The following is a 57,671-nucleotide window of genomic DNA, read 5'->3' as shown; positions in this document are numbered from 1 at the left end:
AGAAAACACTACTTCAAGTTTGACTTTGTTTTAATTTCTCTAAATTTTCTACTAAAAACAATGTTGCGAGACCTTGACTACTGCCTGGTACTGTTAAAATATAAATTGCTAAAACTAAAATAATTAAAAACAATAACGGCATAAAAACCTTATTAAGTTTTTCAATTCCTTTAATCCCAAATAATAACACTAAACCAACTAATAAGACAACAAAAAGAAACGCTAAAAAAACAATTCATTGAAAGCCACCATTATTAGTGACACCAAACCCAACATGCTGTAAAATTTGCCGGTTAAAAACATTACCATTAACATTACTAATTAAAGTAGGACTAAATTCAATCCCAATTGAAATAACCGTATATCCAACTAAAACAGCATAATATATTGGAATAATAATCATTAAAGTTGACTGAAATCAACCAACAAACTTACTAAAACAAACATTTTCCTTATCAAAAATATTAATAACACTCTTACGTCGAAGATTCCCTAAGTTAAATTCAAAAATTAATAATGGCACTCCTACAATTAGCATTGCAACAATATAAATTAGGAAAAAATAAAATCCACCGTTTTTATTAATATACCCAGGTAATCCTCAAATTACTCCTAACCCAATTGCAGCACCTAATGATGAAACAATAAATCCAAACTTTGTCATTTGCTTCTTATTATTCATTTTAATCTCCTTTCTTATTTAAATAAAAAATGCAATAATTGCATTTTTATTACTCTGTTTTTTTCCGAATTGTTTTTCTACGAACAGCACTTCAAATAATAGCAATAATGATGCTGGCACAAAAAACACCAAAAATAATAAGTAACGCCATTTTCATAGCACTGGCTTTTTTATTATAATTCACAATACTATCATAGCCAAAAACATTACCACGATATTCGCCTCTAATTCCCGAGCTATTTAAAATTTTACTAAATTTACTTGGTGCATCGTTCCGCGCTGATTCTATCATTCCATAATAAATATCAACAGCATGCCCCATTTCATGATCTAATGTACAAAAAATATTTGGTGAACTTCATCATCCCATTTGATACTCTTGACTAATACCATATTTTACATAATTATTAAACCCTTTTGCCGAAAACACAATAAAAGCTTCCGAAGTTGATAAAATCTGACTCGTATTTTTATCTCTCTTAAAATTATAGGCAGTGTAAGCCGCAGTCTCGCCTTTTTGACCAATTAATGGAGCATTTGGTGAAAATAAGAAGCCCGCTAAAAAATATTTAAAATTATTACCCGTTATTGTATACGTAATATTAAACAAATTTAAAAGTTGTTGTTTAAAAGTGTTAACAGTACTGTCTTTTCATTCATAATAATTTTGCATTGCCGTAACACTATCTTTTAAGAAAATGGTGCTACCCGTTTGATAATCAAGTGTTTCATATTTGGTTACATTTTTTAATTCACTATCTAACTTATCAAATGATGAATAGTGACTTTGTGTCGCTTGTTTGACAAAATCCTCATATTTTTGCAATGATGTCTGTGATGCTTTAGTATATGAATCATTCATCATATTTGCTAAACCAGCTGATAAATCATTACCATTAAAATTAATAATATAATTTTGTAAGATGTTACCATCAAATTTAATAACATCATTTTCAACATCATTAGCAGCTTTTGTTTGTCACATTAATAAACTTACTGAAAGAGCATTATAGGTATAACTCATCTGTCAAAAATCAGGAACATTTGGAATTGCTTGTTGTAATCCAAATTTTGTACCAAAACCAGGTGATTGATATTGTAAATTAACCGCATCAGTTGGTTTTATATCTAGCTTTGTATTATAAACTGCTGGATGCGTTGATAAAGTCGAATTAGTAAAATACTCATTAATATACTTTAAACTTTCTTGCAAGGTTTGTGGTCTTGCGCCAAAAACCTTACTCTGCAAATGCGGATAAATATCTACAAAAAAATTATTTAAAATTTCTCAACTCTTATTTTTCATAGCATCTGGAGTTGTAATCCATTTTGAATATGCCTCAGCAAAAAACTCTTTTCAACTAGTCATTCCATAAATACTAATATTCACAATTGATGCCATTAATGCTGTTTCAAATACGTTCACATTTTGGCTCGTAACATTTGTATTATTTATTGTTGGATAAATGATGGCTTTATTATTAATAATATTTTCTTCTAATTTTTCAACCGTTTCATTTTCACTAATATTTGAAGATTTGTAAATAAAATAACGTAATAAATAACCAGAATAAACATAATCATCAACATTATTTGAACCAGATATTCGCTCTTTATATGCTCCTGTTTGAATAATAAAACTAGTAGTGGGAATTAATGCTGTACTAATTGAACTAAACACTAATAAACTACTTATTATTGTCTGAAATTTTTTCATAGTTTTTCTCCTTTTAATATTAATGGGTCCTAAATATTACTGTAGTTAAAATAATATACTTCTTCATTTTAGCAAAAAAATAACAAAATAAAATAAAATAGTATTACAAATTATCAAATGTTTTCTAATTGTAACAATGATGCTTTCATTTCCAAACCACCCCGATAACCTCGTAAAGCATTATTCTTACCAAGCACACGGTGACATGGTACAATAATTGTCATTGAATTATTCCCAATTGCAGTACCAACAGCCCGCACAGCCCGCGGATGACCAATTTTTTGGGCAATATCAGAATAACAAGCTGTTGTTCCATAGGGGATTTTAACAACCTCTCGTCAAACTTTTTGCTGAAACAATGTGCCAATAAAATCACACGGCAAGGTAAAAGTTGTTCGTTTTCCTGCTAAATATTCTGTCAGTTGCGTAACTACTGCTGCTGTTTTATCTTCTTGGTCAGGAACTAATATAATATTTGCCCCTTTTTTCTTCTGTCAATATTCTAACTCACTAAAACCCTTATGATTAGAACCAATAAAAGTAACCCCTTGGTCAGAAACAGCAAGATATAAATCTCAATTATTAAATTTTAAATTAGTATAGTATCATTTTATTACTTTTTGCGTAGCCATCTTTATTGTTCCCTTTCTAACTATAACTGTTTGTTATATTAAAATAAATTGTTTTGTTTTTTAAGTTAATAAAATTATACTCTTAATTTTAGTGAAAATAATTTGCAACTAATAAATTTTAAGTTTCAGCTTCTTCTTGCTGGTGATTAGCTAATAATTTCTCATACCCATCATTAATTTTGCGCATTAGTTCTTCACTATCAAAACTCTTATTTAAATCAGGATGATATTTTTTTGCTAACTGACGATATGCTCGTTTAATATCACTGCTTGAAGCCGATGAATCTAACCCAAACAATTGGTATAATTCTTCTAATTCTGATGCTGTTGAAGTTGGTTGCTCAAAGTTTTCCCATGTTTGTGAATCAAAAAAAGTATTAAAATCAATTTCTAATTTTTGAATAAACTCTTGATAAATCTCATTTACCAAAGTAAGATGTTCATTTAAAGCAGCAGAAAAAACTGCTTCTAACTCATTAAAAATTTGGCGATCTTTTCATCGTAAATAAAATTTAATTTGTTGCAAAATTGCAAAACTATCTGGAATTAATTGAGTTGCTAACATCTTGCGAGTTAATAATACATATGGTTTTAAAAAATACTCAACAAAAGATTTATCTCATGCTTCTTGACCATATAATGCAACAAACACAGTGGCTAATGGTTCAATATTATTACTAATAACTTCAGTTAACAAATTATTTAATTCTTCATTAATTGTCGTAAAATATTCCACAAAAATATCATTGGCAATTGGATCTGTTGTTTTATTTAAATAATGAATTAATTCTCAATAATCAGACATAAATAATCCTAAATTAAAATCAATTTGATAGTTTGAAATTGTAGTATCAACATAACGTGGTAATGGTAACAAATATTTGGCTATTGACTCATCTTCACTAATAATAGTCATCATAAGGTCATAATTTTTATCAGCTTGTTTTTTACCATTAGTAGTATATTCCTCATTTTTAAAATGATATTTTGCTTTTCGAAAACAAAAACGAATTAAAGCCCCCACTAAAGAAAAACCAACAAGTACTAAAACTATAATTACTCAAGTCATCGTGATATTTTCTCCTTTTTATAAAAATTACATTAACCCTATTTTATTAGCCAAATACTATAACAGTAAAAACTACTATTCTTTTTTCATCACTTTATCAATTTCAATTTTAACAGCTAAACTAATATTACCAAATGGCATAATTACTGTTTGTAAAACAGTATCAATATGTTTCAATTTAAATTTGGTTTTTAATAATTCAAAATCAACTTCTTCTAAATCTTTTACTGTTACTCGTAACCGTGTCAATGTTGCTTTAACCATAATAATATTATCAACTGTACCTAAAATCGTGATTAGATCATTCACCGAAAAAGAGATTTTTTGCTTTGGAATTAAGATTTTTTGAAAATTAAAAATCTTTTTGCGAAAAACCATCATTAAAATAAATAATAACATTAAAATCATCGCGACAACAATAATAATGATATATTCTGCGCGCATCTCTAATCATCCCTTCTATTATTACAATGGGCAAATAACATCTTCATTTTAGCAATCATACTCAAATTATTTTCTTCATCATAAAATAAATTTAATGTTTTTTGACTAATTTTTAATTCTATTTGCGAACTTAAAATTTCTGACTCATAAGTATCAATGACTAAACTTTTTCCAACTAATTCACCCGCTAAACGAACAACTTGTTCTTGGTCCAAAATAATTGAAGCATTAATTGTTGAAAATGTTGAATTAGCAACCGGGGCAATTTCTTTCAACTGTCATAACGTTGTCATACTTGCCGCAATAATTGACCCATTAATTGCCCGCATATAACCAGTTGACCCCGTTTTTGTTGCAAATACTAAACCACTCCCACGAAAATGTTCTAACAAATCATCATTCACATAAATATCAGTACGAATTGTTTTAACATGGTCAACAACTTTAGCTTCATTTAAAGCATAGCGAATAATATTATTGTTATATTTAATTTCTAATAAGGGCATTTGGCGAATTCGAACTGTATCCTTAATAATTGCATTAATTGCCCGCGGATATGTGTTTTCATCATAATTAGCATAAAAACCTAATGATCCCGACTTAATAACAATAAAACAAACCTCATCAATAATATCTTGAAACTCATTAACAGCCCGTAATAAAGTACCATCACCACCAATCACAAATACATATTCGGGATTAACAATATCTTCTTCTAAGCGATAATTCTGCAGTGTTTTTGTTATTTTACTAACCAATTTGGTTGATTCTTGATAATCATTTGCAATAATTGCATATTTAAACATTGTTATCATCCACCTTTTCTTAGCAATTAGTTATATTATACCTTTATTTTAAATGGTAAATCTTATTAATTAAAAAATAGTCAGAAAACCAGACTATTTTAACGTGAAAGAGTTAATAATTCAACATCGGTAAACTGTAATAAATTAGTGTGATTTAAATGATGGTGAATTTTATTATCTGGTCAAAAAATATAAGTAAAAGTAAAACCAATATAAGTTAATCCTTGTTTTGTTCGAAACTTATTACATGAACCACGCGGAACGGCTATTAGTTCTTTTGTTTTCATATTGTATAAGAAACTTTGTGGAATATAAAATAACAAGATATGGGTAATAGAAATCATTACAATTCCTAAAATAAACATTGGCAATCAGGCAAATGGCCACATATATTTTGCCCCAATAAAGTTTGTATTTCAACCGCCAACATTAAATCCACCATTGTTTCATGGTTCACCACTACTTGGACCAACAAATAACTGGTTGGTTTTAAAAATTCAATCTCAAATTACCGTCACAATCGAAAACAATGTTAATCATAATAATTGTCATTTAAACAATAAACCACTATAAGGACGACCAACTAAACCATATTTATAAACATATAAATAAGCAAAAATAATTAAGGTATGTAAAATAAAGTAATTATAATAAAAGAAATTGTCCAAACTTCAATATCCATTAACAGGGCTAATAATTGCTAAAATTGGCAAAATAATTGCTGATGGGGCAACAACTTCAAAAAATTTCCGACTAGGAAAAATTAAAATAAATCCCGATAATAATTGGTGAATACTACATAAATGTAATGGCATTAATTCACTTAAACCACGAACTTGTGACGGACCAACCGGGCCTCAAATTCACTCCGTTTTTAAAACAATTGCTAAGTATGATACCCAAATGGCATAAGTTAAAAAATAAGTGGCAATTTGATAAACTCCAATTGAAATTCGAAATCATTTTCAATTAACAGTTTTAGCATAATATTTTCTGCAAAAAAATAATGAGCCAATAATTAAAACAAAAATAGCAATTCCCACTAATTGGAAAATATAACTATGTCCTTTAAAAAATCACTGGTCAGTTCAATCTGCCCCTGGTACATATGAACCTGCTGGGTCAAAAAAACCTCATGGTCCATCACTAGAACGAACAAATTTCATCTTCTTCCCTTTTCTCCTTTACCTAAAATAATTTTGTAATCTTATTTTACAACAAAATTAACAATTTTGTTTTTAATAACAATTTCCTTCACAATTTGATGACCCCTTAAAAAACCCTGAACATTCGGGTTTGTTTTTGCCAAGGCTAGCAAGTCCCCTTCCGAAGTATCAACGGCAACTTCTAATTTAGCACGTAATTTACCATTAACTTGAACGGCAATTACAACTTCTTTTTTTTGCAAATATTTTTCTTCATAACTTGGTCAAGTTGCTAAAGCAATTGATGATTTTTGTTGTAAATTAACTCATATTTCTTCTGCTAAATGTGGAGCAAAAAGACTTAGCATTTTCGTAAACCCTTCAAAATATGGTTGATAAATTGGGGTATCATCTTTATAACAAGCATTAATAAAAACCATCAATTGCGAAATAGCAGTATTAAAACTTAGTTTTTCAATCATTTCTGTGCCCTTTTTAACCATATTATGATAAATAAAATCTAATTGATGATTATTAACTTGCGTAAAATTATTGTTTTTAACAAGCCGATAAACACGGTCTAATCATTTCCGTGCTGAATCTAACCCACTTGGATTCCACGGCAATGATGCCTCAATTGGACCCATAAACATTTCATATAACCGTAAAGTATCAGCTCCATGTGATTTAATAATATCATCAGGATTAATAACATTCCCTTTTGATTTACTCATTTTTGTCCCATCAGCACCCAAAATCATCCCTTGGTTAACTAATTTATAAAATGGTTCAGAAGTTGGAACTAACTTTTGATCATATAAAAACTTATGTCAAAAACGAGAATATAATAAATGTAAAACAGCATGTTCTTGACCACCAACATATAAATCAACAGGTAACCATTTTTTAAATAATTTTTGGGCTTCTGAACTCCGTAAATCTAGCATTTCATTATTTTCCATTAAAATATATCCCAGGTAATACCAGCAACTACCTGCTCATTGCGGCATTGTATTAGTTTCACGGCGTCCTTTTTTACCAGTACTATCAACAACCGTCAACCAATCGGTTGCATTAGCTAGTGGTGATTCTCCTGTTTGCGAAGGTTTAATATTTGTCATTTTTGGTAATTCTAATGGTAATTCTTTTTCATCAACTAAACTAATTGAACCATCTTCTCAATGAATAACTGGAAATGGTTCTCCTCAATAACGTTGTCGTGAAAATAATCAATCGCGAAGTTTATAAGTTATCTTTGCTGTGGCATGACCTGTTTCTGTTAAAACTGCAATTGCCTTTGCAATTGCTTCATTAGTTGTTAAACCATTTAAAAACTCAGAATTAATATGTTTCCCATCCTTATTATGTAACTGCTGGTGATACTCACCTTCAATTACATAACTAATTGGTAATTGATATTTTAGGGCAAACAGATAATCACGTTCATCATGACCAGGAACAGCCATTACTGCTCCCGTTGCATAAAATGGCAGGACATAATCAGCAATCCAAATTGGCACAACTTTCTTATTAACAGGATTAATTGCATAACTACCAATAAACATTCCCGTTTTTTCTTTACTATTATCTTGTCGTTCTAAATCACTTTTTGCTTTTGTTGTGGCTAAAAATTCTGTTACTTTTACTTGATATTCTGATGTAGTTAATTTTGTTACCAACGGATGTTCTGGTGCTAACACTAAGTACTCAACACCAAAAATAGTATCCGCACGAGTTGTAAAAACTTCAATAATTTCTGAACTATCTTGCACAGCAAATTTAATTTCAGCGCCAACTGATTTACCAATTCAATTACGTTGCAAATCCTTCACCGATTCTGGTCAATCAACTTCATCAAGTCCTTCTAACAATTTTTCAGCATAAGCAGTAATTTTTAAAACCCACTGACGCATTGGTTTTTTATAAACAGGATAATGGCCTCGTTCTGAAACCATTTTGCCATCAATATTTAAAACTTCTTCATTTGCTAAAACAGTTCCTAAGTCAGGACACCAATTAACATCAACATCACGCATTTCAGCTAAGCCATTTTGATATAATAATTCAAAAATTAATTGTGTTGTTTTAAAAAAACCAGGTGAAGAAGTATTAACTTCTTTATTATAATCATAACTAAATCCAAGAGCTTTTAATTGGTGACGAAAATTAGCAATATTTTGTAAGGTAAATTCAGCAGGATCATTCCCTGTTTGTAAGGCATATTGTTCAGCTGGCAACCCAAAAGCATCTCATCCAATTGGATGTAAGACATCATAACCTTGTAATTTTCGCAGACGACTAACAACATCGGTTGCGACATATCCTTTTGGATGTCCAACATGCAAACCAGCTCCCGAAGGATATGGGAACATATCTAAAATATAAGCTTTTTTATCAGAGTTATTGGTTGTTTTAAAAGTCTGATGCTCTTCTCAATATTGTTGTCATTTTTGCTCAATTGCCTTATGCGAAAATTCCATTTTTATAATCCCTTCTTAATTTTATCTTTTTTAATTATAACATTGTTCCTATCGTTTATTTGCAGTTTAAACACTATTAATTTAATTTTATTCACGTATAATAAAATTATTGTAAAACAAGAAAGTAGAGGAAAAAACGATGAGTGTACAACAAGCAGCACAATTTCGAAAAGCAATTAAAATTTATGATAAAACAAAAACAGTTAACGATGCTGATTTAAAAACAATTCTAGCAACAGGTGCTTTAGCGCCCAGTTCAAACGGATTAGAACCAGTCAAAGTTATTATTATTAAGGATCAAAAATTAAAAGAACAAGCAGCACTAAATTGTTTTATGGCAGGAAACCAACAAAAAGTAAAAGATGCACCAATTTTAGCATTATTATTGGGGGCAAACGGAGATTATTTAACTTCTGAAGAATTTCTAACAAAACGTATGGGGCGAATTTTTAAAGGTGAAGCACTAACAAGTAATGTAACGGGAATGAGCAATTATTTAAAAACTTATCCCAGTCCAGATATGTTTTCAGACGAACAAACACATATTGTTGCTAGTTTTATGGCATTGCAAGCCGCTGATTTAAAAATTGGTTCAAGTATTATGGGAGGGATTACCCCCGTCAAAGCAATTCCATTTTTTAAAGAACACAATATTGTGGACACCACAAAATGACATTTAGCCTTAGGAATGCTTTTTGGGTATTATGATGATAACATAGCAGAAACAAGTTTCCCCCGCTTACGAATTCCAGAAGATGAATTTGTTACTATTTTTTAAAATATAACCACCTATCACAATTGATTAGAAAGTTACAATATAACCATGAAAACAACACTTAAAACTTTTTGAATTATTAGTTTAAGTTGTAATGTTATTTTTCTATTACTACAAATTGTAATAACAATTCCTTTAGTATTATATAAAAATGTCTTATCCTTAAGTAATAGCGATTTATCACAGATTTTCTTTGGAATTTTAATCGTCATTATTCTAACGATGTTTATCAGTAACTGAATTATAGTTCGAAATCCATTACGAAAATTAAGCAAGACTAAGGAATTAACACCCTGACAAGCGGATTTAGGATTTAATATTATAACCAAATATTCACATTTGCAAACAGAATATGAAGGTTATACTTGGTATTTAAAGAAAAAGGGATTTATTCTGCTAACAACTCTGGGGATTAATTTTAGTTATGCTTTAATTGCGGCTGTTATTTTTTCTATTTTAGGGTAAATAAAAAAAAGAAAATATTATTATTTTCTTTTTTTATTTTGAAACTTTTGCTTCTAAGTTATCTTTATTTTTCTCTTTTTTTGCAGCTTCTTTTCGTGCTAAGGCTTTCGCTGCTTTTTTCGCTGCAATTAAACGACGGCGCTTTTTCATTGCCATTGCCATTTTTATTCACCTTCTTCTTTTAGTTTGCTATTAATTCTTTAACAACTAATTTTAACTTAATAATTCTTGTTCAATTTCATTACGGGTTACAAATCCAGTTTTTCGTTTCAATTCATTTCCATTTTGAAATGTAATTAATGTTGGAATTGATAAAATTCCATAATTTTGAGCAAGATCTTGCAATTCATCAACATTAATTTTAATGAAATTAACATCACCACGGTCTTTTGCTAACTCACTAATTACTGGTGCAATCATTTTACATGGTCCACATCAATCAGCATAAAAATCAACTAATGTTAATTTACTGTCAGCAATTGCTTTTTCAAAATCATTAACAGTTTTTATTTCATTTACAGCCATTTTTATTCTCTCCTTTACTGAACTTTCTTGCTTTTTTTATCATATCACAAAAGTTCTATTTTTTTAAGAAAAACTGCTGCAAATATTTTGCTGGTCCATCTTCGCGATTTGACAAAGTTACTTCATTCGCCATAGCTTTTAATTCATCAATTGCATTACCAACGGCAATTCCAACCCCAGCTTGGCGAATTAATTCAAGATCATTATACGAATCACCAAATGAATAAGTCTGACTAATGTCAATCCCAATATGATGTGATAAAAACTGTAATGCACTCCCTTTTGAAATTCCTTTACAAGCAATTTCAAAAACACGATTATTATACTGTGTAATATCTAATTGTGGTAATAATTGTCGTAACTCCTGTATTAACACACCAGCAGCATTATCATCTAATGATTGATGAGTAATAACACTAGCATGGGTAATATCTTCAATAATTTCTTCTGGTTTAGTAATAACCTTATATTTAGTTCGCATTATTTTTGATCAATAATAAGAATTCTCACCATATTCATAAACATAAGTGCTATTATTACTAAAAAAATGGACTTTATACTTTTGATAAGTAAATTGAAAAAGCGTTTTAATTTCAGCAGTGGTAAAAATCATCATTCATAAAAAACTATTTGTTTTAAATGAATATGCACTTGCCCCATTATTTGCTAAAACATAACCATTATATTTATGAACTTTTAGTTTACGAGCTTGGCGAATGGCATCATTTGCTAATCGTCCCGTTGTTACAACAAATGGAATACCTTTTTTTTGCACTGAATTAACGGTTTTCTTTGTTAACTTACTAAAACGATGATTATCTTTTAATAAAGTTCCATCTAAATCTGAAAAAACTGCTTTTTTCATTTGTATCCTTCTTTCTAACCAAAAACTGCATAATCAATTATTTAAGATATATATTAGACATTATTTTATAGTTTTATTAATTATAGTGGAAAAACACTAAAATTAACAAAATTTTTATAAAATAAAAAAACACTTATAAAGTGTTATTTTGTTTCTTTTTATGGTCCGGGTGAAGGGACTTGAACCCCCACGAGTTACCCCGCCAGATCCTAAGTCTGGTGCGTCTGCCAGTTCCGCCACACCCGGGTATTCGGTTTTTAAAAAATGGTCTCCTGTAAAGGACTTGAACCTTTGACCCACTGGTTAAAAGCCAGATGCTCTACCAACTGAGCTAACAGGAGAAAGTCAATGGTGCTGGCTAGAAGAATTGAACTCCCAACCTACTGATTACAAGTCAGTTGCTCTACCAGTTGAGCTAAGCCAGCCTATAATTAAAAAATGGTCGGGTGTAACGGACTTGAACCGCTGACCACCTGCTTGTAAGGCAGGCGCTCTCCCAACTGAGCTAACACCCGAAAATGGTGACCTGTACGGGGTTTGAACCCGTGAATGCATGCGTGAAAGGCATGTGTGTTAACCGCTTCACCAACAGGCCGGTAATATTCGTAAAAATTGTCAAAAAAAATAATGGCGCCTAGTGCAGGACTCGAACCTGCGACCGATCGGTTAACAGCCGAGTGCTCTACCGACTGAGCTAACTAGGCATGGCATACTTTTTAGCCTTATTTATTATATACTAAATATTGAAAAACAAGCAACTATTTTTAGCCATTTTTTTAATTTTTATAAAATCTGATGCGAAACCTTGTTTCGGGCACTTTATTAGATAATAACTTTATGTTGTTAATCCTTCAAGATTATATCAATTAAAATATAAATTTGTTTGATATTTGAATTCATCAAACGTATATTCCAATTTGTCTAATGCCTCTTTTTTATAAATATTTCATAATGATTAAATATAAGAATTATCCTTAGACACCCCTATTTGAGACATGCTAATTTAATTCCTGCATATTTTAACATTATATTATATTGACAGCTCCTAAATTCTGCTCCATTATCACTTTGTATAATTAATCCTTTTAAGATATTTTCAGTTAAATTATGATTAATCGCATTGAAAAATGCAGCTTCAACCTACAACTTTTTTTTGATTATTATTTTTATTAAAAGTATTAGAATCAAATAAATAAAATAACACTAATTACATAAACTATCTTAAGAAAAAAAACTAAAAAATTGTAAAAAAATAAAACAATCATTATAACTTTCTCTTGATTTTATTGTAGCAAGTTCAATTGAAATATAACAAAAATATTATTTTTTTGTTAAGATATACTTATAGATTTAAGAAGATAAGCAAAAAGAAAGTTTAAGATAGTTATCTAAAATGAAAAATAAACAGCAGAAATGATTCATAATTACCCGACCAATTAATTTTCTGGGTATAAAGACAATTTGGAAAGATATTAAAGAATTACCAAAGACTTTTAAAATTCTTTTAATATGTATTGGAATTATTGTGACATTATTATCTTTTTTTGATTTTAATCATTTTATTGATCCTTATAATAATCCCTCTTTTTTTAGTATTGTAAATGTTCTAAACACTCCAAAGCCTTATTTAGGGAATATGCCAAAATGAATCGACGCAACTCTTTATTCTTTAAGTGGGTTAGTTAGTTTTACTGGTATTTTAAATGTTTTTTTAATTAGTTTTGGAAAAATGAGTAACTTTTTCTGAGGTTTAATTAATGTTACAACTTTTGGATTATTTGCATTTGATTTTGGTTATACCGGTGATGCCCAATTAAACTTATTTTTTTATTTACCCTTTCAATTTATTGGATGATACATTTGACAAAAAACATTAGTCTTTGAACAAAATTCTTCTTTAAATATTAGAACCTCAAAATGATGAATTATAACACCAATTGCCCTAAGTGCTTGTGCTGTTTTAACAGTTGCTTGATACTATGAGATTCCTGCTTTTCATTATGCTATTGTTAAAACAGATTATGCTTATTTATATCAACCAGTTCCACATGTTTTTGATAGTATTACTAATAGTATTGCGATTGTTGCGTCAATTCTAATGTTTTTACGATTAAAAGAGCAATGAATTTTGTGATTAATTTCTAATGTTTTACAGTTCTCAATGTTTGCTGGAATAAATAGTATTGGTGCTAATCATCCAATATCAATCAATATTAATATGTTAATTCAAATGAGTTTCTTTACTGTTAATACAGTTATTGGTTTTTTAATTTGAAGTGGTTATTTAAACAAAGAAAAAACAGAATAATAATTCTGTTTTTTTAAATTACTGCTAACAATTCCACTAATAAAACTTTTAAATCAACTGCCATTTTTTGGGTTTGTTTCATAATATAGTCATCATCAACAAAATCAGGATTATCACCAATTGAACAAACGGTTGCTGTTGTTAAACCAGCAACTTTCATGCCACTATGAAATGCCGCGATTGCTTCAGGAACAATACTCATTCCAATCATTTGAGCATATGGTTTATACATCCTTGCTTCACTAGCTGTTTCAAATATTCCCCCTGGATAACCAACATATACTCCTGTTCTTAATTTAATATCATTTTTTTCAGCAACCGTTAATAATAATTGTCGCAACTTATCATCATATAAATTTTGAGGAATTGGTCAGCGAATTCCTAACCGTGGGTTATTTAACCCAATAATGGGATTATCACCAAAAGCATTAATGTGATCTGTGATTGCACATATTTCACCAATTTTAATTGCTTGGGCATTTAAACTAGCTGCCGCATTAGATGCTATCATTATTTGCACATTTAATAACGATAAAGTATAAATTGGAAAAGCAATTTCACTCATACTATAGCCCTCACAATAATGGTGCCGTCCTTGCATAAAAACCACTTTTTTACCATTGTGTTCAGCAAAAACTAAATTGCCAAAGTGATATGGTGCTGTACAAATTGGTCAAAATGGAATATCAGCATATTTAATACTATGATTAATCTTGAATGAATCAGCAAGATGATTATATCCCGAACCAAGCACCATTAAGACTTGATAGTCTTTTCAATCAGTTACTTTTTGTTGCAAAAAATTAACGGCTGCTGTTAAATTTTCATCATAAAGTTTATTATCTAAACGCATATTGTTGGCCTCCTTGTTCTTTCTATTATATTTTAAAATAAAGTTATTATTAATACAATTATTCTTGGATATTATTTTTAATAAAAAAACTCTTTTTTAAAGAGTTTTTTTATAAATTTATCTTTTTCAATTTTACTGTACAAAGGCAAAAGCAATAAAATAGCCAATAAAACAGAGATCTAAAATATAAATTGGAATTGCAACCGTTTTTGCTTTTTTGGTAATTAAACAAATTAAGGCATACGCAATGAAACCAAGTGCTAGACCATTTGTAATTGAAAAGGTAACAATCATTGTAATAATAGTAAAGAAAGCAGTAATCCCAAATTCTGGTTTTGCTCATTCAATATCTTTAATTTGACTAACCATTAATGTTCCAACAAAAATAACCGCCGCACCAGCAATGGCTGGCGTAATTAATTTAAAAATTGGAAATAGCGGGATTGCAACTAAAAACATTGTTCCAGTAATAATTGCTGAAAAACCAGTTCGTGCGCCCTGAGAAACTCCTGTTGTTGATTCAACAAAACTTGTGACAGACGAACACCCTAATGTTCCCCCAACTAAAGTTCCGACTGAATCCGCAATTAAAGCTCGTGGTTTTAATTCATATTCTCGTCCTGTTGCTGCTGAAATTTGTGTTGAAACAGAATATAACGTTCCTGTTGTATCAAAAAAGTCCACAAATAAAAAAACAAAAATTGAAATATACATAATTGGTGATGTTCAAATTTTCAGATTAGTAAATTCCGAAAAAGTTGATTTTAAATTAGTACCAAAACCATTAAAATCGCTATAACTTCACCCTCTTCAGTAGGCAAAATTTGTGCGAATAAAATCACTATCAATCACATTACCAATAATTAGCGAAACACCCAAACCACCTAAAATTGCAATTGCAATTGCACCAGGTATTTTATTAAAGTGCAAAATAAAAATTAAAATTAAGACTCCAAAGCCCATTAAAATCATTGGCCAATTAGTCTTTAAATTTCCTAATGTTGCAACTGGAATTCCACCATTAACAACAATTCCGCCGGGAGTAACAGCATTATCACCAACAAAACCAATATTATGTAAACCAATATAGGCAATAAAAAATCCTATTCCAGCTCCAATTGCTAATTTTAATGAATTTGTAATCGCATTAATAACAATTGTTCGTAATTTTGTTACTGAAATAAGACAGAAAATAATAGCAGAAATCATAACTGCAATTAAAGCTCCTTGATAACCCAAACCATTATTAGCGACATTAAAAGTAAAAACAGCATTTAATCCCATTCCTGGCGCTAAGCCAACTGGCATATTAGCTGATAAACCCATAATTAATGTTGCAATAAAAGATGCAAGAGCTGTTGCAATAAAAATTCCTCCAAAAGCCATATTCTGACTTGGATCTGTTGGATGATTAATATCTGGTGCAGCCGATAACATATTTGGCTGGACTGATAAAATATATAACATTGCTAAAAACGTTGTTAAACCACCAATAATTTCTTTTTTAAAAGTAGTTTTGAAATCATCAAATCGAAAAAAAGTCTCAATCTTTTTTTTAAACATATATCTAACTCTCCATTCAAATTTATTGTAAAAATAAAAAACATTAACCTTGTTTATAAACATAAGTTAACGCAAAAAGAAAGCATTAACCTATAGAGTCTTTATTACAGTGGTAAGACGTAGAAACGCTAGACCATATTACTAGCATATACAGGTGGTGTTTAATATATTTACTCTTTAAATATACCGAATTAAATTATAAAATTCAATCCCTTTAACAAAAACAAATGACATTTTCAGAAAATGGAAAGAAAGCTTTAAAACTAGTGTAAATTTTAAAAGTCTTTAAATCTTTATCTGATAAATATTCTGTTGCCAATGTTATTAAATCTTGTCGATAATGTTCTACTAAATTTGTTCAACAAAACCAACCAAGAATTAAGAAAATAACACCCATAATTGATAAAACCTGAATTGCAATCCCGATTCCATTAATAACATCATTGTCTTTTAAATATTGTGTTAAAACAACTAAGATTGTTGTCCCAATAAATAAAAATAAAGTAATCACTAAAAATCATGATAAAAATTTCAGTCAAAAAAAAGACTTTGATTCTTTTGTTTTTTTATTATAAACATAATAAAAATGAAAAATCATATCATAAATCTTAGTAATACTTTGATCTTTATAGTCACTTTGGCGAATAACTACGGCATTACTTATTTTAGAAAAATTATGTGCTTTAATAACATGTTTTCGTTCCCCAATATTAACATCTTCAAAATCATTATCATCTAACATTTTTCGTAATAATTTTCGTGGTTCTAAATCTGTTTTCCGCTTTTTATATCCAAGTAGAACAAAACTAAATGTTAATCATCCTAAAATAAACAAACCTGTAATTATAATAAAAACAAAGTAAACTAACCCTGTTATTTGTGCTAATCCAAACATTTTTAATCACATTCTCCTCACATATAAATCTTACCTTATCCTTTAATAAAAACAACTTTTAAAATTAATTATTTTACAAGTAAAAAGTATTAAAAATATTTTTAAATATTACTGCGTATAATAACGAAATGATGTTTCAGCAACTTCTTTTAAAATATCATACATTTCATCTTCACTTCACATTTGTTCTCTAAAGTACATAGATACTGGAGAAAAATAATTATAACCTGATGAACCATCTTTTTTAAAAACATAAGTTTTATTTAAGGGATAAAATTCATTCATCATAATATTTTTGAATCAATATAACTATCTTCATGATTAAAATCACAGCCTCAACCAAAACAAACAAAAGGTGTTATACTTTCATGCATCATCATTGTCCTAATGCCAATCAAATTTTTGCCAAGTCTTTCAATTGCATTTCCTTTAGCCTGTTTTGGTTTTCCTTCTTTTTCTAGCTGGTCATTAGTTCCTTGACGTTTTATCTCAGAAACTAGTAACACTCTACAAAATTCTTCATCAGAAGTAGATTTTAATAATAGAATTCCTCCATCAGGTTTAATGCTTCTATCATCAAAAGCATTAAAATATTCTCGTCTTATACACTTATTTTTAATCATTTTATTCATAAAACCAATTGATATAGTTTTAGAATATTCAATATAAAATTCCTTATTTTTTTCATCAATGTTTGAAATGTTTTCAAATCGTTTTACTAAGTACTTAATAACTTTTTGCATTGCATAGTATATTTCTTTATCATCTTTTTTACTATTTAGATTTTTTGGTCTATGTTGATTTTTATTCATTCTTAATTGCTCTGAAGTTGCCACGTTATTTCTCTCCTAAAAAATAATGTGGTTTAAGTGTTTTAATATTAAAAATAAGAATTTCAGAATGAAATAAAACATTATCAAAAACATTTTTTGGTAAAGAAATAATAGAAGATATTTCAGGATAATTTTTATTAATAAAATTCATTCATCGCTTGCTTTCACCTGATTGATTTAATCTAAAACCATATGGTGTAAACATAACAATAGGAATATCTTTTCCAAATAATTCAATAACTTTTCTAAATCAAACTTCAGGTAGTAAGGGTCTACTCCCATAAAATTTTCAAATATATTCTTTTGTTTTTTCATCAATATTAAAAGGTGGATTCATTATTACTAATGATGGAATTTTGTTTTCTAAATCGTTGTTTGTTAATTCTAAATAATTTTTAATAATTGTATTAGAAAAGTTATGATCTTCAATATCAACACCTTTAATTTTTCATCCCGCTTTTTCCCAAGGAATTAATAAGGAACCTTTCCCAACACATGGATCAAAAATATATCCCTCTTTTATATGGGTGCTTAGAATTTTAAATAAAAACTCAGATACATAATTGGGAGTATAAATATTTGACTTTTTTTCATTTTTATAAAAATTATTTCTATCTACTCTATACATAGAACCTCCTTGCTTTTTATTTTTTATTATAATGAAAAAAAAAAAAAAAAAAAAGTAAAAAAAAAAAAAAAAAAGCATTTTATTTAAAAATAACATTTAAAAATGTTATTTTTAGACTCTGCTCCCACTTCTTGTGTAATTAGTTTTCCATTTTCATCAAATGATTTAGCACAAAACCCAACACCATTTAAAACTTCTGGTACACATTTAAAATTATTTTCAATTTCTTGTAGTTTTTGTTGAATTTCAGCTGCAGTTAATTGGTTATTTTCTTGTTCTTTTTTCATAATTTTAATCCCTCGTTACAAATAATTATAACACTTTATCTCATAATAAATAACGAGATAACCCTAATTTAAGAAATTTAATATTTTAACATTACTTTGTAAAATCTTCTTATTAAATAAACTTTTACAAATAAAAATACATAATAAAAACAAAGAAACTCTTTTCTTTGTCTTAACATAAAATGTAATTAATTATTCTAAATAAGCAACTGCCTCAATTTCAACTAAGGCATCTTTTGGCAACCCTGCAACCGCTACGGCTGACCGAGCTGGGAAATCCGCCGTAAAATATGTTTTGTACACTTCATTCATTGCGGCAAAATCATTGATATCTTTTAAGAAAATGTTAACTTTAACAACATTTACCAAACTATAACCAGCTGATTGAATAATTGCTTTCAGATTCTCCAATGACCATTTTGTTTGTTCAGTAATTGTTGTTCCCCCAAAAGTCATTGTTGATGGATCTAACGGTAGTTGCCCTGAAATATATAAAAAGTTCCCCGCTTTAATTGCTTGTGAATATGGGCCAATCGCCTCAGGAGCTAAGCTAGTTGCGATAATTCTTTTACTCATCTTAAATTTTCCTTTCTTCTTTCGTAAAAATTGTTACTAAAATATTAACTAATTTTACCACCATCGCAAATGATGTTCCAATATTAATTCTAAAACACGATGGTGGTGCTTCAACAAAATCATCATCTTTACTAACAATTAGTTTATGTTTTCATAATAGTTCATTGACTTCTTGTGAAGTCATGTTAGTTTCCGCATAATTAATTCAAACCAAATACGACGCTTCTAGTTGCATAATTTTTAAACCAGAAATGCTCGCTAGTTTTTCTTGAACATAATTATAATTTTTTGCAACATAACTTAACATTGTTGTCTTTCACATTACTACTTCTGAATTATTATAAGCAGCAAGATAGGCTGGAATTGTAAAAACATTCGGGGATGTAATTGAACCACGTTGATATTGTTCATCAATTTTAGTTCTTAACATCTCATTATGAGTAATTACATATGATGATTTTAAACCACCAAGATTAAAAGCCTTATTTGGTGAATTACAAACAATTAGATAATTATCTGGCATTGTAAATGATAGTAACGAATGAAATTTAACATTTGGTAAGGCTAAATCTCCGTGTACTTCATCTGATATTATTAAAACACGATATTGCTGACAAATAACAATTATTTTTTGTAATTCTTCTCTTGTTCAAACCCGCCCTCCTGGGTTATGTGGATTACATAAAATAAATAATTTTGGCCGATATTTTTGAATAATTGCTTCAAACATTGCAAAATCAATTTGATAACTTTTATCTACTCATTGTAATTGATTTGTCAAAAGACGACGTTTATTATTAATAATCGCGTGCCCAAAGGGACCATAAACTGGGGTTTGAACTAAAACATAATCATTAATATCTGTTAAGCACTGAACTAACTGATGCAACGCATTAACAGTTCCATGAACTAACTTAATTTTATCAACTGGAACAATAACTTGATGCTGATGAAGATATCAATCACTAATTGTTTGATAAAGTTCATCACTAACATAACTATAACTGTAAACGCCTTTTTTTGCTCGTTCTAAGATAGCATTCATAATTGGTAATGGTGTTATAAAATCTAAATCCGCAATTGATGAATTAATGATATTATCACCAGTCAAATGATAGTTTTTTGCAATGTAAGTTTGGTCTCATTTCCGATCTAAATTTTGACTACGATCAATGATAATATCAAAATTATATTTCATAATGCTCACTTTTACCTTTCTAACTTAGGATTACTTCGTTTTTGTTTTCGATTTAAATATTGTTCTTGTTCACTTGGCGATAATTTATTGAATTTTTTTAAATGCTGTTTCTTAACAGCTGGGACAATTCCTAATGATAAAATATTAGCTGTTCAAGTCTGCACTTTTTGCTCTAAGACTGGTTTTGTCTTAATATATTTTAAACCTAATAATAATGTTGTTGATATTGCACAACCAATTATAGCAAAAATTAACCACAGTAAGATTGCTACACCAATTGAAAGTGCTCCCGTTGTTGATTGCATTCCTGCCATTGTAATAAAGCCCCCACCAGTAATGGTTGAGCCTAAATTAAAGGCAGCACATAAGCCTCCCGAAACAGCTCCTCCTAGCATAAACGAAGGAATAACACGGAATGGATCTGATAAGGCAAAGGGAATCGCCCCTTCTGTGATTCCTAATGATGATAAAATCCACGCCATTTTTCCTGCTTCTTTTTCATACTGATTTGAAAAACGACGACCAATAAAAGTTACTAACGCTGTTGTCCACCCTGTGCCAATTCCGGCTGCTCAAAAACAAGCATATGGTACTAATAACGTTGGATTAGTTAATTGTCCACCAGTAAAGGCCTGTGAAAACGAGGCAAATGAGAAAGCTCATGCCACTTTATTAAACGGTCCTCCCAAATCAAAAACACACATCATTCCAATAATGATTCCTAATAAGGCTGCTAAATTAGATGTTTGGAGCGTTGTTAATCCACTAAAAATAACATTAATTAATAAAGCTAACGGTTGACCAATGACAAATAAAATTACACACATACTAATTAATGATCCTAACACCGGATAAACAAATCATGTTAAGACGCCTTGCATTTTTTGACTAACTAAATATTTTTTAAATAGTTTCATCATATATCCAACCAGAATCCCTGTAATCAAGCCCCCTAAGAACCCCAGGCCATCAACAATCACTGTCCCATCAGCAGCTGTTTTTGTGACATAAACACACGCTAATCCACCAAGAAAACCGGGGGTTAATCCTGGTTTATCAGCCATCGCATAAGCAATATAAGCCGCTAAAACTGGTGCTAACAAAATACTTAAACTTTTCCCAGCAACATTACTTAAAGTGTTTAACCAATTAGCATGTTGCGTAATATAATCAGCTCCTGCAATTTGAATAATAATTGTAATTAAAGCTTGAATTGCTGTTCCCGCCACAATAACAGGAACAGCATAAGAAATTCCAGTTAAAACAGCATTTTTTAAACTAACAGCTCCCGCTTTAAAATGTAATTTAAACCACCCTTTTTCCTTTTTAATTTTAACTTGTTTTGTTGTAGGAATTTGTTGATTTGAAAGCTGACGCATAATTTGCAATGCTTTTTTAAAAACACCATCAACATCATGCAATGGTTCACTAACTGCTACTTTTAAAATTGGAATACCAACAAATCGTTCTTGTTCACCAATAACAACAGCAGCAGCAATAATTAAGACATTCGCATTTTGAATATCTTCTGCAGTTAATTTATCTTCAAAACCATTTGCCCCTTGTTTTTCAACTTTAACAGCATAACCCAAGCGTTTTGCTTCATCTTCAATCTTTTTCGCTGCCATATAAGTATGTGCAACTCCCGCTGGACAAGCTGTGATGCCTAAAACATACCCCTTATAATTTTCAGTAGTTGATGCTGCTACCTCATCTTCTGCTTGTAATAATGCTAGAATTTTTGCTTTATCGGTTTCTGTTTTTAACATCTTACGAAGATCAGGATTTAATAATTTCTTAGCAACATTACTTAATACTTCCAAATGAATATCATTTTGCTTATTTGTTGGAATAATTAAAGCAATCGCAACTTGAACAGCACTATTATCAAATGTTGGTCATTGTAACCCCGTCTGATATCGGACAAAAATAACAGCTGGTTTTTTAATATCTTTAATTCGTGCATGCGGAATCGCAAACCCATCTTCTAAACCCGTTGATGTTTCATTTTCACGTGCTCATAATGCTTTTATTAATTTTTCAATATTATCAATACAGCCTGCCTTATAGGCAACGGTTGCTAATTCTTGAAAAGCTTCATCTTGTGTTGTTGCTGATGAATCTAAAATAATTTGTTCAATTGCAAAAAGATTATCCTTATTTTTATTACTCATTTTAACCTCCTTATTTTAATAATATCTTGTTGCCCTTTCTTTAATTAAAACAAAAAAAGCAGTAGAAACAATAAAAAAACTATATTTTGAAATATAGTTCTGAAAAATGAAATGAATTTTATTAAAAATACTTGCGAATAATTTTTGCATATAAATAATCTAAGAATTGCATTACCGTTTGCGAACGAATTGAAAAAACATCTCAGATTTCATTTTCACGAGAATTGATAACAAAGTAGTCTGTTAAATGGTTTGTTAAAGCTGTTTTTTTACCAATAATCCCAAAGGAATATACATCAGAATTAACTTGTTTAGCAATTGAAGCAATAAAATTTGATTGTCCACTCAAAGTTATGTAAAAAACCATATCATCAACCGTAATCATTGGTAAATAAGACTCAATTGAGTTTAAATCATTTTGATGAATAACATTTTTATTAATTCATCGTAACCGTTGCACAAAATTACGAGAAACATTATATGCTAAGTTAAAAGCAAAAATAAAGACAGTTTTCGCAGTCGTAATTTTTTCAATTAACATTGTTAAATCATTTTGAAAAAAAGTAGTATGCATCAATTGAGCTGATTCAATTTTAATTTTTAAGTACTCGTTAAAAAAAGCCATTTCATCTTGAATTAATTGCTTATTAGCATTAAATTGTTGAACATCTAATGACACATGCTCTAATAAATACTTGACCTTAAACTTTAATTCATTAATTCCTTCCAACCCAAGTTTTTGACAAAAGCGAATAATCCCTGCCGGCGAAGTAAAACAATTACTAGCTAACTCACTTGTTGTTAAGTTATTAATTATAGCAAGATTTGTTAAAATATAGCGCGCAATTGTTTGATTTGTTAAGTTCTTTTCATCAACCGCTAACATTTGTAATTGTTTTAATAAAGCAGTATCCATCTTCAATCCTCCTTAGAATTATTAGGACCAACATCCAACATAACGGGCAATTGTTTACGATCAGTTCATTGTTTTTAAAATTGGATAACGGCGATTCATAAAGCGTTTATTTAACACAAAAGCAACAATAAACATTACTAATAAACCTAAGAAACTAATTAAGTAATCACCAACATTAACTGTTCCTGACACATAAGATAACATATTAAAGACAATTTGATAGCGAATTAAATTAATAACCATCGCCCCAATTGGAATTGAAATGACTCAACTAATTAAAATAATTGGCAAATAAATTAAAAACATTCTGTTAAAAATTCAAAAATCAGAGTAGCCTAACGCTTTAAAACTATTTAAAACTTTTAAATTATCTTTTAAAATGATATTAGTAATAATAAAGATTTGGAAAATACAAGCCACAATTGAGGCCACAAGAATTAATAAATAAATAAAGAATAAAATAATTTGCAAATTAATCGTTTGTTGTAACAATATTTTTAAATTTTGTGTTCCATTATAAATTGGCGAAGGTTGATATTGAGAAGGGTCAGGTAAAATATTATAATTATTGTTCTTCTCATAAACACCAATATAATGATATGTTTCATTTTGTGTTAAGGATGAGTATAATGTTGCTAACCGTTTTGGGGTTAAAGCCTGATTATTATACCGATTAATTAAAAACATATTTTTCATCCCATTATCAAACTGATCAACAACAACATAAAAAGTAACATTGTTATCATTAAAATTACTTGCTAAAATATCGCCAATATTAACACCCCGTAAAAATTGATAGGCCTTATTTATAATAATTGGATATAGTTGCACCTGATAGTTAGTTGGATCTCAACTTGGATCCTTACTATGGAATCAATTTTCACTTTGGATTAGTTTTTTCATCTCATTCACTTGCAAAATCGCATAGTTAACTTTAGCACTAAAACTGTTTGTTTGTGCAGCACGTAATAAACTATTATCATCACTATTTTGATCAAAACTAGTTATTTTATTAAAGAATCAAGCAATATCTGTCTTATTTTCAACATTTGGATAAAATAAAGTAGTATTATTTTTATAATCATAAAACTCAATTGCATTCCCCGTTAAGGATTTCAAATTTTGCCCACTAATAAAATTACGATAGAAAGTTGGAATTGATAAATCAATTGTTGACCCACTATTTGCCGCTTGATAATTAGTTAAGAATTGTTCTAAATTATGATAGTTAATTGCTTCTTGGGCATAAAGACTTTGGGTATCTGCAAAAATTTCTGATTGAGATGGTCCATAAATAATTGGTTGATAACCTAATGTAATAATTCCATCTTCATGACTTAACTCATTAATAAAATATTCATAAACTGACCCTTGAATAAAACTTGTAATTTGATCATAATATTTGGTGTTTTTACAATTTTGTAAATATCACTCATAAGAATTAGCTTTAAACCATAAGTGTTTTAGCGAAGGAATAATACTACTATTACCAACAAATGGCCCACACACTGGTTGTGAGGTCCCAATATCAGGATATTTTTTTAAAACCATTTCTTCGGTAAAAATTCTTTGCTGTGGGTTTAATAACAGATAGCCTGAAACATTAGGGTCTTTAACTGCCGCTGGGCTTTCATACACTAAGTAATCATATGGTGGGGTTTGATTAGCACTATAATTATAGTTCGTATCATAACGATAAACATATTTTCAATTTGTATTAGCTTTTAAATTAAGATTGATCTGACTAAAATTAATAATAGTTGTTAAACCAGTAAACAACATTGCCCCGGTTAAAGTTGTTACCACAATTGTTAATAATAATTTTCATTTAGCATCTAAGGCAAACTTAAGACTGATCTTATATTTAAAATTTAAATGCAAGAAATTTATTTTTGGAATGTGGGTTTTTAGTACTTTTGGCTTTAACAAGACTAAGGTTGGTCGTGATACTTCAATGATAATAAATAAAAAGGCATAAGCACAAACAACTAGCGTTGGTAACAAATATGTCCCCATAATTAACCACCACGGTGGAATCGAAATATAAGTTGTAAATTCTAAAAAGCCTTTGTAAGTAATATTTAAAATAAAGGCAAAAACCCAACTAGTTACTAACGATAACGTAGCAATCACAAACATTAATAGTAGAAAACAAGATAACAGTAAAAAAGCAACAGTTCCTGTTCCATAACCTTGGGCTTTTAAATTTCCAATAATTCCTCGGTTAACAAATAACAATTTATTAACAATCATACTGATCATAATAAATGATGAAATTACTAATAATAATGAAATTGCGACTAAAATTGATCAAATAATTTCCTCTTTATTCGAAATCAATTCTTTCATATGATTTAATGGACTATAAGCTCTACTTGAATATGAAAAATTAGCATTATCATAAACATTAGCCATATCACTTCAACTATTCTTTGTTGTTAAAAGATTATTATTTCATTGGTCTTTTGCCAACGCAGCATTAATTGTAACACCACTACTCATAATGCGGGCCGCTGCTTTCATATTCTGTTGTAAGTGATCATACTCATCTCCACGAATTCATAAATATGGATTATAAGTAAACGATGAATCATTGGAAGCACTATTAACATAAGCATTAGTCGCAAACCCAACAACGCGGTATTTAAACCCATAAATTGTAAAAAGATCACCAATGTTAATTTTATTATGCGAAGCATAAGAATTATTAACAATAATTGGTGGATAGTCACTTGTGGCATTATAATCTAAAAAAGTTTGATAACTACCCTTAACCATAATTGGGGTTGTTCAATAATACGGGCGATCACTTTGAATATAAAAATTCTCTGCTTTAAAAATATCATAAACCTGCATTGTTTCATTCATGATTGCACGATCAGCAACTGAACCTATAATAACTGAATTTAATAACCGTAACTCTAACTGGTAAATGCGAGCTTGGTTTTGTGCAAAATCTTGATAAGCACTCTTAAAAACATTAGTATCAGTTACTAACTTCTGATTATCTGGTGAACTAACAAATGGAATTAAACCATTGGGATTTTTTAAATATCCCAGTAGTTCAATATAATCGGATTGATTTAAAAAATAATCACTCTGCGGTAAAATATTACTCGTAAAATTTAAAACAACATCTCCTGTTGTTTTTAGTTGCTCAACAAAATAAGGATTCGAACTATTCGAAGCAAGTCATTTTCCAGTATATTGCGGATTTTTTGTTGAATCTAAATAAATTTGATAACTATCATTTGGTCCTTTTTGTAACAAAAAATAAGAACTTTCTGCTTTAGTAAGATCAATCGTTTGATTAGGATTAATATAGTTAATGTTACTTAACCCATATGATAAATTTTTGTTATTAGAAGCAATTTTCAATTGTTCACTAAATCGAAAAGAAATATTGGTATTATACAAGTTTTTTCCAATTACAGCTAATTGACTAGTGCTTAAATCATTTGACATAATCATTCCCCCAAAAAGAGTAATAACAACACCTAACATTAAAAACAACCCCAAAACCTGTAAACTATTTTTGGTAAAACTTAATCAAAAATTTTTGAACAAATGTCTTATCATTAGTTTTCATCTCCATATAATTAATCATAATGCATTATTATTTATTTTTCAAAGTTATATTTTGGATTTTTTGCTAATTTTTGTAAAGCGTCTCGTGCCGCTAATTGTTCTGCCTCCTTGTGGGTATAACCATGGCCCTCGCCATAACGAATTCCATCAATTTCCGCTATCATAGTATACAATACACGATTGCCTTCTAATGGTGGTGATTCTTTTACCAACTTATATTCTAATGTGCGGACATCACCAGCTTGTAAAAACTCTTGTAACTCCGTTTTGTAATCACGAATTTGATCAAAAAAACCGGGGTTTGAAACCATTTTAATTAAAGTTTGATCAATAAATGTCCGAACTGTTTCTTCTCCTAAGTCAAGGTACAACGCCGCTAGCATTGATTCGTAAATATCTGCTAAAATACGATTTTTTTCATAGCCTTTTGTTTTAATCTCACCTTTTCCTAACAATAAAAAAGGAGCCCAATTCATTTGCCGTACTAATTCTGCTAGGGTCCCTTCCCGAACCACTTTGCTCCGTAAATTAGTAATTTCTCCCTCATTCTTGTCAGGAAAAGTTAAAAATAAATATAATGAAATCTCTTTTGCAAGAATAGCATCACCTAAGAATTCCATTCGTTGATAAGTATAATTTAAATTATTTTCATTAGCATAAGAATTATGCGTTAAAGCCTCTAAATAATATTTTTGCTCTTGCAACAAAATATTATATTGTTTAAAAAACTTTTTTAATTCAGCAAATAATTGGTCAGGTTGTTTGTTTATAAACTGCATCGTAAAATTAATCCTCCTTTAACAATTTTACTGTCATTTTTTGGACAAAGTCATTAACAATTGCAGTACGTGCCATTTCTAATGTACTAATTCATGATTTCTCATCGCTACTACCATGTGTTTTAATGGCAATTGCCTTTAACCCTAGAACTAAAGCGGAAGCATTATTTCGATAATCAAATGTTTCTCGAACTCCCCGAAACGCTTTACGAAGAGATAACGCTTTTAATTTGCGATAAATATTTTTAGTTAATTCATGTTTAATAACTCCCATTAAGTTTTTTGCCATTCCTTCTAAGGTTTTTAAAGTAATGTTCCCAGTAAAACCATCGGTTACAATAATATCAACAAGATTACTTGTAATATCTCGTGGTTCAACATTTCCTTTAAAATTAACTTTATTGTTTGTAGATAATAATTTATAAGCTTCCTTATGATAGTCTTTTCCTTTTGACGCCTCTTCGCCAATATTTAAGATAGCAACCGTTGGGGTAGGATTGTTCATAATTGCTTGGGCATAGATACTAGCCATAATTGCAAAATTAACAAGATCTTGGGCATCATTTTCTAAATTAGCACCAACATCTAACATTAAAACTGATTTTTCTTTTTTAATAGTTGGAATAAAGGGCATAAAAGCTGGGCGAGAAATACCAGGAATTTCCCCAACAATAAAATGACACGCCGCTAAAAAAGCTGCTGTTGAACCACCAGAAAGAAACGCATTTGCTTTTTGGTCACGTAATAATTCGGCGGCACGAACCATTGAACTATTTGGTTTACGTCGAACCTCCATTAACCCTTCCGTCATCAGAATAACTTCTGTTGTTGCAACAATTTCATACCTTGTTGAATCTAATTTTGCTTTAACAGCAGCAGACTGAATTTCACTTTCATTTCCGACTAACATAAATGTAACATCTTGATATTTTTTCATAAAAACTTTTAACGCATCAATAATTGGATTAATTCCTAAATCGGTTCCCATCATATCAATCGCAATTTTACTCATAATTAAATCTCCTAACTTACTTTTAATTATAACAAATAATTAAATAGTTTTTTTCTGAAAAGATTGGGGATAATTTATAATTATTTTTTTGATAAAACTTCAATTAATTGTAACTTAATCTTTCCTTTACTATCAACTTCTAAAACCTTAACTTTAACAATATCATTCAATTGCATAATATCTTCTGTTTTTTCAACCCGTTTCTCCGCTAATTTTGAAATATGAATTAAACCATCAACATTTTCTTTTAAATTAACAAAAGCACCAAATTTTTCAATTTTAACAACCGGTCCTGTTATTTCAACCCCAATTTCAACAGGCATTGCAATCGCTTTAATTAATTCATAAGCCTTTTCAATCGCAGGATAATCCTTATGATAAATTGTCACTTGCCCATCATCTTCAATATCAATCTTCACATCATCAGCTTTTTCAATAATAGCTGTAATCATCTTACCACCAGGACCAATCACTTCGCGAATTTTATCAACTGGAATCATAAATGTTTTCATCTTTGGCGCTGTTGGCGCTAATTCTGCTCGTGGAACTGCAATTGTTGCTAAAACATTATCAAGAATTTGTAGTCGCGCTTTTTTGGCTGCTAATAATGCTTCTTGTAAAATTGCTTCACTAATTCCAGCAATTTTAATATCCATTTGTAAAGCACAAATTCCTTGTGCTGTTCCAGCCACTTTAAAATCCATATCGCCAAGATGATCTTCCATCCCTTGAATATCAGTTAAAATGGTATAATTATCATTTTCTTTGACCAGACCCATTGCAATCCCAACCACCGGTGCGGTAATGGGAACTCCAGCAGCCATTAAAGCCAAAGTTGCCGCGCAAATTGAGGCCTGCGAAGTACTTCCATTCGACTCTAATACTTCTGACACAATTCGGATCGTATATGGAAAGACCTTTTCACTAGGAATAATTTGTAACAATGCTTTTTCTCCTAAGGCACCATGCCCAATTTCACGCCGTGATGGCGGTCCCATTCGCCCTGTTTCACCAACAGAAAAAGGCGGAAAATTATAATGATGCATAAATCGTTTCCCATCTTCATCAGTAATACCATCAATAATTTGGTTTTCCCCTAAGGCACCTAAAGTCACAACAGATAAGACTTGTGTTTCTCCTCGGGCAAATAAGGCACTGCCATGGACAACTGGTAATATATCAATTTCACTCGTTAAAGGGCGAATTTCATCAAGTTGCCGACCATCTAACCGTGTTTTATCAATTAAAATTTGCCGACGAACTTCCTGACGAACAACATCATGCAACGCTGTTTTTAATTCCAAGACAATTCGTTGCTGTTCTTTTTCGGTCACATTATTATCAATAGGATAATGTTCCACGGCCTGTTCAATTAGAACTTGAATTGTTTCATACCGAACAACTTTTTCCTTAATTTGCGCAGCAGCAATTAACTTAGCTGCATAATCCTTCTTAACATAATCAGTAATTTCTGCACGAACAGTAAATAATGTTACTGCCATTTTGGATTGGCCAATTTCGGCAATGATTTTTTGTTGAAAAGCCACTAACTCAGTAATAACTTTATGCCCCATTAAAATAGCTTCTAACATTGTTGTTTCAGAAACTTCTTTTGCCCCCGCTTCAACCATATTAATTGCCTCAGCAGTTCCCGCCACAATTAATTCCATTTGCCCATTGCTTAATTGCTCTAAGGTTGGATCAACAATAATATTTTGTGCTTGATCAACGGTTAATAATGCGCCCGCCACTGGTCCCGCAAACGGAATTTTGGAAATACCAAGGGCTAATGATGCTCCAAATAAACTAGCAATTCGAACATCACTATCATTATCAACAGCTAAAACATTAATAATAATTTGCACTTCGTTGCGAAAATTTTCTGAAAATAAGGGACGTAAAACCCGATCAATCACCCGCGCTGATAAAGTTCCATATTCTGATGGCTTTCCTTCTCGTTTTAAAAATCCCCCCGGAATTTTTCCAACCGAATATAACTTTTCTTGAAAAACAACTGTTAATGGAAAAAAATCAGTTTCACTAACTTTATTACTAACTGTTGCTGTTACTAAGACCACCGTTTCACCATAACGGACTAACACCGCGCCACTGGCTTGTTTTGCTAATTGCCCATGTTCGACAATCAATTGCCGATTATTAATTATTTTTTTAAAAACTTGTTTTGCCATCAAAACTCTTAATTCCTCTCTGTTATTATAAACCTTTTTAATTTTATCACACATTATTTTGATATTTACGATATGATATAAATATAGCGAAAAAGTTGAGGAACCTAATATGAAACAGCAATCAGTCTATATTGATAATCCAACCTTTGAAACATTAAAAGATCAAGCCTACTTGTTAGATGTCCGAACTAATGTTGAATTTAAAACTTTGCATCAAATGCCAAATTCAACAAATGTTTATATCTTTGATTTATTACAAAACCCCGCTTATTATTTACCAGATAAAGACCAGTTAATTATTACCTTGTGCAATGGTGGTAATCGTAGTAGTGAAGCAGCATTAGAATTACGAGAACTTGGTTATTCTAATGTGTATGTTTTATCAACTGGCATTTATGGTTATTATCGTTGAAAAGAGCACGAAAATAAAAAATAACAAGCATTAAAATCTTGTGTGAAGATTTCTTTTTACCATATAAAAAAGCACCCCCTAGCAGAGATTGGCAAAGTCTTTATCACTTTCCTTCCTTTTTAGAGTGCTCTTTTTTAGTTATTATAAATTTTCATAGAAATTATCGGTAATTTGAAATGAACTAATATCTTTTAATTCCTGTATTTTGGCTTTTTCTTCTGCCGATAATTTAGTAGGGATTGTAACGATAACATTGACAATTAAATCACCCCGTTTATTGGATGTTGGGCTTTTAAAAAATCCATGGTTTGGAATACTAAAAACACTGTTTGTTTTTGTGTTTGCTGGTAATTTCAAATGAACATCACCATCAAAAGTTGGCACTTTAATTTCAGCTCCCAATAAGGCATCTAAATAAGAAACTGGTAAATCTAAATGCAAATTATCATTAATTCGTTTAAAGTATTTATTTGGTTTAACTGAAATTTCTAAATAAATATCTCCCCGCGGGCCATTATTTAAACCATAATTGCCCTTTTCACGAATCCGTAATTGTTGGTTCTCATAAATTGATTTTGGCAATTCAATTTCAACGATTTCTTTGCCACGATAATGGCCTTGACCCTTACATTTTGGACATTTACTTGTGATAACTTTTCCACGCCCCTTACAATCAGGACAAGGTTGTTGTGATTGAATTATGCCAAATAAACTACGTTGTTCAATGTTAACATATCCATATCCATCACAAGTTGTACAAGTATGAATATCTTTTTTGGGATCTTTTGCCCCTGTTCCATCACACGCTTCACAAGTCTTATCAACATTCAAATCAAGTTTCACTGTTTTTCCAAACATTTGTTCTTTTAAAGTAACTGTAACATGTGCGGCAACATTTTCTCCTTTAATTGGTTGGTTACTAAAACCACGCCGTTTTTTAGCGCTACCACCAAAAAAGTTTTCAAAAATATCACCAAAACCACCAGAAAAAATATCTTCAAAACCACCATTACTACTAAAACCTTGACTAAAGCCACCAAAACCACCAAAACCATTTGGATCATTTGCAGCATGACCAAACTGATCATAGTTTTGACGTTTATTAGGATCAGATAATACTTCGTAAGCTTCATTAATTTCTTTGAATTTCGCCTCAGCATCCTTTTCTTTTGAAACATCTGGGTGGTATTTTTTCGCTAGTTGGCGAAATGCACGCTTAATTTCATCATCAGTTGCATCTCGCTTGACACCTAATACATCATAATAGTCTCGTTTCCCCATTTTACCATCTTCCTACTTTCTTTTTTAAAGAAAAGATAACTAAAATAATTTTAGTCATCATTATTGTTATTTATCTTTCTTTTCATCATCTTCAGTAATTTCTGGTTCAGATTGATCCGATTGCTCAGATTGTTGATTATTCATATGTTTTGAAGCCTCTGCCATTGCTTGTTCAAGCCCTGCCATTTTTGCTTCTAATCCAGCATAATCTTCTTTGTCTAATAACTCTTTAATTTCTTTAACCATATCTTCTGATGTTTTTAATTGTTCGGCATCCATTTTATCCTTGTTAGTTTCTAATGCTTGATTAATTACGGCAAGATATGATTCAGCCTTATTTCGTAATTCAATGTTTTTTAATTTTTGTTCATCTTTATCTTTATTTTTTTCAGCTTCATCAACCATACGTTGAATTTCTTCTTCTGTTAAACCACCACCATTAGTAATAGTAACAGATTGTTCTTTGTTCGTTTTTAAATCTTTTGCTGCTACCGACACAATTCCGTTAGCATCAATTGAAAACTTAACTTCAATTTGAGGCATTCCTTTTGGCGCTGGATCAATTCCTGATAATTGGAAACGACCCAATGTTTTATTATCCGCCGCCATTTTACGTTCTCCTTGTAAAACATGAATGTCAACCGCTGGTTGGTTATCAGCAGCAGTTGAAAACACTTGTGCTTTTGAAGTTGGAATTGTTGTATTTCGCGGAATTAAGACCGTTGAAACTCCCCCTAATGTTTCAATTCCTAATGATAGTGGTGTTACATCTAGTAGTAAAACATCTTTTACATCCCCAGCTAAAACTCCCCCTTGAATTGCCGCACCAATCGCAACAACTTCATCCGGATTAATAGTACGGTTTGGTTCTTTTCCTAATTCACGTTTAATAACTTCTTGTACCGCTGGAATTCTTGTACTTCCTCCAACTAGTAATACTTGGTCTAACTCACTAGCTTTTAACTTAGCATCTGCCAACGCTTTGCGAACAGGTTCAACTGTACGGTCAACCAAACTTTTTGTCATTTCATCAAATTTTGCTCTTGTTAAAGTTAAATTTAAATGCAATGGATTACCATCACGAGCAGTAATAAATGGCGCTGCAATTTCCGTTTGTAATTGTGAAGATAGATTTTTCTTTGCTTTTTCTGCTTCTTCTTTTAAACGTTGCATTGCCATTTTATCTGTTTTTAAATCAATTCCATTTTCTTTTTTAAATTCTTCAACCATTCATTTAATAATGACTTCATCAAAGTCATCTCCTCCTAAATGGTTATCCCCAGCAGTTGATAAAACTTCAAATGTCCCATCGGCTAAATCTAAGATTGAAACGTCAAATGTTCCTCCCCCTAAATCATAAACTAAGACTTTTTGTTCTTTGTCAACTTTATCAATTCCATAAGCTAATGCCGCTGCGGTTGGTTCATTAATAATTCGTTCAACATCTAATCCCGCAATTTTCCCGGCATCTTTTGTTGCTTGCCGTTGCGCATCATTAAAGTATGCTGGAACAGTAATAACTGCTTTTGATACTTTTTGTCCTAATTTTTTTTCAGCATAACTTTTTAAATAACGTAAAATTTCAGCTGAAATTTGTTCGGGACTATAATCTTTGCTATTAACATGTACTTTATCAGCTGTTCCCATTTTTCTTTTAATTGAACTAATTGTGTTTGGGTTAGTTACTGCTTGTCGTTTCGCAGCATCTCCGACTATAATTTCATCATTTTTAAACGAAACAACTGATGGTGTTGTACGTTGCCCTTCTGGGTTTTCTAAAACTTTAAATTCATTGCCCTCCATTACAGCAACACATGAGTTTGTTGTTCCTAAATCAATTCCAATAATTTTTGACATAATATCTTTCCTTCCTCTCTCTACAATATATTATTTTGCTACTTGCACTGATGCATGACGCAAGACACGATCATGAATCATATATCCTTTTTGCATAATTTGAACAATGCATCCCGAAGCAACCTCAGTTGATTCAACAATTTCAATTGCCGCATGGAAGTTAGAATTAAAGCGTTCGCCCACTTTGGTATCCATTGCGGTAATTCCTTCTTCTTCAAAGACCGTTTTAAACATACGGTGAATCATTTCAAATCCGGTTAAAAAGTTTTTAACCTCGGGTGTGACATTTGTCACTTGTAATGCTCGTTCAAAGTTATCCAAGGTTGGTAATAATTTTTCTGCGATTCCCGCAGCACGATAAAGTTTAATATCAGCTACTTCCGCATGAATTCTTTTCTTTAAATTTTCACCATCTGCTAATGCTAATAACTTTTCTTCTCGTAAGCGCATATTATCTTTTAATAATAAATCAATTTCTTGTTCTAAATCTTCGATAATTGCCAAGTTATTTGCTTCAGCTGTTGGTGTTTCAGTTTCAAGTGAATCTGATGCTAAAGGAGCTGTTTGATTATTAGCTAATTCTTTCCGTAATTTATCAATTTTTTCTTTTAATTGGTTTGGTGAAGATTTGTCATTTTTTTCATTACTCATTAATCTCAACCTTTCTATCTTCTTTTTGATATGCTTCGCGAATGCGATTTGCTAACCACTCTAAAACTTCATAGAGTTTATCATATTCCAAGCGCTTTGGCCCCACCAAAGCGATTCCCCCTTCTTGCATATCATCAACTTTATATGTTGTTGTTAACAATGCCATATCGTCATTATTAAATCCTGTTTCATTTCCAATTTGGATTGAAACTAAATCATCATTCGGATTATCTTGTTGTTTTTTAAAATAATCAAACGGAGAAATTGTTTCAATAAAACGGATAATTTGTTTAATTCGTTCTGGGTTATTATACTCAGGATTTTGTAACATATATTGTAAACCATGGGTTGAATAACTTGGTTTAACAATGCTTGTTAAAGCATTCGCAAATTGTTTTAAAATATATTCATGATGCTTGACTTGTTGTTCTAAAACTGGTCGAATAACATCAAATTTTGCAGTAATATCACTTATTTTAGTATTTTCTAATCGGCTATTAAATAATTCAATTGAAATTTGTAAATCATTAATTGAACTATTTTCGTCAATATTAAACAATTTGTTTTCAACATGGCCATTTGTTAAAACAAAGACAACAACAGCTTGCGTTGCTGAAATTGGTAACAATTCAATTTTCTTTAACATTTCTTCATTAAAGTTTGGACCAACAACAACCGTTGTCAAATTTGTCATTTCACTCAAAATTTGACCAGTTTGATCAAGAATATCATTAATTGACATATTGCGATTAACAAATAATGCTTCAATGCGGTTTTTAATATCATCAATATTTTTTTCATCCATTAGATTATCAACATAATAGCGATACCCTTTTGTTGACGGAATTCGTCCCGATGAAGCATGTTCTTTTTCTAAAAAACCTTCTTTTTCTAAAATTGCACATTCATTCCGAATTGTTGCAGAAGAAGAATCTATTAAGGATGAAGCCATAATAGCTTTACTTCCAACAGGTTGCGCTGTTTTCGTGTATTCTTCCACAATTACTTTCAAGATGTTTTCTTGGCGTTGGGTTAACATCACCAGCACCTCCTAGTTCCAATTCTTATTTAAATTTGGCAATTAACACTAAATAGTGCTAACAATAATATTATAAATTATCATTATCAGAATGCAAGTGCTAATTTAATTTTGTACTGTTTTTAATAACCATTTTGTTATCAACAACATCAATCGTATATGATTTTCCCTCTTGAACTTCTTCGGAAATAATAGCATGCGCAATTAATGACTCAAGGTTTCGTTGAATATAACGTTTAATTGGACGCGCTCCAAATTCACGATCATATCCTTCGTCTAAAATTTTCTCTAACACCGCCCCTGAATAAGTAATACGAATATTTTTACTATTTTCAATACGTTGTGTTAACTCTGATAATTCTTTTTCAATAATTTCCTTAATCACTTCTTTAGATAAAGCATTAAAAGTTACAACATTGTCAATACGGTTTAAAAACTCGGGCTTAAATTTTTTGGCCAATTCTTTTTGAATTAATAAACCAACACCCTCATTGTTTTCATTTAATAAATACTCTGAACCAATATTTGAAGTCATAATAATAATTGTATTTTTAAAATCAACGGTTTTTCCTAACGAATCAGTTAAGTGACCATCTTCTAAGATTTGTAAAAAAATATTCAGGATATCTGGATGGGCCTTTTCAATTTCATCAAATAAGACAATTGAATATGGATTGCGACGAACAGCTTCTGTTAATTGACCACCTTGTTCATGACCAACATAACCTGGTGGAGCACCAATTAACTTACTAACAGAATGTTTTTCCATATATTCAGACATATCTAAACGAACCATTTGTTTTTCTGAATTAAATAAAACATATGCTAAACTACGTGCAACTTCAGTTTTCCCAACTCCGGTTGGTCCTAAAAATAAGAAACTACCAATCGGTTTATTTGGATCTTTAATTCCACTACGACTACGAATAATGGCATCAGAAACCGCTTGAATGGCCTCACTTTGACCACGAACACGGCGACACAAAATTTTATTTAAATTCATTAGTTTTGCTTTTTCAGTTTCCACTAACCGATCAACAGGAATTCCTGTTCATTTTCCAACAATAGCGGCAATCTCACGTTCAGTAACATCTTCTTTTAATAATTGTGACTCTGAAGCACTTTTTTCTTGCTCATGTAATTGTTGTTCTAATTTTGGTAATAGGGCATATTGAATTTCTCCGGCACGATTAAAATCACCGCGTAATTGTGTTTGTTCTAATTCTTTTTTTAATTGTTCAACTTGTGATTTCAAATTCTTTAATTTAGTAATACTTTCTTTCTCAGAATTCCACTGAACTTCTAATTTTTCTTGTTTTGCTTTTAATGGTTTTAATTCATTGGCAATATCAACTAGTCGTTCATTAGAAGCCTTATCTGTTTCTTTTTGTAAGGCCGCCTTTTCAATTTCCAATTGCACAACACGTCGATTCAAGTTATCTAACTCAGTTGGGACTGATGCAATTTCAGTTTTGATTGTTGCTGAAGCTTCATCAATTAAGTCAATTGCTTTATCTGGTAAGAAGCGATCAGTAATATAACGTGATGACAAGTTGACAGCAGCTACTAACGCATTATCATGAATTTTAACCCCATGAAAAGTTTCAAAACGTTCTTTTAATCCTCGTAAAATTGAAATACTTTCATCAATTGTTGATTCAACAACCATTACTTTTTGAAAACGACGTTCTAAAGCAGCATCTTTTTCAATGTATAAGCGATGTTCATCTAATGTTGTCGCCCCAATACAATGTAACTCACCACGAGCTAACATCGGTTTTAATAAGTTACTAGCATCCATACTTCCCTGCGTTTTTCCAGCACCAATAATTAAATGTAATTCATCAATAAATAAAATAATATCGCCATTTGATTCTTTTACTTTATTCATTACCGCTTTTAAACGTTCTTCAAATTCTCCTTGAAATTTAGCCCCTGCAATTAAGGCTCCCATATCTAATTCATAAATTGTTTTATTTTGTAAATTACTAGGAATATCACCTTTAACAATTCGCTGAGCTAATCCTTCAACAATCGCTGTTTTACCAACACCTGGTTCACCGATTAAGACCGGATTATTTTTTGTTTTACGCGATAAAATCCGAATTACCCGATTAATTTCGTCTTCACGCCCAATAATTGGATCTAATTTCCCCGCAATTGCTTCCTTATTAAGGTTTTTAGTAAATTTTTCCAGAACCTTTGGATCTTTTCCTGGTTCATATTGTTGTGCAAATTCCATAAAGTACCCTCCTTTTTTAGCACTCTTAGTCTTGGTCTGCTAATTTAATATCTATATCTTATCATAGTTATTAGCAAAGTCAACTAAATAGTGCTAAAATTTTAAAAATAATTTAATTACATAAATATTAGATATAATAAAAGATAAAGGGAGCAGAAAAAATTTATTCTTAGAAAGGAGTACCAATGAAATTACAACACTTAGATAAAAAAAGATTAATCTTAATTGATTTAGATGGTACCATCTTAATGAATGATGGTAAAACAATCCATCCAAAAACACAAGAAGTAATTAAAAAAGCGGTGAATATTGGTCATAAAGTATGTATTATTACTGGTCGTCCACACCGAGCAAGCATTCGCTTTTATCGCGAATTAGGATTAGATACATTATTAACAAATTTTGATGGTGGTCATATTCATGATCCTTTAAAACGAGAATTTAAGCGGTTAGTTTTCTCAATTGCATATGATGTAATTATGAGTATTATTAATCACCCCCAAGTTAAAAACAATGTCGAAAATGTCTTAATTGAACATTATGACAAGGCTGTTTGCTGAAAAAAAGATGAAGCAATTGAAAACTACTTTCATCTTGATGACGTTGCTGATGATGAATATTTTATTGCTGACCCTTATCATGCTTGAAAAGGTCCTGCAAGCAATATGGCATTATATTTAAGCAGTGCTAACAAAACTGACGAAGTATTAAGAATGTTTGAAAACTTTAAAAACTCTGTTCGAATTAATATCGGTCATTATAGTAGTAAACAAAGTCAAACAATGATTAATATTACAAATAAACTTGTTTCAAAAGGATTTGCTGCTAATATTTTAGCACAATACTATAATGTTGATATTCGCGATGTGATTGCTTTTGGCGATGAAATGAATGATTTAGAGTTATTACAAAATGTTGGTTATGGAATTGCAATGAAAAATGGTAATGATAATCTAAAAACAAGTGCCCGAGGAATTACCCATTTAACCAATGATGAAGGTGGTGTTGGTGATTATTTAGAAAAATTACTAAACGGTGAAGATATTTAAAAAAGGGTTTTCACCCTTTTTTAAATTAAATAGTAATTTTTAAAATATGTCCCATAAAATTCATTTAAAATTTGTCAATTTAAAGCTTTTTGATCATCCGGAGTTAATAACCATTGGGCAAAACCTTCTGCAAATAATTCAGCATTGCCTCCAGTACGACCATAACCCGATTGAATAAATGATCAAGCTGCTAATTGTTGTTGAAATGGAGCATTATTACTAATTCCAACTTTTGTTCCTAAATAACGAACTAACAAATCATTTGGACTATGCATAAAACCACGAATATAAATTAATGTTTTATCTTTAGTTGGTGTACAACGACCAATTGCTGGAGTAATATTACTATTAAAACGAATCCGATTATACGGTCAAACTCATGCATAATTGGAAATGGCATGTCCTATTTCATGGACAATGGTTGAAATATTAGTTGCCGTTGAATGAAAACCAATTTCATATTGTGTTTTACTCATTTTAGCCTGCAGAGAATGTTCTGTAAATGCGAGACATTGTGCTAAACTATTTCCATTCCCGGCTAATTTTGTAAAAGCCAAAACTTGATTATTATTTCCTGTACTACTTTTGGCAATATTATTATTAATTTCGATATTATATACTAGTTTTTGAAAAACAGATAAACCAAAAAAATTAACAAATAAATTAGCAAAAGCAATTAAATTATTACGAAATGGTAACTGCTCTTTTTCATCTAAAGTTAAGACCATCTCCTCTAATTGATATGGGTAAAACTTATTATTTGTCATACCATTAACAACATCGGCAATTGTTTTAAAATGATTAGATGCCTTTTTTTGATTAAATGCTGTTACAACAGTCGGATCTGCTTGGTAAAGCATATTATTTTCACATCGCTTAATAAAAGCTAAATTATTAGCAGTAAATTGTTTTATTTTATTAGTTGCTCCTGATTTTCTAAATGTTGCGCTTACTAATTGACTATTATTTTGTCGTGTTAAATCCACTTTTTGTTTGCTATGTTTAGAATATAATAAACATTCACTATATTCAGCATAATTAATTTGATTATCACCCATTAAAATGCTCCAAAAGAATCAGGCAAACAAAACTCCTAGTCCTAAGCTCACAATTAAAATTACAATCATTGCAATATTTTTTGTTTTTTCCATAACCATTCCCCTTTTAAATAAGATTAGTTTTGTTATAATTATAGGCTAATAAGAATTAGATTATATGTACTATATATTATACCAGAAAATACCTTAAATTAAAATAGGGCGGCATGTTTCTCGTACTTAATCACTGCTCCCATTTTTATCACAATTATTTTATTATTAATGACATTGGACTATGATCCCATTGTGAATGAATTCTTTCATAATTATAAAATTTAACATATTCTTTTATACCATTTATAGCTTGATTAATTGTTTCATATTTATTATAAGATAACCACTCAACAGTTAAATGATAAAAAGTATTTTCTGATAAAGCATTATGTCCTAATTTATAAGATTTTTTCTTACTTAATTTAAAATTATTTTTATTAGCATATTTGATGAAATCGTGATGATAATACTGCATTCCATTATCTGTATATATTATTAAATTTGTTACATTAAAATTATATTTTTTTAAAAAGTCAATTCCTTGTTCTAAATTTGGTTAAACCAAGTTCAAATAAGACATATCAGATGAATATGCTTCACCAATTATTGCTTGTGAACCAAAATCTTTAACTCAATTAAAATATACATAGCCTTCATTTGTTGCAACATATTTAATATCCATAGAAATTACCAAATCCAAAGTATTTTTAAAATTTCCTTTAATTAAATCCATATTTTTGTTTCAACTTTTTGTTAAAGATTTGCCTTTTAAATATGGCATGCCTGTTCTATTTTTATCATGAAGATTATGGTCCTTCATTATTTTATACATTTCTTTTTTACTCAAATTTTCACCTAAATAACCTTTATTTTGATTTTTATTTACTTTTATAAAAGCAAATTTTAATTTACGATAACCATTTACTCGGCCTTTTCGTGTATTATGAAAAATTATTAACCTATGACAAAAATCATCTTTTAAATTATGACAGTTAAAAGTATATAAGTTTTTATCAAGATATTGACGCATTGTCCTAGATGAAATACTAAAAATCTTAGCCACATTATCCAAATGAAAATTTCTTAAATTTAATTTATAATATTCAATTATTTGGAAAATTCTTTCTTCCTTGGTTCTTCAACAAAGGTTTTGAACTTTTTTTGATGTTCATTAATTAATTTTAATTCCTCAACGTTTTTTCTTAATTTTTTAATTTCTTTTTTATTATCTGTTTCAATTTTTCGATCTTTGTTTAAATCAGCAGTAAATAATTTATCACCATGAATGATAATTGATCTTTAATATAAGAAATTGACCCCGTATTTACTCCAAATCTAATTGCAATATCTTTAGTTTTATATCCTTGTTTTACTAAATTAATTATTTCTTCTTTTTGAATTTTTGTTAATTTTGCCATAATAAAACCCCATTTTTCTTAATTTAATTCTACCTTATTTTTAGAAAGAATTAATTGTGACAAAAATCGGTTCATTATTTTAATTCATTATAATGTGTCAATCGAAAACAACGATAACAATACTCTTGTGCTAATTTTTCAACATAACCAATTTGTTCTTGCTTGGTATTTTGTAATGTAACACCACAACTCTGACATTTCTTATAAAATATCATAATCTAACCTGTATTCTCCTTCATCAAAGAAACCTTTATATAAAATGTTTTTTTGTGCTAATCGTTTGTAAATTAAACTTTCTAATAAGCAGATAAATCGATTTGATTCATCAACTCCTGTTACAGGAACGACCAAAATACTTTCCATGTGAGCGCGGTTGACAAATAAAACATCTGTAATTAACTGATCACCAACCATAATCATTTCATGAGGATTAAAATTAAATTGTCGTAAAATAATACGAAAATATTTTAATAAGGGTTTTTTAGCATTTCAATAATAATGTTTAATTCCTACTTTTAATGCAAAACGTTCTGCACATTTTCGAGCATTATTTGAAACTAACACAAATATCATCCCTAAGTCTTGTGTACTTTTTGAATTAAATTTAAATTATCTGCATTTGGAATTATACGATAAAATGGCGTTAAAGTATTATCTAAATCACAAATAAAAACCTTAATTCCATATTTTTTAAAGACTCAAGATTAATCTTATTAACATTTTTAACATAAATTGATGGTTTAAAATAATTTAATAATAAATTACGATCTTTTTTTCCCAAAAATTTTTTTAGCCATTATTAAAAATCCTCATATCTTTCTTTTATCATTATATCAAGATTCAATAAAAAAGTTATTCTTTAATGAAAAAGAATAACTTTGCAAATGATTTAATGGATTGTAATTTCATTAATAAAATACTTATCATACTGTAATTCAACAACAATTTTAATAATCTTATTATTAATTTTATATTCAAAAACATTGTCAACTGTTTACAATAATACCTCTACTTTATACTCACCCATTTAGCACCTTATAATAATGTTCCATTGCTAACTGATGTACTTCACGAGTTGGATGAATATCATCAAAAAAGAAATAATCTTTAATATTTGCCTCGGTGGGGATCTTAGGATTTCGTTCTGCATGATAAGCATGTGTTTTCATAACATTCATAAAATTGATATCTAAAATATTAAAACTAACCTTAAGTTCAGCCCCTGAATGCTTAGCTTTAAATTCTTCCATTAAAACTGGTAGATTATCATAAAATCCTCATTCACGAACAGCATGCTCATAATAGCAATTAACTACTTTAATCATATCTTTAACACGAGAATGCAATTCAGTTGAAAGATTAGTTGCACGTTGTTTTGTATTAGGATCACTATTAACATATCGTGGTACTAAACTAATATCTGGCGCATCACTAAAAACAATTTTTCGAATTCCATTATTTAACAAAGTAAATAATGTTTCTTGAATTCGTTCAACAGTTTGTTTCATTAATGTTGATTCCTTTTGAGGATCAACTTCATTAATTAATTGTAATAAATCATTCCCACCAATTTCGATAAGAACTAAATCCGTTGCTCGTAATTTATGTTGGCTAACTAAAGCACGGGCTTGTTTTTCAAGCGTAACTTTATTTAATACTATTCCTTCTATTCCAACAACATCAGCAGCGGTAGCACCACCAACCGCATAATTACGGCCAAACTTAGGTTCACCTTTATCATCTGGTACTCCTGGTTTAATGTCTTTAAAACCTAGTTTATCATTTAATAAAACAGCCGCTGTTTTACCATTGCTAAAACTTCCATATTGATAATCTTCTAAATTCGTTTTATCATCAGTTCCTAATTTAAATTCAAAATCAAAGTCATTTTTTAACAATTTTTCAAGCCCATGTGAATCACTTAAGCTATCTCCTAAAATATAATAATTTGTAAATTGTAAATTAGTTTCTGAATCATCAATCGCTTTTGATTTATCAATATCTTTTCCGATTAATAATAAATTATCCTGAATTTCTGGAGTAAATGCACAACTAATTACCGTAACGGTACTAGATGTTGCTAAAGTAAAAACAGTTAATAATGTAAAAATCTTTTTCATATCTATATGTCTGCTTTATTTAATTTTTAATAATGATAATCACAATCACCGGTAACATTGTTATTACCAAAAATGGTTACATTAAAATAGAAACGGTTCTGGTTCTTATTGCATCCAAGATACTAATAAAATTTGGATGATATAAATCACTAACCATAATTGGTGCAATAATATATTTTTCTGTTAATATGGCATTAACACAAATAATATCACTGCCAATTAATGTCATAGCATAATCTAAACCACTAATATTAGGACCATACTGTCAACCATTTAATTATAATGATTTTAATATTAATTATTTATTGAACAAGAGTATAGTAATGTAAAGCAACACTAAACATTTATTTAATACTTTTGCTCTTAAAAGTTTATTGAATTCTTATATTGCCATAACTAAAAGAATGAAACTTAACAGTAACACTCTTATCAAATTCAATTAAATTAAGTCCAAGATCATCTAAATCAATATTTTTTTAACTAGTAATTGTTATTCCACAACAATTACTAAACTAAGCATCAACAAAAGATAAATACTTTTTTTAATTGCGTTATTTTAGTTTGGATTTTCATAATAATTTAACGATAATAAAATATCTACTTCATATAAAGATTTTAAAATGGTATTAATAAGGTTCTTATAAATTTTAATGTTACTATTTACAAGAAACTTTCCTTTGAAGAAAAGCACATTAAATTTGTGTTTTTAAACTATTAATAAATTTTAGAGATTCTAATTCCGGCCCCAAAATTGTTAAACCAATCCCCAATAATTATAAAATGCTAAAATTCCTAGTTAAATAAATTTTACTTTCTTTGAAAAATTACTTAACATTTTATTTTTCCTTATTATTTATACAACTATTTTAAAAACACAATAAAACCATTAAATTTAGTTAATTTAGTTATTTAAAATATAACTAACTATATTATAATTAAACAATTATGAAAAAACAAATAAATACTCAAAATTTAATAAGAAGGATAGTAAGAAATAATTAGAACTTTTAACGATAAATTTTATTTGAGATAACAACAATTATCCCCTCAAACAAAAGACTAAACGTCTTTTTCTTATTTAGTTATTTTTATTTTACCGATTTTATAACTTTATGCAACAGCAAAAGAGAAATAGATTGTATAAAGAAAGTGATTGATATAGAACATATAATTTAATTGCTATTCTAGGAGCACCATAAATTTCATTATTCTCAATGAATGTTTTACGTACTAATTCTAACTTTTCTTTTGAAAATCTTGATTTATATTCAGGTTTTCCTCTTTTAACTCATTTTAAATATCCCTCATAGGTAATACCAATTAATTTGCAAATATTACGTTTAATATCAAATAATTTATTGTTTTTATTAAAAAATTATTTATCTCTTTAAAATTATGATTTATTTCTTGTCTTTTTTTCGTAAACTTTCCGCAAGGGGTTGGAATTTTTTTAGAAAATTAATCTGCGCTTTTAACAAGGCATTTTCTTTTCGAAGTTTTTCTACTTCATTTTGTTCTTGTTTTGGTTTTCTTCCCACATTACTATGATTTTTATGTAATCCAGACTTATTTACTAACTCATTAATTCCAAAATTTTTATAATTTTTACCCACTTGCGAAGTATAATTTCGCTAATCCCATAATGCTTTTTTCATTTTTGATAATTAATTGTTACTTTCCCAATAAGATTATTTGGATTATTAATAATATTTTGAACAATCTCTAATTTTTCATCTGTTGTTTTTATTGGCATAAATAAAACTCCTCACTATTATTTTAACTTTAAAAACTTAAGTTTTTATTGTAAAGTTAACTTTAATGAGGAGCTACATATAGTTGTTTTATACAAATTCCAATGAACAAAAAATTTGGATGATATCAATAATAAAAAACATCCGCAACAAACGGATGTTAAAACATTAATATAAACAAGATGATAGTGGCCATTAGAATCTTCTAATAACCATTTTGATTGTAGCATTTGGATACAAAAAACTATTTTTTAATAAAGAAAAATATTAATCATTATTTTCTTCATCATCTTCTGATAAGTTTTTAATTTTCTTTTTGTCAATTTTAATCCAGCCAGAAGTTTGTTTTTCTTGATTCATTTGTAATCAAGCATGATAATTTGGATCTTTTGGATTATTTGCTGCTTTTCGTAATTTTAATTTTTGTTCTAATGTTAAATTACTAGGATCAAAATATTCACCTTCATTGGCATATTGATCACCATCAATTGCTGCTTTTGCTTTTTTAGCTGCTGCTAAAATTTCAGCCATTGTTTTCTCTGCCATTATATCCCTCCAATATGATACCATATATAGTAATATTATAACATTCTTTAAAAATAACACCGTAATTACCAATATAATTATTAAAAAAGAAAATACCCTATTACTTTTCTCTTATCAAACTATTAACTAATAAATTTAATATCACTGTTGTTTTAAATTCCATCAAATGTTTCAGCATAAACATTATCATACATATTTAAACCTTGAATTAATTGAATTGTCTTTTTTGTTAACTTAATTTTTTCAATATTATTATTCTCTTTAATATGTTGTAATGTTTCTGACTTCACAATTGGTTGAATGCTAAAGTATTTAACTCATGCTAAAACTAATTGGGCAACTGTACAATTATATTTTTTTGCTTCCGTAATTAGAAGTTGATTTTCTAAAACCTTAGTAATTGACGAATATGCTTGCACTAAAATATTTTTATCTTGGCAATATTGTACACGATCTCAACGTTGATTAAAAGGACTAAATTCAATTTGATTAATATTAGGGTAAATCCCTGTTTTTTCAAATAATACTTCAATCATATCTTTATCAAAGTTGCTGACCCCAACAACACGAATTAAACCTTGCGCTTTGCATTGTAATAATTCACCATAAGCTTTAATTGTTTTATGAAAATTCATATTTGGACGGTGAATTAAAACAATATCTAAATAATTAACATCTAGTCGTTTTAAAGCTTCTAATACCGCATTTGTTGTATTATCTGCTTCAATATCATCACATCAAATTTTTGTTTCAATAATTACATCTTCTCGTTTGGTATTATTAGTAATTAAATATTTTTTAATTGCTTGACCAACCATTTCTTCATTTTGATAAACTTTAGCAGTATCAATAATTTTATAACCATTTTCTAAGGCATTGATAATTGCCTCTTCTTTTTTTAAAAATAAAGTCCCAAATCCAATCTTTTCCAAACGGAACGGCATCTTACTAACCTCCTCTAAACTATTTACTATATTTGTTTAATAAATCTTGAACATTATTTATGATGGGATATTTTGAAATAATTTGATGATAAATATTGTTATAACCAATAAAAGAATGAACAACATACTCATGGTCAATAATTTGCAATGGTTTTAAAACAGTCCCACCGGTTAAACTAGCAGCAAAAAACATTGCTTCTTCATCAGCAACAAGATCTCGTTCAGAAAAAATTGTATCATAACTAATTTTCTTATGAACCAAAGCCTGTTGTTCAATTTTCATCCGGTCTTTCGTTTCCTTTTCATTTGGTCAAACTTGTTCATATGCTGTTAAACGCGCAAACATTTTATAATTAGTTGCAATTGCTAAAGCACCCATTAAAACACCTTCGGGTGCGCCACCAATTCCATATAAAAAATCTGCTTTTTTTAACACAACATCAATTGCTCCCAAAACATCACCTTCATTAATTAATTCAACATGAATTCCCAGATTTTGCATTGTCTTAATAATTGCCTGATGACGAGGCTTATTTAAAATGATACATGATAAATTTTGTTTAATATTTAATAAAGTTAATAATATTTTCTCAATTGGTTGAGAAAAATCAATTGTCGTTGCTAATTCCTCTGATAAAAACAATTTTTCCATATACATTTCTGGAATTTGCAACATTGTATCAATTTTAGCAATAGCAATACATGAGATTGAACCCGGTTCATTTTTACTGGCCGGAACAGTTCCTTCAATTGGATCAACCGCAATGTCAATTGTAATTGCTTGTTGATGCGAAAAGGTTTGTCCTTGATACAACATTGGAGCTGCATCAAGTTCACCTTCACCAATTGCAATTTTTGCTTTAACATCATTGTTTGTTAATAACTTGTTAATGATATCAACCGCTTTTTGATCTAACATATTTTTATCATTTTTGCCAACTAATTCATATGCAGCAATCACAGCTAACTGGACTGCGCGTAAAAATAAAAGACTATTTGTTTCCATTGTTCATTCCTTTGCTTGCTATTAATATTTAATCACATAATTGCAAAAATAAAAATGTAAAATAACTTACATTTTGTTTTTTATTAATGTTTTACACGTGATGCTTTTGGAATTTTTCCAAACAATTCATGAAAGGCCCGCTTTCAACCAACCTTGCCAGCATACATCAAAAACTCATTGCTGGAGATAACAAAAGTACAAAAAACAATTGGAATAACATATACTCAGTAGTATCAAGTTGGTTCTAAAATTTCATTTGGGACATTAGCAGCAATAAAGATATACTGTCAAATTGGAGTTCAAAAGAACATTAATAATTGTGTTGATGTTGTATAAGTTGGTCCTGACATTGCTAAACAAGCATAATATAACATTCGTGAGCTACCCATAAAGATTCCACCAAAAATAAAAATTAAGGCATATTGGTAATATTGAAAATTAGCAAATACTTTATAACCTTCAACAAAACTTTGGTGTGAAGCAACAGCGGCAATTGGTGTTCCCAACACTAACATTAACAATGCTGATGAACCTGTTTTAATTGAAACTGTTTCATGATTAGTAAAATTAATTTTTGAAGAATTCATTAAGTGTGACATTCCCAACGCTTCCATCGCATATAAGGCGGCTGTTATTAGAGCCAAGCACATTCCTCCAATTGATTTTCATGTTAAACCTTCATTAATAGCAAAGTGAATTGACATTCCTAAAATTAAACAAGTTGAAATGGCCAAGGCAGTTCACGTATATTTACTTTGACGAGCACGAAAGAAAATTGCACTCCCAACTCCCGCTAAAATAACATTTAAGTTTAATAACAATCCTGGAACTGTTCCATCAGTTTGTCCAATATTATTAATTGTTAATAACACTGATAATTGGAAAAAAACCATTGCAAACGGTCCCCCTAAAAATCCGTATAAAACAACTAATCAGGTTTCTTTATGACGCAGCATTTTGAAAAAATTAATAAAGTTCTTTGGCTTATAAAAAATAAACATTACAAGCGCCGCCATTATTTCCTGCATTGTAACATAAAAAGTTGCATTAATTGGTGATGCTAAGTTACCATAAGGCCCTTGTTCTGGAATTATATATAACATTAGTGGCACAAACGAATATCCAACAGCTGAAATTAATCCATATACAATTCCTAAAATAATTCGGCGTTTTGAACGGATTAAATCCAAATCATTTTTTGTTTCTTCTACTTTTAACAAATCTTCATCAATATGATTACTCTCTTTTGCATTTATCATTTTATATTTCCTAATCCTATCTCTTATTACAACATATTATCTATAATTTCTAATTTTCTTCAAAATTATTAGTTATATCTTACACCAAATAGAGTCAAAAGTTAATTTTTTTTAATTTTTTTTCAATTCTTTTAAAGTAGGAATATAATAATAATGAATATATATGGGAGATTTATAAATAATGAAAAATAAAGGAAACAAAATTAGTAACTATGAAGAATATGAAATAATTAAAAAAAATATTAAACAAGCAGAAAAATTATTAAAACATTATACACAACAAACACACGAATCACGACAACAATTATTAATAAAATTAGAACGGTTAAAAAATCATCCTGATCAAACAAAAGAATTTAAGTTAAAATTGCAACTAGAACAATTAAATTCAAAAGAGTCAAAAATGGTTCACCGCTTTGTTAATAAAATCGTGAGTTATGAAGAACAATTAATTAATGTTGAGGATAAATTAGGTCTTGACGATGATGTCAGAATTACAAAGATTCGTAATATTAATAAAAAAGAAGTAATCAAACAAGAAACTTCTTTAGAACTTCGAAACTATTTGAAGAAAACACAAGTTAGAGGTTATATGTATCTTATCTTGGCAGGATTTATTTGTACAATTGCTTTTGACTATTTTTTATCACCATCAAAAGTTTTGCCACCAGGGATTGGAGCATTAGGAAAAATTTTTGCTCAATTTATTTTTCCACCATTAAATAGTGATAACATCAATAATGCCAATTTAATGTATTATGTTTTTTATATTGTTAATAATATTCCCTTAATTATTTTTAGTTGATTTTTTGTAAGTCATCGTTTTACCATTAATACGATTATTTTTATGATTGCCCAAACAGTGTTTCATATTGTACTAAACGGTGTTGGTTCTTATCATGGTATTCCTTATATTAATGCTAACGACTTTCACTTTTTACAAGACCTAAATAAAATTACTGACCCAACAGTTCATGATTTATGAATCTTCTTCTTTGGGTTAATTGCCGCAATTCTAAATGGAATTGCCTTTGGGTTTTTATACATCGCTGATGCATGTCCTGGTGGAACTGATTTTGTTAATAACTATATTTCACGAACAAAGAAAAAACCAGTTGGTAATATTTCAATTATTGTTAATACAGTCTTAATGCTGATTACTTGAGCAATGAGTTATGCCGTAAAAACCCCAAATCCAAACCCATCCTTTGCAACCTACTATTTCTCAGCACCATTCTTTGCTGCCTTCATGGTAATTATTATTTGTGGGATTGTTTCAAATCGAGTTTTCCCTCGTTACAAAAATACTTCATTGCTAATTATTAGTGATAAACCAGAAGTTATTATTAACCGTTTAAAAGAAAATGGCTTTGCGCATAATACCTTATGAAAAGTTACTACTAATTATAATGGTGAATACAAAGATAACACTTATATGGTGATGATAACTATTCCCCTAACAATGTTTAAACGAATTGCTGAAACCATCTTATTAGCTGATAACGATGCCATTATTCGGGCTCAAACAACTTATAAAGCTAAACATATGCCCCATAATGATAATTAAGATATTTCTTAAAATAAAATAGCACCCAATTGGGTGCTATTTTATTTTTAACTATGATCCATAAATTTATAACGGTTAAATAAATAACATAATAATCACGTTGCAAAAGCATTGACAACAAGCAAGGTAGTTAATGTTCCAATTAGACTTCTCTTATTATTAGGAGCCATTGTTTTAAAGTCATATTCATAATACTTATTATTTACTTTATGCACATCATATAAAACTTGAGTTGGGAAAGAGACATCGGCAAATAACCATAATGTATAAGGATCAATTAACTGCTTTAATGTAATATCAAAATGAGTAACAAAATAAACATTTCTAACAATTTTACTAATATAACTGTCTAATACTGTTACAACAGAATGCTTGCTATAAATATAGTCCCAAAGTGCTTTTTCTCGTAATTCTGATTGTTGTGCAAAAGTATTATTTATAGTATTAAAAATATTTTTTAAAAAAGCAGAATGTTCCAAAATTAAATAAGAAAAATATTCTTCAAAAAATGAAGAGTTATTTTGAATAATTAAATTCTTAATTTCTAAAAATTTTAATTTTAATTGTTCACCTTTTTTTAAAAAATTGCTTAACAAATTAAACTCATTTTCTTTCTTAAAAGTTTTTAATAATTCTTTTTGTATAGTATTAACATAAGTGTTTTGTTTGAAAGTTGAGTCCTTATTAATATAACCATTTCGATATAATGGGATGTACGTATTAAATCTAGAATCTACGAGATTAATATTTAATTTTATCCCAAAATCAGACTTCTGTAATCTCTTGTTTTCAATAAAAATAAAATTATAAATTTTGTTTTCATTACTATATTCTAAATTATTTTTAACACTTTGAACAAATGTATTAATAATATTTTCATCATTAATTAACGGAGAATCAATAATATAACTACTCATTTGATAAAATGCCTTAATATTTTTATCTAAATTATTTTCCTCTAAACTTTTTAATAAATTTAAATAATACGGATTTTGTGAAATTAAAAAATAATTTGTATCAATATAGCTTAAGTCCAACACTTTTAGCTTGCTTCTGTTATAGCTATCTCTATATGGCACCTGGTCCTTTAAAAAAAATTGACCATAATTAGAAGCATACGGTATTAAAGGCAAAATTCAAAACAAAGCACTGAAAAGAAGACTAAGGAAAGTAATAAAAGTTAAAGCAAAAAGTTTTGATGTAATAAAGCAAAAAAGAAAAATAATTGGAACCAATAATATTAAATATAATAAAATTACTAAATAAAATTTTAAATAAATAAAATAATCATAAGCATCAGTATCTCGCAATAAAATAGTTAAAATAACACTTGGTAATAACAATAGAATTGTAAAAAATAAAGCGCTAAAACAATAGAAAAAAGTTAGTTTAAAAAAAATTAAATTACTTCGGTGTTTAAAATTAAGCACATATGTATAAAGAATTCCATTATTTTGTTCTTCTTTAAAATTAACAATAATTAAATAAGTAACAAAAATTGGAATAAAAATAAAGTATACTATTCGGAAAAAACCCATAATAAGAGTAGCAGAACCACTTTTAATTACTCATGCATAATTTAAAAAGAAAAAAGTAAAAAAAGTTATTGTTATAACAAGACCAAAAAGTAATCACAATCATATTATTTTTGATTTGAAATTTTTTTTAAATAAAAATAATCATAATCTCATTAAAAAACAACTCCTTTTCCCCATCTTCTTGTTTAGCCTCTTCAATTTGTCCATAATATAATTGTTCAAGGTTCTCTTGTTTATAATCAAAATTTTTATTATATAAAATTTGTCCTTCATTAAGGATAACAACATAATTAATTAAAGATTCTAATTCTGACAAAATATGTGAAGCAATAATAATTGTTATTTTTGGATTTCTTTGATGTAACTTAAAAATTAACTTACAAACTTGTTTTCTAGAATCAGGATCTAAATTAGCAGTTGGTTCATCTAAAACTAATAAATCCGGATCATTAAGTAAACTTAAAGCTAATAAAAACTTTTTTTCATTCCACTAGAAAATTTAGCAAAACTTTTGTGTGCATGTTCAGTTAAATCAAAATATTCTAGTACTCTTGGAATTAGTTTTTTTGCTGTTTGATAATTAATTTTTGTAATAAAAGCTTGGTAAAATAAAATGTCTTTTGCACTTATACTACGATTAAAAAAACTATTGGCAGGTGCAAAACTAATTTTTTTTGCATTAATAAAAAAGTCATCATATTTTAGGACTGATCTTTCCTAATCAGTCCTAAAATAATTTTAATTAAGGTTGTTTTACCTGCTCCGTTAGGTCCAACCAAACCAATAATTTGACCATCATCAATATTTAAATTAATGCCACTAAGAATTTTTTTATGTTTATATCCAAAAGATAATTCTTGACATCTAACTTTTATCATTTTTAAAATTCCTTCCCTATAAACCTTAGTTTTCCAGTAATCTAATTTCATTTTCTAATTTGTTAATACTAGCAAGTGCTCTTTTCAATTGCTCTTGTAAATTTATTAATGTATGTTCCGTATATTTTTTATTTAAATGAAATGTTGTTTTAAAATTTTTAATTACCAAATATTGATTTCACCAAATACCAATATCATTCACATTTTCAATAATACGCCCTCCAACTTCTCTTGTCAGATTATTTTTATTCTTAAATTTAATACTAGCATGTTCATAGACTCATCAACCATGAGACATTTTATATTTTTTATCTAAATGAATCCAAATTGAACTATTCGTAAAATCATCACTAAGATCATCATAAAACATTGGCAAATTATTATAATATATTTCATGATAGCTATCATCCATTTTTTCTATCCAACTCACCCATCCAGCTTGACCATGATAAACATCATAAGTAAAACTTATTTTATTTAATTTTGGTTGATAATATCGTAACCAATTAAAATTAGTTTTTCTCTCTGCATGAAAATTATCTCAATAGTATGCTTCTGGTTTTGTTATTCCAATTTGAGCAATAGCAATTTCCTCTTTTAAATCTTTAATCTTATTTTGTAAAATTCTAATTTGCTCTAGTTTAATTTTAATAATATTATATTTTTCATCACTAGCAATATTAGTTAAATTATTCATCATATTAGTTAATTGAATTATAACTGCATCTTTAAATTGAATTACCTCAAATAAAAAACTAATAATAGTATCCTTATTATCAAGATTAAAACTACTTATACGATTAATTAAAGTATGACAACGAGAAATTAAATGTGATATTTGTGATGGATCTTTTTTACGCATTTTTTCTAATATTAAAACCATATTTTGTAAATTATTTTTAACTTTATCTCGAATATCACTACTATATCTATCTAATAAATTAATTATCATTGTTTTATCATCAGTTGCTATCAATTCATTTTTTAATTCATATAAACGGGTGATTACTCCAATATTTTTATAATCTCCTTTTATTAATACTTCATCAATTTCATTAATTAATTCTGTCTTAAGAGACATCCAATTAATATTTTGGTTTTGTAATTTCATAAATGTATTAATATATGTTTGAAAAAAACCTAAATCAGCATTTGCTAATGTTATTTGCTCCTTGGCAGTAATTATATTATTTAAATCATTATTTTGTTGAGATTGATAATTTAAAGGTATTATATTCATTGATGTTCCCATAATAATGGCTGTTAACAACATCTTTTTCATAATATCGGTCCTTTCTTTTACTTGTTAATATTCAATATATCTTCATAGTAAATTTCTTGAAAGTTAATATTACTGTAAAATTATTTTTTCATTGTTAATTCTAAGTTACATTTAAATTTTTTAAATGGTAATTTAATTTTATCATAAGACAAATAAAAAAAGCAATGTTAATATTGCTTTATCCTGTGAAAACCATACACATTTAAGACCACCTAAATTTTTAAAATTAAATTAGGAGGTTTAAAATGATAGCAATTGTTTCAAATCGAGTTTTCCCTCGTTGCAAAAATACTTCATTGCTAATTATTAGTGATAAACCAGAAGTTATTATTACCCGTTTAAAAGAAAATGGCTTTGCGCATAATACCTTATGAAAAGTTACTACTAATTATAATGGTGAATATAAAGATAACGCTTATATGGTGATGATAACTATTCCTCTAACAATGTTTAAACGAATTGCTGAAACCATCTTATTACCTGATAATGATGCCATTATTCGGGCTCAAACAACTTATAAAGCTAAACATATGCCACATAATGATAATTAAGATATTTCTTAAAATAAAATAGCACCCAATTGGGCGCTATTTTATTTTTAACTATGATCCATAAATTTATAACGGTTAAATAAATAACATAATAATCACGTTGCAAAAGCATTGACAACAAGCAAGGTAGTTAATGTTCCAATTAGACTTCTCTTATTATTAGGAGCCATTGTTTTAAAGTCATATTCATAATACTTATTATTTACTTTATGCACATCATATAAAACTTGAGTTGGGAAAGACCCTTGGGCAAATATCCATAATGTATAAGGATCAATTAACTGCTTTAATGTAATCTCAAAATGAGTAACAAAATAAACATTTCTAACAATTTTACTAATATAACCTTCTCAAGCAGAAATCGTACTAGACGTACTATAAATATAGTTTCAAAGTGCTTTTTCTCGTAATTCTAATTGTTGTGCGAAAGTATTATTTATAGTATTAAAAATATTTTTTAAAAAAGCAGGATGATTTAAAATTAAATAAGAAAAATACTGCTCAAAAAATGAAGAATTGTTTTCAAAAATCAAATTATTGATTTCTAAAAATTTTAATTTTAATTGTTCACCTTTTTCTAAAAAATTACTTAGCTGCTTAAACTCATTTTCTTTTTTAAAAGTTTTTAATAATTCTTTTTTTATAGTATTGACATAAGTGTTTTGATTTAGAACTGAGTTCTTATTAATTTGTCCATTTTGATATAATGGAAATAACGATTGATTATCTAATGGATTAATATTGAATTTTATACTAAAATCAGATGTCTGTAATCCATTATTTTTAATAAAGACCAAATTATAAACCTTGTTTTCATCACTATATTCCAAATTATTTTTAGCATTTTGGACAAATGTATTAATAATATTTTCATTATCAATCAATGATGAATTAATAAGATAACTACTCATTTGATAAAATGCCTTAATATTTTTATCTAAATTATTCTCTTCTAAACTTTTTAATAAATCTAAGTAATATTGGTTTTCCGAAACTAGCAAATAATTAGCATCAATATAGCTTAAATCTAAAACTTGAAATTCCACTTGTTGAACTCCACTGTAACGTTGTGTAAATGGTGGAAACTGTTTTAAAAAAAATAAATTACTATTATTAGCATATGGAATTAAAGGTATAATTCAATTTAAAGCAGTAAAAAGTAGACTAAGAAAGGTAATAAAAGTTAAAGCAAAAAGTTTTGATGTAAGAAAACAAAAAAGAAAAATTAATGGAATTAACAATATTAAATATAATAAAATTATTAAATAAAATTTTAAATAAACAAAATAATCATAAACATTAGTAGCCTGCAACAAAATAGTTAAAACAACACTTGGTAATAACATTAGGATTGTAAAAAATAAGGCACTAAAACAATATAAAAAGGTCAGTTTGAAAAAAATTAAATTACTTCGATTTTTAAAATTAAGCACATAAGTATAAAGAATTCCGTTATTTTGTTCCTCCTTAAAATTAGCAATAATTAGGTAAGTAACAAAAATTGGAATAAAAATAAAATATACTATTCGAAAAAAAACCATAATAAGAGTTGCTGCTCCACTCTCAATGATTTGCTTATAATTTAAAAAGAAAAAAGTGAAAAAAAGCCATGTTATAATAATCCCAAAAAGTATTCATAATCATATTATTTTTGATTTAAAATTTTTTTTAAATAAAAATAATCATAGATTCATTAAAAAATAACTCCTTATCTTTTTTTCTAACTTAGCAATTTCAATTTGTTTATAATATAACTCATCAAGTTTTTCATTTTTATAATCAAAA

General features: G+C 28.9%; 57 protein-coding genes, 6 tRNA genes and 1 riboswitch (2 of these 64 only partly in view). Of the genes, 7 read left to right on the top strand and 56 right to left on the bottom strand.

Annotated features, from left to right (window positions below; all coding sequences use genetic code 4):
* From E7Y35_RS05860 to leuS, 8 genes are all read right to left on the bottom strand, one after another.
* On the bottom strand, positions 1-682 hold the beginning of the coding sequence (locus E7Y35_RS05860) for an SLC5/6 family protein (protein WP_283272055.1). Its footprint begins 860 nt before the window's first position; 682 of the gene's 1,542 nt are visible here — the first part of the coding sequence; its start codon is at positions 680-682; the stop codon falls past the left edge of the window.
* 49 nt (positions 683-731) lie between these two features.
* Positions 732-2,399 (bottom strand): hypothetical protein, encoded by a 1,668-nt coding sequence (locus tag E7Y35_RS05855; RefSeq protein WP_283272054.1) that lies wholly within the window; start codon positions 2,397-2,399, stop codon positions 732-734.
* 110 nt (positions 2,400-2,509) lie between these two features.
* Entirely contained in the window at positions 2,510-3,031 is a 522-nt protein-coding gene (locus tag E7Y35_RS05850; protein WP_283272053.1) for a methylated-DNA--[protein]-cysteine S-methyltransferase, read from the bottom strand.
* Between the two features lie 118 nt (positions 3,032-3,149).
* Positions 3,150-4,100: a J domain-containing protein gene (locus E7Y35_RS05845; RefSeq protein ID WP_283272052.1), complete on the bottom strand. Its 951-nt coding sequence runs from the start codon at positions 4,098-4,100 to the stop codon at positions 3,150-3,152.
* Positions 4,101-4,175: 75 nt separating this feature from the next.
* Positions 4,176-4,544, bottom strand: coding sequence for a PTS sugar transporter subunit IIB (locus E7Y35_RS05840; protein WP_283272051.1), 369 nt, complete (start codon positions 4,542-4,544; stop codon positions 4,176-4,178).
* A gap of 2 nt (positions 4,545-4,546) precedes the next feature.
* Positions 4,547-5,350, bottom strand: a complete 804-nt coding sequence (locus tag E7Y35_RS05835) for an NAD(+)/NADH kinase (RefSeq protein WP_283272050.1) — start codon at positions 5,348-5,350, stop codon at positions 4,547-4,549.
* A gap of 98 nt (positions 5,351-5,448) precedes the next feature.
* On the bottom strand, positions 5,449-6,516 hold the full coding sequence (locus tag E7Y35_RS05830; RefSeq protein WP_283272049.1) for a TMEM164 family acyltransferase: 1,068 nt from the start codon (positions 6,514-6,516) through the stop codon (positions 5,449-5,451).
* A 41-nt stretch (positions 6,517-6,557) separates the two neighbouring features.
* A complete protein-coding gene (gene leuS / locus E7Y35_RS05825; protein WP_283272048.1) occupies positions 6,558-8,975 on the bottom strand; it encodes a leucine--tRNA ligase in 2,418 nt (805 codons plus the stop codon).
* A gap of 139 nt (positions 8,976-9,114) precedes the next feature.
* On the opposite strand from leuS, the gene E7Y35_RS05820 reads away from it, so the two are divergent.
* Together E7Y35_RS05820 and E7Y35_RS05815 are read left to right on the top strand one after the other, a co-directional pair.
* A complete protein-coding gene (locus E7Y35_RS05820) occupies positions 9,115-9,753 on the top strand; it encodes a nitroreductase family protein (protein WP_283272047.1) in 639 nt (212 codons plus the stop codon).
* A gap of 45 nt (positions 9,754-9,798) precedes the next feature.
* The gene (locus E7Y35_RS05815; RefSeq protein ID WP_283272046.1) at positions 9,799-10,215 is read left to right on the top strand and encodes a hypothetical protein; all 417 of its coding nucleotides are present in this window, start codon (positions 9,799-9,801) and stop codon (positions 10,213-10,215) included.
* Between the two features lie 33 nt (positions 10,216-10,248).
* Here E7Y35_RS05815 and E7Y35_RS05810 read toward each other — a convergent pair whose 3' ends face one another.
* The 9 genes from E7Y35_RS05810 to E7Y35_RS05770 form a co-directional block, all read right to left on the bottom strand.
* Positions 10,249-10,377 (bottom strand): hypothetical protein, encoded by a 129-nt coding sequence (locus E7Y35_RS05810; RefSeq protein WP_283272045.1) that lies wholly within the window; start codon positions 10,375-10,377, stop codon positions 10,249-10,251.
* A 51-nt stretch (positions 10,378-10,428) separates the two neighbouring features.
* Positions 10,429-10,740: a thioredoxin gene (trxA, locus tag E7Y35_RS05805; protein ID WP_283272044.1), complete on the bottom strand. Its 312-nt coding sequence runs from the start codon at positions 10,738-10,740 to the stop codon at positions 10,429-10,431.
* A gap of 55 nt (positions 10,741-10,795) precedes the next feature.
* Complete coding sequence (locus E7Y35_RS05800) at positions 10,796-11,605, bottom strand: Cof-type HAD-IIB family hydrolase (RefSeq protein WP_283272043.1); 810 nt, start codon at positions 11,603-11,605, stop codon at positions 10,796-10,798.
* Between the two features lie 161 nt (positions 11,606-11,766).
* Positions 11,767-11,851 (bottom strand) — tRNA-Leu (locus E7Y35_RS05795).
* A 19-nt stretch (positions 11,852-11,870) separates the two neighbouring features.
* A tRNA-Lys gene (locus E7Y35_RS05790) sits at positions 11,871-11,946 on the bottom strand.
* Between the two features lie 8 nt (positions 11,947-11,954).
* Positions 11,955-12,030 (bottom strand) — tRNA-Thr (locus E7Y35_RS05785).
* 14 nt (positions 12,031-12,044) lie between these two features.
* A tRNA-Val gene (locus E7Y35_RS05780) sits at positions 12,045-12,120 on the bottom strand.
* A gap of 4 nt (positions 12,121-12,124) precedes the next feature.
* Positions 12,125-12,200: transfer RNA gene (locus tag E7Y35_RS05775), tRNA-Glu, on the bottom strand.
* 33 nt (positions 12,201-12,233) lie between these two features.
* Positions 12,234-12,309: transfer RNA gene (locus E7Y35_RS05770), tRNA-Asn, on the bottom strand.
* 689 nt (positions 12,310-12,998) lie between these two features.
* Between E7Y35_RS05770 and pnuC the strand changes: the two genes are divergently transcribed.
* Positions 12,999-13,913 (top strand): nicotinamide riboside transporter PnuC, encoded by a 915-nt coding sequence (gene pnuC / locus E7Y35_RS05765; RefSeq protein WP_283272042.1) that lies wholly within the window; start codon positions 12,999-13,001, stop codon positions 13,911-13,913.
* A 13-nt stretch (positions 13,914-13,926) separates the two neighbouring features.
* Here pnuC and E7Y35_RS05760 read toward each other — a convergent pair whose 3' ends face one another.
* The 15 genes from E7Y35_RS05760 to E7Y35_RS05690 form a co-directional block, all read right to left on the bottom strand.
* Positions 13,927-14,766 carry a purine-nucleoside phosphorylase gene (locus E7Y35_RS05760; RefSeq protein WP_283272041.1) on the bottom strand — a complete coding sequence of 280 codons (840 nt, stop codon included), beginning with the start codon at positions 14,764-14,766 and terminating at the stop codon, positions 13,927-13,929.
* 132 nt (positions 14,767-14,898) lie between these two features.
* Positions 14,899-16,329 (bottom strand): NCS2 family permease, encoded by a 1,431-nt coding sequence (locus E7Y35_RS05755; RefSeq protein ID WP_283272040.1) that lies wholly within the window; start codon positions 16,327-16,329, stop codon positions 14,899-14,901.
* Between the two features lie 73 nt (positions 16,330-16,402).
* Positions 16,403-16,503: riboswitch (purine riboswitch) on the bottom strand.
* A gap of 40 nt (positions 16,504-16,543) precedes the next feature.
* On the bottom strand, positions 16,544-17,236 hold the full coding sequence (locus E7Y35_RS05750; protein WP_283272039.1) for a hypothetical protein: 693 nt from the start codon (positions 17,234-17,236) through the stop codon (positions 16,544-16,546).
* 96 nt (positions 17,237-17,332) lie between these two features.
* Positions 17,333-17,509: a hypothetical protein gene (locus tag E7Y35_RS05745; RefSeq protein WP_283272038.1), complete on the bottom strand. Its 177-nt coding sequence runs from the start codon at positions 17,507-17,509 to the stop codon at positions 17,333-17,335.
* Positions 17,488-18,060, bottom strand: coding sequence for an EcoRI family type II restriction endonuclease (locus E7Y35_RS05740; RefSeq protein ID WP_283272037.1), 573 nt, complete (start codon positions 18,058-18,060; stop codon positions 17,488-17,490). The genes E7Y35_RS05745 and E7Y35_RS05740 overlap by 22 nt, the downstream gene beginning before the upstream one ends.
* A 1-nt stretch (position 18,061) precedes the next feature.
* Positions 18,062-18,685 carry an N-6 DNA methylase gene (locus E7Y35_RS05735; protein ID WP_283272036.1) on the bottom strand — a complete coding sequence of 208 codons (624 nt, stop codon included), beginning with the start codon at positions 18,683-18,685 and terminating at the stop codon, positions 18,062-18,064.
* Between the two features lie 83 nt (positions 18,686-18,768).
* Entirely contained in the window at positions 18,769-18,972 is a 204-nt protein-coding gene (locus E7Y35_RS05730) for a hypothetical protein (RefSeq protein ID WP_283272035.1), read from the bottom strand.
* A 192-nt stretch (positions 18,973-19,164) separates the two neighbouring features.
* A complete protein-coding gene (locus tag E7Y35_RS05725; RefSeq protein ID WP_283272034.1) occupies positions 19,165-19,548 on the bottom strand; it encodes a RidA family protein in 384 nt (127 codons plus the stop codon).
* 1 nt (position 19,549) lies between these two features.
* A complete protein-coding gene (locus E7Y35_RS05720) occupies positions 19,550-20,746 on the bottom strand; it encodes a MalY/PatB family protein (protein WP_283272033.1) in 1,197 nt (398 codons plus the stop codon).
* 11 nt (positions 20,747-20,757) lie between these two features.
* Positions 20,758-22,920, bottom strand: a complete 2,163-nt coding sequence (locus tag E7Y35_RS05715; protein ID WP_283272032.1) for a fructose-specific PTS transporter subunit EIIC — start codon at positions 22,918-22,920, stop codon at positions 20,758-20,760.
* A gap of 121 nt (positions 22,921-23,041) precedes the next feature.
* Entirely contained in the window at positions 23,042-23,836 is a 795-nt protein-coding gene (locus tag E7Y35_RS05710) for a MurR/RpiR family transcriptional regulator (protein WP_283272031.1), read from the bottom strand.
* A 54-nt stretch (positions 23,837-23,890) separates the two neighbouring features.
* Positions 23,891-27,340 (bottom strand): ABC transporter permease family protein, encoded by a 3,450-nt coding sequence (locus E7Y35_RS05705; RefSeq protein ID WP_283272030.1) that lies wholly within the window; start codon positions 27,338-27,340, stop codon positions 23,891-23,893.
* A gap of 116 nt (positions 27,341-27,456) precedes the next feature.
* Positions 27,457-28,203 carry a ribonuclease III gene (rnc, locus tag E7Y35_RS05700; RefSeq protein ID WP_283272029.1) on the bottom strand — a complete coding sequence of 249 codons (747 nt, stop codon included), beginning with the start codon at positions 28,201-28,203 and terminating at the stop codon, positions 27,457-27,459.
* Positions 28,204-28,210: 7 nt separating this feature from the next.
* Positions 28,211-29,215, bottom strand: coding sequence for a phosphate acyltransferase PlsX (plsX, locus tag E7Y35_RS05695; RefSeq protein ID WP_283272028.1), 1,005 nt, complete (start codon positions 29,213-29,215; stop codon positions 28,211-28,213).
* Positions 29,216-29,295: 80 nt separating this feature from the next.
* Positions 29,296-31,404, bottom strand: coding sequence for a polyribonucleotide nucleotidyltransferase (locus tag E7Y35_RS05690; RefSeq protein ID WP_283272027.1), 2,109 nt, complete (start codon positions 31,402-31,404; stop codon positions 29,296-29,298).
* A 109-nt stretch (positions 31,405-31,513) separates the two neighbouring features.
* On the opposite strand from E7Y35_RS05690, the gene E7Y35_RS05685 reads away from it, so the two are divergent.
* Entirely contained in the window at positions 31,514-31,840 is a 327-nt protein-coding gene (locus E7Y35_RS05685) for a rhodanese-like domain-containing protein (RefSeq protein ID WP_283272026.1), read from the top strand.
* Positions 31,841-31,957: 117 nt separating this feature from the next.
* On the opposite strand, the gene dnaJ is transcribed toward E7Y35_RS05685, so the two are convergent.
* From dnaJ to E7Y35_RS05660, 5 genes are all read right to left on the bottom strand, one after another.
* The gene (gene dnaJ / locus E7Y35_RS05680; RefSeq protein WP_283272025.1) at positions 31,958-33,097 is read right to left on the bottom strand and encodes a molecular chaperone DnaJ; all 1,140 of its coding nucleotides are present in this window, start codon (positions 33,095-33,097) and stop codon (positions 31,958-31,960) included.
* 66 nt (positions 33,098-33,163) lie between these two features.
* A complete protein-coding gene (gene dnaK / locus E7Y35_RS05675) occupies positions 33,164-34,954 on the bottom strand; it encodes a molecular chaperone DnaK (protein ID WP_283272024.1) in 1,791 nt (596 codons plus the stop codon).
* 30 nt (positions 34,955-34,984) lie between these two features.
* Positions 34,985-35,605 (bottom strand): nucleotide exchange factor GrpE, encoded by a 621-nt coding sequence (locus E7Y35_RS05670; RefSeq protein WP_283272023.1) that lies wholly within the window; start codon positions 35,603-35,605, stop codon positions 34,985-34,987.
* Positions 35,598-36,644: a heat-inducible transcriptional repressor HrcA gene (gene hrcA, locus E7Y35_RS05665; RefSeq protein WP_283272022.1), complete on the bottom strand. Its 1,047-nt coding sequence runs from the start codon at positions 36,642-36,644 to the stop codon at positions 35,598-35,600. The genes E7Y35_RS05670 and hrcA overlap by 8 nt, the downstream gene beginning before the upstream one ends.
* Positions 36,645-36,744: 100 nt before the next feature.
* On the bottom strand, positions 36,745-38,886 hold the full coding sequence (locus tag E7Y35_RS05660) for an ATP-dependent Clp protease ATP-binding subunit (protein WP_283272021.1): 2,142 nt from the start codon (positions 38,884-38,886) through the stop codon (positions 36,745-36,747).
* 185 nt (positions 38,887-39,071) lie between these two features.
* Between E7Y35_RS05660 and E7Y35_RS05655 the strand changes: the two genes are divergently transcribed.
* Positions 39,072-39,935, top strand: coding sequence for a Cof-type HAD-IIB family hydrolase (locus tag E7Y35_RS05655; protein ID WP_283272020.1), 864 nt, complete (start codon positions 39,072-39,074; stop codon positions 39,933-39,935).
* A 20-nt stretch (positions 39,936-39,955) separates the two neighbouring features.
* On the opposite strand, the gene E7Y35_RS05650 is transcribed toward E7Y35_RS05655, so the two are convergent.
* The 14 genes from E7Y35_RS05650 to E7Y35_RS05585 all read right to left on the bottom strand — a co-directional run bounded on the left by E7Y35_RS05650 (position 39,956) and on the right by E7Y35_RS05585 (position 50,070).
* On the bottom strand, positions 39,956-41,086 hold the full coding sequence (locus E7Y35_RS05650) for a hypothetical protein (RefSeq protein WP_283272019.1): 1,131 nt from the start codon (positions 41,084-41,086) through the stop codon (positions 39,956-39,958).
* Positions 41,087-41,240: 154 nt separating this feature from the next.
* Positions 41,241-41,501 carry an IS3 family transposase gene (locus E7Y35_RS05645; protein WP_283272018.1) on the bottom strand — a complete coding sequence of 87 codons (261 nt, stop codon included), beginning with the start codon at positions 41,499-41,501 and terminating at the stop codon, positions 41,241-41,243.
* Between the two features lie 81 nt (positions 41,502-41,582).
* A complete protein-coding gene (locus E7Y35_RS05640) occupies positions 41,583-42,056 on the bottom strand; it encodes a hypothetical protein (protein WP_283272017.1) in 474 nt (157 codons plus the stop codon).
* Positions 42,057-42,279: 223 nt separating this feature from the next.
* Entirely contained in the window at positions 42,280-42,444 is a 165-nt protein-coding gene (locus E7Y35_RS05635) for a helix-turn-helix domain-containing protein (protein WP_283272016.1), read from the bottom strand.
* Between the two features lie 74 nt (positions 42,445-42,518).
* Positions 42,519-42,659 (bottom strand): zinc ribbon domain-containing protein, encoded by a 141-nt coding sequence (locus E7Y35_RS05630; RefSeq protein WP_283272015.1) that lies wholly within the window; start codon positions 42,657-42,659, stop codon positions 42,519-42,521.
* A complete protein-coding gene (locus E7Y35_RS05625) occupies positions 42,646-43,008 on the bottom strand; it encodes an HAD hydrolase-like protein (RefSeq protein WP_283272014.1) in 363 nt (120 codons plus the stop codon). Before E7Y35_RS05625 ends, E7Y35_RS05630 begins: the two co-directional genes overlap by 14 nt.
* 449 nt (positions 43,009-43,457) lie before the next feature.
* The gene (locus E7Y35_RS05620; protein ID WP_283272013.1) at positions 43,458-44,564 is read right to left on the bottom strand and encodes an SGNH/GDSL hydrolase family protein; all 1,107 of its coding nucleotides are present in this window, start codon (positions 44,562-44,564) and stop codon (positions 43,458-43,460) included.
* 76 nt (positions 44,565-44,640) lie between these two features.
* Positions 44,641-44,793 (bottom strand): hypothetical protein, encoded by a 153-nt coding sequence (locus E7Y35_RS05615; protein WP_283272012.1) that lies wholly within the window; start codon positions 44,791-44,793, stop codon positions 44,641-44,643.
* Positions 44,794-45,964: 1,171 nt separating this feature from the next.
* Complete coding sequence (locus tag E7Y35_RS05610; RefSeq protein ID WP_283272011.1) at positions 45,965-46,177, bottom strand: hypothetical protein; 213 nt, start codon at positions 46,175-46,177, stop codon at positions 45,965-45,967.
* On the bottom strand, positions 46,138-46,317 hold the full coding sequence (locus E7Y35_RS05605) for a hypothetical protein (RefSeq protein ID WP_283272010.1): 180 nt from the start codon (positions 46,315-46,317) through the stop codon (positions 46,138-46,140). Before E7Y35_RS05605 ends, E7Y35_RS05610 begins: the two co-directional genes overlap by 40 nt.
* Before the next feature lie 265 nt (positions 46,318-46,582).
* Positions 46,583-46,861 carry a hypothetical protein gene (locus E7Y35_RS05600; RefSeq protein ID WP_283272009.1) on the bottom strand — a complete coding sequence of 93 codons (279 nt, stop codon included), beginning with the start codon at positions 46,859-46,861 and terminating at the stop codon, positions 46,583-46,585.
* Between the two features lie 152 nt (positions 46,862-47,013).
* The gene (locus E7Y35_RS05595; RefSeq protein ID WP_283272008.1) at positions 47,014-47,805 is read right to left on the bottom strand and encodes an aldo/keto reductase family protein; all 792 of its coding nucleotides are present in this window, start codon (positions 47,803-47,805) and stop codon (positions 47,014-47,016) included.
* A gap of 19 nt (positions 47,806-47,824) precedes the next feature.
* On the bottom strand, positions 47,825-48,811 hold the full coding sequence (locus tag E7Y35_RS05590) for a fructose-bisphosphatase class II (protein ID WP_283272007.1): 987 nt from the start codon (positions 48,809-48,811) through the stop codon (positions 47,825-47,827).
* Between the two features lie 83 nt (positions 48,812-48,894).
* Entirely contained in the window at positions 48,895-50,070 is a 1,176-nt protein-coding gene (locus E7Y35_RS05585; protein ID WP_283272006.1) for a DMT family transporter, read from the bottom strand.
* Between the two features lie 181 nt (positions 50,071-50,251).
* On the opposite strand from E7Y35_RS05585, the gene E7Y35_RS05580 reads away from it, so the two are divergent.
* Positions 50,252-51,637 (top strand): YitT family protein, encoded by a 1,386-nt coding sequence (locus E7Y35_RS05580; protein ID WP_283272005.1) that lies wholly within the window; start codon positions 50,252-50,254, stop codon positions 51,635-51,637.
* Positions 51,638-51,684: 47 nt separating this feature from the next.
* Here E7Y35_RS05580 and E7Y35_RS05575 read toward each other — a convergent pair whose 3' ends face one another.
* The 4 genes from E7Y35_RS05575 to E7Y35_RS05565 form a co-directional block, all read right to left on the bottom strand.
* The gene (locus E7Y35_RS05575) at positions 51,685-53,328 is read right to left on the bottom strand and encodes a hypothetical protein (protein WP_283272004.1); all 1,644 of its coding nucleotides are present in this window, start codon (positions 53,326-53,328) and stop codon (positions 51,685-51,687) included.
* Entirely contained in the window at positions 53,303-53,644 is a 342-nt protein-coding gene (locus E7Y35_RS07145) for an ATP-binding cassette domain-containing protein (protein ID WP_502957523.1), read from the bottom strand. Before E7Y35_RS07145 ends, E7Y35_RS05575 begins: the two co-directional genes overlap by 26 nt.
* Positions 53,645-53,876: 232 nt before the next feature.
* Complete coding sequence (locus E7Y35_RS05570; protein WP_283272003.1) at positions 53,877-54,053, bottom strand: ATP-binding cassette domain-containing protein; 177 nt, start codon at positions 54,051-54,053, stop codon at positions 53,877-53,879.
* Positions 54,054-54,078: 25 nt separating this feature from the next.
* Positions 54,079-55,335, bottom strand: coding sequence for a hypothetical protein (locus E7Y35_RS05565; RefSeq protein WP_283272002.1), 1,257 nt, complete (start codon positions 55,333-55,335; stop codon positions 54,079-54,081).
* Between the two features lie 245 nt (positions 55,336-55,580).
* Here E7Y35_RS05565 and E7Y35_RS05560 point away from each other — a divergent pair, with 245 nt between their 5' ends.
* Entirely contained in the window at positions 55,581-55,886 is a 306-nt protein-coding gene (locus tag E7Y35_RS05560; protein WP_283272001.1) for a hypothetical protein, read from the top strand.
* 47 nt (positions 55,887-55,933) lie between these two features.
* Here the strand turns inward: E7Y35_RS05560 and E7Y35_RS05555 are convergent, their stop codons facing one another.
* Positions 55,934-57,671, bottom strand: partial view of an ABC transporter ATP-binding protein gene (locus E7Y35_RS05555; protein ID WP_283272000.1) — the 3' portion only. It continues 635 nt past the right edge of the window; only the last 1,738 of its 2,373 coding nucleotides appear in the window; its start codon lies beyond the right edge, outside the window; the stop codon is at positions 55,934-55,936.

The sequence above is a fragment of the Spiroplasma sp. SV19 genome, from assembly GCF_030060925.1.
Lineage (GTDB): Bacteria > Bacillota_I > Bacilli_A > Mycoplasmatales > Mycoplasmataceae > Spiroplasma.
The sequence above is the reverse complement of the archived record's forward strand: the minus strand, read 5'-3'. Positions and strand labels throughout refer to the sequence as shown.